This window comes from Ciceribacter ferrooxidans (assembly GCF_004137355.1).
GTDB classification, from domain to species: Bacteria; Pseudomonadota; Alphaproteobacteria; order Rhizobiales; family Rhizobiaceae; genus Allorhizobium; species Allorhizobium ferrooxidans.
Genome location: NZ_SDVB01000380.1, coordinates 168121 through 225791, shown reverse-complemented (window position 1 = coordinate 225791; position 57671 = coordinate 168121). Strand labels below are relative to the sequence as shown.

51 protein-coding genes (2 of these 51 only partly in view) are annotated in these 57671 nt (G+C 63.3%); 27 read left to right on the top strand and 24 right to left on the bottom strand.

What is annotated here, in order from left to right:
- The 4 genes from EUU22_RS23435 to EUU22_RS23420 form a co-directional block, all read right to left on the bottom strand.
- Positions 1-974, bottom strand: the 5' portion of a protein-coding gene (locus tag EUU22_RS23435) for a site-specific integrase (RefSeq protein WP_245485265.1). It extends 181 nt beyond the left edge of the window; 974 of the gene's 1155 nt are visible here — the first part of the coding sequence; it begins with the start codon at positions 972-974; its stop codon lies beyond the left edge, outside the window.
- Positions 971-1528: a DUF488 domain-containing protein gene (locus EUU22_RS23430; RefSeq protein ID WP_129334372.1), complete on the bottom strand. Its 558-nt coding sequence runs from the start codon at positions 1526-1528 to the stop codon at positions 971-973. The genes EUU22_RS23435 and EUU22_RS23430 overlap by 4 nt, the downstream gene beginning before the upstream one ends.
- 316 nt (positions 1529-1844) lie before the next feature.
- Complete coding sequence (locus tag EUU22_RS23425) at positions 1845-2615, bottom strand: hypothetical protein (protein ID WP_129334371.1); 771 nt, start codon at positions 2613-2615, stop codon at positions 1845-1847.
- Positions 2616-3033: 418 nt separating this feature from the next.
- Entirely contained in the window at positions 3034-3921 is an 888-nt protein-coding gene (locus tag EUU22_RS23420) for a LysR family transcriptional regulator (protein ID WP_129334370.1), read from the bottom strand.
- Positions 3922-4103: 182 nt separating this feature from the next.
- On the opposite strand from EUU22_RS23420, the gene EUU22_RS23415 reads away from it, so the two are divergent.
- Together EUU22_RS23415 and EUU22_RS23410 are read left to right on the top strand one after the other, a co-directional pair.
- Positions 4104-4886, top strand: a complete 783-nt coding sequence (locus EUU22_RS23415) for an SDR family NAD(P)-dependent oxidoreductase (RefSeq protein ID WP_129334369.1) — start codon at positions 4104-4106, stop codon at positions 4884-4886.
- A gap of 41 nt (positions 4887-4927) precedes the next feature.
- Complete coding sequence (locus EUU22_RS23410; protein WP_129334368.1) at positions 4928-5821, top strand: NAD-dependent epimerase/dehydratase family protein; 894 nt, start codon at positions 4928-4930, stop codon at positions 5819-5821.
- A gap of 48 nt (positions 5822-5869) precedes the next feature.
- Here the strand turns inward: EUU22_RS23410 and EUU22_RS23405 are convergent, their stop codons facing one another.
- Entirely contained in the window at positions 5870-6565 is a 696-nt protein-coding gene (locus EUU22_RS23405) for a fumarylacetoacetate hydrolase family protein (RefSeq protein WP_129334367.1), read from the bottom strand.
- Positions 6566-6616: 51 nt separating this feature from the next.
- Positions 6617-6793: a hypothetical protein gene (locus tag EUU22_RS25405; RefSeq protein ID WP_165351278.1), complete on the bottom strand. Its 177-nt coding sequence runs from the start codon at positions 6791-6793 to the stop codon at positions 6617-6619.
- Positions 6794-6885: 92 nt separating this feature from the next.
- Here EUU22_RS25405 and EUU22_RS23400 point away from each other — a divergent pair, with 92 nt between their 5' ends.
- On the top strand, positions 6886-7353 hold the full coding sequence (locus EUU22_RS23400) for a MarR family winged helix-turn-helix transcriptional regulator (RefSeq protein ID WP_129334366.1): 468 nt from the start codon (positions 6886-6888) through the stop codon (positions 7351-7353).
- A gap of 16 nt (positions 7354-7369) precedes the next feature.
- On the opposite strand, the gene EUU22_RS23395 is transcribed toward EUU22_RS23400, so the two are convergent.
- A complete protein-coding gene (locus EUU22_RS23395) occupies positions 7370-8353 on the bottom strand; it encodes a zinc-dependent alcohol dehydrogenase family protein (RefSeq protein WP_129334365.1) in 984 nt (327 codons plus the stop codon).
- Positions 8354-8670: 317 nt separating this feature from the next.
- Here EUU22_RS23395 and EUU22_RS23390 point away from each other — a divergent pair, with 317 nt between their 5' ends.
- From EUU22_RS23390 to EUU22_RS23335, 12 genes are all read left to right on the top strand, one after another.
- A complete protein-coding gene (locus EUU22_RS23390; protein WP_129334364.1) occupies positions 8671-10098 on the top strand; it encodes a mannose-1-phosphate guanylyltransferase/mannose-6-phosphate isomerase in 1428 nt (475 codons plus the stop codon).
- 195 nt (positions 10099-10293) lie between these two features.
- Positions 10294-12705, top strand: a complete 2412-nt coding sequence (locus EUU22_RS23385; RefSeq protein WP_129334363.1) for a circularly permuted type 2 ATP-grasp protein — start codon at positions 10294-10296, stop codon at positions 12703-12705.
- Between the two features lie 3 nt (positions 12706-12708).
- The gene (locus EUU22_RS23380; protein ID WP_129334362.1) at positions 12709-13587 is read left to right on the top strand and encodes a transglutaminase family protein; all 879 of its coding nucleotides are present in this window, start codon (positions 12709-12711) and stop codon (positions 13585-13587) included.
- A 111-nt stretch (positions 13588-13698) separates the two neighbouring features.
- Positions 13699-14892: a vWA domain-containing protein gene (locus EUU22_RS23375; RefSeq protein WP_342635437.1), complete on the top strand. Its 1194-nt coding sequence runs from the start codon at positions 13699-13701 to the stop codon at positions 14890-14892.
- Positions 14893-15128: 236 nt separating this feature from the next.
- Positions 15129-17591 (top strand): glycogen/starch/alpha-glucan phosphorylase, encoded by a 2463-nt coding sequence (locus EUU22_RS23370; RefSeq protein WP_129334360.1) that lies wholly within the window; start codon positions 15129-15131, stop codon positions 17589-17591.
- Entirely contained in the window at positions 17591-19804 is a 2214-nt protein-coding gene (glgB, locus tag EUU22_RS23365; protein WP_129334359.1) for a 1,4-alpha-glucan branching protein GlgB, read from the top strand. Before EUU22_RS23370 ends, glgB begins: the two co-directional genes overlap by 1 nt.
- Positions 19805-19819: 15 nt before the next feature.
- On the top strand, positions 19820-21088 hold the full coding sequence (gene glgC / locus EUU22_RS23360; RefSeq protein ID WP_129334358.1) for a glucose-1-phosphate adenylyltransferase: 1269 nt from the start codon (positions 19820-19822) through the stop codon (positions 21086-21088).
- A complete protein-coding gene (gene glgA / locus EUU22_RS23355; protein ID WP_129334357.1) occupies positions 21088-22527 on the top strand; it encodes a glycogen synthase GlgA in 1440 nt (479 codons plus the stop codon). Before glgC ends, glgA begins: the two co-directional genes overlap by 1 nt.
- 4 nt (positions 22528-22531) lie before the next feature.
- Positions 22532-24163 carry an alpha-D-glucose phosphate-specific phosphoglucomutase gene (locus EUU22_RS23350; protein WP_129334356.1) on the top strand — a complete coding sequence of 544 codons (1632 nt, stop codon included), beginning with the start codon at positions 22532-22534 and terminating at the stop codon, positions 24161-24163.
- Between the two features lie 11 nt (positions 24164-24174).
- Positions 24175-26139, top strand: coding sequence for a glycogen debranching protein GlgX (gene glgX, locus EUU22_RS23345; RefSeq protein ID WP_129334355.1), 1965 nt, complete (start codon positions 24175-24177; stop codon positions 26137-26139).
- Between the two features lie 139 nt (positions 26140-26278).
- Entirely contained in the window at positions 26279-26767 is a 489-nt protein-coding gene (locus EUU22_RS23340; protein ID WP_129334354.1) for a MaoC family dehydratase, read from the top strand.
- A gap of 2 nt (positions 26768-26769) precedes the next feature.
- Positions 26770-27825 carry a DUF2332 domain-containing protein gene (locus tag EUU22_RS23335; RefSeq protein WP_129334353.1) on the top strand — a complete coding sequence of 352 codons (1056 nt, stop codon included), beginning with the start codon at positions 26770-26772 and terminating at the stop codon, positions 27823-27825.
- An 18-nt stretch (positions 27826-27843) separates the two neighbouring features.
- Here the strand turns inward: EUU22_RS23335 and EUU22_RS23330 are convergent, their stop codons facing one another.
- The 4 genes from EUU22_RS23330 to EUU22_RS23315 are packed head-to-tail and all read right to left on the bottom strand — an operon-like array spanning position 27844 to position 32970.
- On the bottom strand, positions 27844-28398 hold the full coding sequence (locus tag EUU22_RS23330) for a sarcosine oxidase subunit gamma (RefSeq protein WP_129334352.1): 555 nt from the start codon (positions 28396-28398) through the stop codon (positions 27844-27846).
- On the bottom strand, positions 28391-31384 hold the full coding sequence (locus EUU22_RS23325; RefSeq protein ID WP_129334351.1) for a sarcosine oxidase subunit alpha: 2994 nt from the start codon (positions 31382-31384) through the stop codon (positions 28391-28393). Before EUU22_RS23325 ends, EUU22_RS23330 begins: the two co-directional genes overlap by 8 nt.
- Positions 31381-31698, bottom strand: a complete 318-nt coding sequence (locus EUU22_RS23320; protein WP_112689915.1) for a sarcosine oxidase subunit delta — start codon at positions 31696-31698, stop codon at positions 31381-31383. Before EUU22_RS23320 ends, EUU22_RS23325 begins: the two co-directional genes overlap by 4 nt.
- An 18-nt stretch (positions 31699-31716) precedes the next feature.
- A complete protein-coding gene (locus tag EUU22_RS23315) occupies positions 31717-32970 on the bottom strand; it encodes a sarcosine oxidase subunit beta family protein (RefSeq protein ID WP_112689916.1) in 1254 nt (417 codons plus the stop codon).
- 295 nt (positions 32971-33265) lie between these two features.
- On the opposite strand from EUU22_RS23315, the gene rpsU reads away from it, so the two are divergent.
- Both rpsU and EUU22_RS23305 read left to right on the top strand, forming a co-directional pair.
- The gene (gene rpsU / locus EUU22_RS23310) at positions 33266-33493 is read left to right on the top strand and encodes a 30S ribosomal protein S21 (protein ID WP_114364274.1); all 228 of its coding nucleotides are present in this window, start codon (positions 33266-33268) and stop codon (positions 33491-33493) included.
- Positions 33494-33683: 190 nt separating this feature from the next.
- Positions 33684-34496 carry a tetratricopeptide repeat protein gene (locus EUU22_RS23305; protein ID WP_129334408.1) on the top strand — a complete coding sequence of 271 codons (813 nt, stop codon included), beginning with the start codon at positions 33684-33686 and terminating at the stop codon, positions 34494-34496.
- A gap of 162 nt (positions 34497-34658) precedes the next feature.
- Here the strand turns inward: EUU22_RS23305 and EUU22_RS23300 are convergent, their stop codons facing one another.
- From EUU22_RS23300 to EUU22_RS23290, 3 genes are all read right to left on the bottom strand, one after another.
- On the bottom strand, positions 34659-34883 hold the full coding sequence (locus EUU22_RS23300) for an aa3-type cytochrome c oxidase subunit IV (protein WP_129334350.1): 225 nt from the start codon (positions 34881-34883) through the stop codon (positions 34659-34661).
- A gap of 153 nt (positions 34884-35036) precedes the next feature.
- Entirely contained in the window at positions 35037-35798 is a 762-nt protein-coding gene (locus EUU22_RS23295) for an N-acyl amino acid synthase FeeM domain-containing protein (protein ID WP_129334349.1), read from the bottom strand.
- 199 nt (positions 35799-35997) lie between these two features.
- Positions 35998-38298 (bottom strand): putative bifunctional diguanylate cyclase/phosphodiesterase, encoded by a 2301-nt coding sequence (locus EUU22_RS23290; protein WP_129334348.1) that lies wholly within the window; start codon positions 38296-38298, stop codon positions 35998-36000.
- A 532-nt stretch (positions 38299-38830) separates the two neighbouring features.
- Here EUU22_RS23290 and EUU22_RS23285 point away from each other — a divergent pair.
- Both EUU22_RS23285 and EUU22_RS23280 read left to right on the top strand, forming a co-directional pair.
- Positions 38831-39376 carry a TRAP transporter small permease subunit gene (locus EUU22_RS23285; protein ID WP_129334347.1) on the top strand — a complete coding sequence of 182 codons (546 nt, stop codon included), beginning with the start codon at positions 38831-38833 and terminating at the stop codon, positions 39374-39376.
- A 1-nt stretch (position 39377) separates the two neighbouring features.
- The gene (locus EUU22_RS23280; protein WP_129334346.1) at positions 39378-41225 is read left to right on the top strand and encodes a TRAP transporter large permease; all 1848 of its coding nucleotides are present in this window, start codon (positions 39378-39380) and stop codon (positions 41223-41225) included.
- Between the two features lie 126 nt (positions 41226-41351).
- Here EUU22_RS23280 and EUU22_RS23275 read toward each other — a convergent pair whose 3' ends face one another.
- Complete coding sequence (locus EUU22_RS23275) at positions 41352-42455, bottom strand: TRAP transporter substrate-binding protein (RefSeq protein ID WP_129334345.1); 1104 nt, start codon at positions 42453-42455, stop codon at positions 41352-41354.
- Positions 42456-42757: 302 nt separating this feature from the next.
- On the opposite strand from EUU22_RS23275, the gene EUU22_RS23270 reads away from it, so the two are divergent.
- Complete coding sequence (locus EUU22_RS23270) at positions 42758-43519, top strand: gamma-glutamyl-gamma-aminobutyrate hydrolase family protein (RefSeq protein WP_129334344.1); 762 nt, start codon at positions 42758-42760, stop codon at positions 43517-43519.
- 15 nt (positions 43520-43534) lie between these two features.
- Here the strand turns inward: EUU22_RS23270 and EUU22_RS23265 are convergent, their stop codons facing one another.
- From EUU22_RS23265 to EUU22_RS23255, 3 genes are all read right to left on the bottom strand, one after another.
- Positions 43535-44506, bottom strand: coding sequence for a 2-hydroxyacid dehydrogenase (locus tag EUU22_RS23265; RefSeq protein WP_129334343.1), 972 nt, complete (start codon positions 44504-44506; stop codon positions 43535-43537).
- A gap of 10 nt (positions 44507-44516) precedes the next feature.
- Positions 44517-45533: a LacI family DNA-binding transcriptional regulator gene (locus EUU22_RS23260; protein WP_129334342.1), complete on the bottom strand. Its 1017-nt coding sequence runs from the start codon at positions 45531-45533 to the stop codon at positions 44517-44519.
- 139 nt (positions 45534-45672) lie between these two features.
- Positions 45673-46185: a MarR family winged helix-turn-helix transcriptional regulator gene (locus EUU22_RS23255; RefSeq protein ID WP_129334341.1), complete on the bottom strand. Its 513-nt coding sequence runs from the start codon at positions 46183-46185 to the stop codon at positions 45673-45675.
- Between the two features lie 99 nt (positions 46186-46284).
- On the opposite strand from EUU22_RS23255, the gene EUU22_RS23250 reads away from it, so the two are divergent.
- From EUU22_RS23250 to EUU22_RS23235, 4 genes are all read left to right on the top strand, one after another.
- Positions 46285-47076: a creatininase family protein gene (locus EUU22_RS23250; protein ID WP_129334340.1), complete on the top strand. Its 792-nt coding sequence runs from the start codon at positions 46285-46287 to the stop codon at positions 47074-47076.
- A gap of 114 nt (positions 47077-47190) precedes the next feature.
- Complete coding sequence (locus EUU22_RS23245) at positions 47191-48285, top strand: CobW family GTP-binding protein (RefSeq protein WP_129334339.1); 1095 nt, start codon at positions 47191-47193, stop codon at positions 48283-48285.
- On the top strand, positions 48285-49271 hold the full coding sequence (locus tag EUU22_RS23240) for a WD40 repeat domain-containing protein (protein WP_129334338.1): 987 nt from the start codon (positions 48285-48287) through the stop codon (positions 49269-49271). The genes EUU22_RS23245 and EUU22_RS23240 overlap by 1 nt, the downstream gene beginning before the upstream one ends.
- A 44-nt stretch (positions 49272-49315) precedes the next feature.
- Positions 49316-50323: a GSCFA domain-containing protein gene (locus EUU22_RS23235; protein WP_129334337.1), complete on the top strand. Its 1008-nt coding sequence runs from the start codon at positions 49316-49318 to the stop codon at positions 50321-50323.
- Here the strand turns inward: EUU22_RS23235 and EUU22_RS23230 are convergent.
- The 4 genes from EUU22_RS23230 to odc2 all read right to left on the bottom strand — a co-directional run bounded on the left by EUU22_RS23230 (position 50316) and on the right by odc2 (position 54157).
- The gene (locus EUU22_RS23230; RefSeq protein ID WP_129334336.1) at positions 50316-51140 is read right to left on the bottom strand and encodes a polysaccharide pyruvyl transferase family protein; all 825 of its coding nucleotides are present in this window, start codon (positions 51138-51140) and stop codon (positions 50316-50318) included. The two genes, EUU22_RS23235 and EUU22_RS23230, sit on opposite strands and share 8 nt — an antisense overlap.
- Before the next feature lie 192 nt (positions 51141-51332).
- Positions 51333-52025, bottom strand: coding sequence for an OmpW/AlkL family protein (locus EUU22_RS23225; RefSeq protein WP_129334335.1), 693 nt, complete (start codon positions 52023-52025; stop codon positions 51333-51335).
- Positions 52026-52353: 328 nt separating this feature from the next.
- On the bottom strand, positions 52354-52947 hold the full coding sequence (locus EUU22_RS23220; protein ID WP_129334334.1) for a GNAT family N-acetyltransferase: 594 nt from the start codon (positions 52945-52947) through the stop codon (positions 52354-52356).
- 76 nt (positions 52948-53023) lie between these two features.
- Complete coding sequence (gene odc2, locus EUU22_RS23215) at positions 53024-54157, bottom strand: ornithine/lysine decarboxylase (protein WP_129334333.1); 1134 nt, start codon at positions 54155-54157, stop codon at positions 53024-53026.
- A gap of 558 nt (positions 54158-54715) precedes the next feature.
- On the opposite strand from odc2, the gene EUU22_RS23210 reads away from it, so the two are divergent.
- The 3 genes from EUU22_RS23210 to EUU22_RS23200 all read left to right on the top strand — a co-directional run bounded on the left by EUU22_RS23210 (position 54716) and on the right by EUU22_RS23200 (position 57406).
- Complete coding sequence (locus EUU22_RS23210; protein WP_129334332.1) at positions 54716-55609, top strand: LysR family transcriptional regulator; 894 nt, start codon at positions 54716-54718, stop codon at positions 55607-55609.
- A gap of 109 nt (positions 55610-55718) precedes the next feature.
- Positions 55719-56363, top strand: coding sequence for a DUF1007 family protein (locus EUU22_RS23205; protein WP_129334331.1), 645 nt, complete (start codon positions 55719-55721; stop codon positions 56361-56363).
- A complete protein-coding gene (locus EUU22_RS23200; protein WP_129334330.1) occupies positions 56357-57406 on the top strand; it encodes a nickel/cobalt transporter in 1050 nt (349 codons plus the stop codon). The genes EUU22_RS23205 and EUU22_RS23200 overlap by 7 nt, the downstream gene beginning before the upstream one ends.
- Here the strand turns inward: EUU22_RS23200 and EUU22_RS23195 are convergent.
- Together EUU22_RS23195 and EUU22_RS23190 are read right to left on the bottom strand one after the other, a co-directional pair.
- Positions 57397-57618 (bottom strand): hypothetical protein, encoded by a 222-nt coding sequence (locus EUU22_RS23195; protein WP_129334329.1) that lies wholly within the window; start codon positions 57616-57618, stop codon positions 57397-57399. The genes EUU22_RS23200 and EUU22_RS23195 overlap by 10 nt on opposite strands.
- Positions 57618-57671, bottom strand: partial view of a GNAT family N-acetyltransferase gene (locus EUU22_RS23190; RefSeq protein WP_129334328.1) — the final stretch only. 639 nt of this gene lie beyond the right edge of the window; 54 of the gene's 693 nt are visible here — the last part of the coding sequence; its start codon lies off the right edge, out of view; the stop codon is at positions 57618-57620. Before EUU22_RS23190 ends, EUU22_RS23195 begins: the two co-directional genes overlap by 1 nt.

The following is a 57671-nucleotide window of genomic DNA, read 5'->3' as shown; positions in this document are numbered from 1 at the left end:
TATCCTGCTGCCGCTATACGGGCCTTGACGACATGGCCCACACCCCCGCCAGAAATTCGCCAACTACTGAGATTTCCGTGTTTGTCGATGTAGACGAAGATCGGCCCCTCCCGACGCTCGGCCAGCTCCAACCAGTCCTTCAGAGCAGTCACGGGGCAATGGCGGGTTCGTCCGAACGGAACCGCAATGGTGCGTCCTTGCGCCTCCTGATCGGTTTTCGAGCGGCGGATGGTGACGAACATCCCCTTGGCGATGAATTCCACGTCGGCCACATCGAGTGCGGCAAGCTCTGATCGACGCATGGCGGTGGCGAAGCCGAGAAGAAGCAGTGCCCGATCCCGGACATCCTTCGGTCGCTCGCCGAGCTTGTCGAGTGTCGCGAACAGATCGTCGCGCAGCAGCGCCTTCGCTTGCCGCTGGGCAACACCGAATGTCCGGCGGATGCCGCGCATCGTGGATGCGACCAGCTCGGACTTTACCGGATCACGAGCGCCGATTGCACGATGCACTTTTGCGAGCGCAGCAAGGTGCCGCTGGAGTGTGGCTACGGCGTAGACATCGGCTTTCTCGGCAAGGAATTCGGCAATGTCCTGTGGGGAGGAAGGGATTTTCCTCCCGGATGCCGCATAGGTTGCCAGATCGGCGGCATAGGCGCGTTTTGTGGCCGGGGCGATAGATGAGGATACGAAATCGCGAACGGGCGTGGAAAGCCCTTGGAGCGGCTGATCCGCGAAATTGCAATTAATTGCACAAGGTTCATCCAAAGGCCGGGCTGTGCAATTAATTGCAATTTTATCGCCGCCCGTTTTTCCACCTGATGAAGCCATCATGTCGGATTTTACAGAATGGTCGATTTCGCTGTGTCGGCTGGCTTCACCGTCATGACATGCTACGCGGCTGCCGTCGTCGTAAGTGTCTGCCGGAGCTGCGACATCATCTTTTGAGAAGACTGGCGTGAAACGGTCGAATTTCATTTACCCACCCCCATCTTGCGTGCCTGCAACCGATACGCCACAGCGAGACGTTCGGCGCGGCTACGGAAGAGATCGCCACCGCCGCCCCACTTCGCTAACAATCGATCTTCCGTGTCCTCGTGGGGCTCGATCTTGCCATCTCGTTGGATGTGGACGACGTGCACACCATGACGCTCGACCAGATGCCGGGCAACAAGCAAGCAGCGGTGGCATTCGAGAGCCTCGTGCTCGGCGCACATGAGCGCCGGGCGGCACCTGCCAGCGATCTCCAGCACCTGGGCAATTCCGTCGAGGAAAGGAGCTGTAGCTGCCATCGTCTCGTAGTCGGCGGCACCACTGGCTGGACGGCCCCCGAGTTGGTCGCCCAGATGCAGGTAGGAAACGCCGATGGAATTCAGTCGATAGCGCAGCTCCGGCTTGTTGAAGTGATGCAGGCGAGATCGAGGAGTGGATCGGACATCCAGCACGACGCCGACGTCGGGAGCCTCGATTAACGACCGGAAATGTTCCCAGGCAAGATTGGAATGCCCGACGCTGAAAATAGTGTTCTTCAAGCAGTTACCTCCTTATGTGAGGTATCCTTGCATGCAGATTTCAGAAATAACACAATTAAAACAATTAGATAAATAGATTTCCATCAGATCATGGGATGGTTTTCTGCCAAATGAGGCGTCCGGGTCGCGTGCGCCCGCGTTCATGTCCTACGATCTCTCTTTTGAGAACAATTCTATCTCTCCCGAAATGGAAGGGCGTGGAGCGCAAGCGACACGATCCTTCCTATATGTCCTTTTCTCTGTCCCCCTGGTATTAATAGGAAGGATATGAATTCTTAATTTCTATACAGGGGACAAGACAAAAGGACATTTTCGGTCAATCGGCTGATTTGGGTTTTAGAAGCTCGATCTTGGCAAGCAGCTGAGCACTTTCTTCCGGGTCGATCTGGCCTGCCTCCTGAAGCATGTCGAGATAAGTTTGCAGGGCAATGTCGGGATTGTCCTTGATCGCGCCGGGGAATGGAAAATGGTAGTGACGCTCGTTCCGCCCGGCTGTCTTCAAGTAGCTTGCGAACCGGGTCCAGCCATCGAACGTGACAAGGTGCGCGGCGACGTTGAAGGCATCATCGCCTAGCTTCTGATAGACGCCACGCAACTGTCCCATGTGTGACCGGGGGACCCATAAAGAGACTTTCTCCCCGGCCTTCAACTTTGCCAAGTCCTTCCCACCTTCCTCGGCGGCAGCAATGCGGGCCATGAGCCGTTCATAGAATTTCTTGTCCATGCCAGCTTGCTTGAAAAACATGACCTTCATGGTCAGGTCAGTGGCCAGCATGTTGTTGAAAGCGATCAAGCCCTTTGCCCAGATGGCGCGGAGCTTGAACACATGGTCCGTCTCGCAAAGCTCGGCACCCAGCTTCAAGAGAATGGCCTTCTTAGGCTTACCGTCGATTTCAATGTTGCGGGTGATGTGGTGGAACACTGGATTTTTGATCACCCTCCCGATTGTTTTCTCTGTGACGCCAAGGGCTTTTGCGACAACCTCGCGGTTGAACACCAGCCACTTGAAGCCTTCAAGCTCATGGTCGGCGTGTTCCTCCACCAGCTTAGCTAGCTTTGCTGCCGCACCTTTCAGGTTGTTGGGCATCTACGATACGCTCCTGAAGGTATTGATAGCACGGCACGAGAACAATAACGCTGGGCTGGTGTGGACGTATTGTAAGAGCTTATTGGATGCTGGCCCGTCAGATTGAACGACGGCAATCTTCCAAGATGTGACGATGGGCGATCCTCCAGGAAACACGACACTGACACGCTACCGACACGTAGCGGGTAATTTTTGCTTGAAAATACAACATCAAGCGTAGCAAGGACTGGTAACATGTGCTAACCCCCGGCCATAGATTTCTTTAGGTTCTGGGGCCTTGACATCGTAGGGGTCACAAGTTCGATCCTTGTCACGCCCACCATCCCTATTCAGATCAAGGGCTTGCCGAAATATCGGCGAGCCCTTTTTCGTTTCGCCGGACGCCTCGAACGAGCTGCGAATCAGTCCCGTCCCGGCCTCACTCCACCTCCGGAAGCAGCTCCAGAAACCTGCCGGGGGCGCCGCCGCCCGCACCGTCGGCGGACTTCGCAGGCGAGGCGACGACCAGCTCCCAGCAGATTTCCGCGTCCGCGATCTCCGCGACATGGATCTCCCCTTGCCACGCAGCGGCGACGGTTTCCGGCACCAGGGCGATACCGAGCCCGTGGCCGACGAGTTCCATGAGGCTGTCGAGGTCGCTGACCTCGAAGGCAGTCCGCCGTTCGAGACGGCGGGCGGAGAAGGCGTCGTCGATCAGGCGTCGCGTGCCGCGGTCGGGTTCGAAGTCGACGAAGGCATGGCCGGCAATTTCAGCAAGATCGATCGACGTCCGACCAGCAAGCGGATGGCCAAGCGCACAGACGGTGACGAGGTCCTCGCAGGCGATCATGCGGGTGACGATGTCGGGCGGGGTATCGACGACCGGCAGGAAGGCGAGATCGATGAGGCCGTTCCTCAGCTTGTCGATCAGGTGCGCCAGCCCACCCTGGCAGAGCCGGACCTCGACCTCGGGATAGCGCCGGTGGAAATCGGCGAGCAACGCGGGGAGGTCGAGGAAAGGCGGCAGCCCCTGCACGGTGCCTATGCCGATCTTGCCGTAGCGGGCGTCCTGCACCGCCTTGACGCTGTCGCGTGCTTCCTGCGCCGCATCGAGAACGATCTGCGCCTTTTCCAGCAGCGTGCGACCCGCCGGCGTCAACCGGACCTGGCGGGTGCTGCGGACGAAGAGCTTGGCGTCGAGTTCCTCTTCGAGCGCCTTGATTGCGCTCGACAGCGCCGACTGCACGATATTGAGCTGGCGGGCCGCTACCGTGAAATGCTCGACCTTTGCCGCCGTGACGAAATAGTGCAGCTGCCGAAGTTCCATGGCGACGCCCCCGATTATGCGATTTCAGAGAATAATTGTATCTATATCTTCTATTGGACGGATCAAACAGGAATCTGCATGGTCGCGCTGATCCGTTCGTCGAGCCCCCCTCTGCGAGCGGCATCGACATTTGCGCGCGGGGCGGAGGTTCTCCGTCCCGCCTGGCAACGGAGACAAGCATCATGACCGCGCCAGCCCTCGTCATTCCCGATCTCGCCGGCAGGGCCGTCCTCATCACCGGAGCCTCGACCGGCATCGGCGCGGCACTCGCCCGGGCCTTCGCGGCGCAGGGAGCGATGGTCGGGCTTCACTACCACGCGAGCGTCGACGCGGCCGAAAAACTCGCCGGGGAGATCGCCGCGGCCGGCGGAAAGGCGAAGCTGCTGCAGGCCGACGCCACCCGTTCCGGCGAGATCGCACGCATCGTCGATGAGGCCGCCAACGCCTTCGGGCGGCTGGACGGTCTCGTCAACAATGCCGGCGGCATGGTCGCGCGCCTGAGCTACGAGGAGATGACCGACGCGCATTACGACGCGGTGATGGACCTCAATGCCCGCTCCGTGCTCGCCGCCTCTACGGCCGCCATTCCGCACCTGAAGAAGCAGGGCGGCGGCTTCATCATCAACACGACGTCGATTGCCGCCCGCAACGGTGCGAGCGGCGGCGCCGGCATCTACGGCTCGGCCAAGGCCTTCGTCGCCAATGTCACCCGCGGCATGGCAAAGGAACTGATCGCCTACGACATCCGTGTGAACGCAGTGGCGCCGGGCGTCATCCTGACACCCTTCCACGAGCGGTATTCGACCGCCCAGCAGCTGGAAGCCCAGCTCGCCACCGTACCGCAAAAGCGTTTCGGCACGCCCGAAGACTGCGTCGGCGCCTATCTGTTCCTCGCCTCGAAGACCCTGTCCGGTTACATCATCGGCCAGACGCTCGAGGTGAACGGCGGCCAGCTGATGCCCTGACCGACCCTAGACACGCAAGACACATATCCGGAGGAAATCCAATGACGAAACGCATCGTCTTCACCGGCGGCAGCGGCAAGGCCGGCCGCCACGTCGTTCCCTATCTCGTCGACAAGGGCCATCAGGTGCTGAACCTTGATCTGGTGCCACTCGACCATCCTCGCGTCAATACGCTGCTGACCGACGTCAGCGACGGCAGCCAGGTGTTCAACGCGCTTTCCATGCATTTCGGCTTCGATGGCCTCGAGACTGGCAAGGGACCGGCGCCGGTCGATGCGGTGGTGCACTTCGCGGCGGTGCCGCGCCTGATGATGCGGCCCGACAACACGACTTTCCTGGTCAACGTCGCCTCCACCTACAACGTCATCGAGGCGGCGGTGAAGCTCGGCATCCGCAAGATCATCATCGCCTCCAGCGAGACCACCTACGGGGTCTGCTTCGCGGAAGGCGACAAGGACTTCCATCAGTTCCCGCTGGAGGAGGACTACGACATCGATCCGATGGACAGCTACGGCCTCTCCAAGGTGGTCAACGAGAAGACCGCCCGCGCGTTTGCGATGCGCTCCGGCGCAGACATCTACGCGCTGCGGATCGGCAACGTCATCGAGCCGCACGAATACGACCGCTTCCCGGCCTTCATCGCCGATCCGCCGTCGCGCAAGCGCAATGCCTGGAGCTACATCGACGCCCGCGACCTCGGCCAGATCGTGCATCTGTGCGTGGAAAAGGACGGGCTCGGCCATCAGGTCTTCAACGCCGTCAACGACACGATCACGGCGAACGAGCCGACTGCCGAGTTCCTGAAGCGCTGGGCGCCCGGCACGCCCCACACCCGCACGATCGAGGGCTTCGAAGCACCGATCTCCAATCGCAAGATCCGCGAGGTGCTCGGCTTCAGGGAAGAGCACGATTGGCGGAAATACGTCTCCGCCTGACGGGATGGCCGGCCGGTCCCTCCACCGTGAGCGGAACCGGCCGTTGCCTCACTCGGCCGGTCCGATCGACAGTTCGACCGGTTCGAGCCCGTCGATGCCGCCGGTGATCCTGTCGCCGGCGACGACCGGGCCGACGCCCGCGGGCGTGCCCGTATAGAGAAGGTCGCCCTGTCTCAGGTGGTAGTACCGCGACAGGTGGCTGATCAGTTCCGGGACGGACCAGACCAGTTCGGAAAGCCGCGCGTCCTGCCGCATCTCCTCCCCGACCTTCAGCCATATCCGCTGGTCCCCGACGCCAGGGAAGGTCACGGCCTTGGTGATGCGGCCGATCACCGCCGAATTTTCGAAGGCCTTGCCGAGATCCCACGGCCGCTGCTTGACGCGGGCCGCCTGCTGCAGGTCGCGCCGTGTCATGTCGAGGCCGCAGGCATAGCCGTAGACGGCCTTCGTCGCCTCGTCGGTGCTCGCCTTGAACAGCGGTGCGCCGATCGCGACCACCAGCTCCATCTCATGATGCAGGTTGCTCGTTCCCGGCGGATAGGGAATTTCCGCCCCGGAAAGCACGATCGCGCTCGCCGGCTTGGTGAAGTAGAACGGCTCTTCCCGGTCGACCTCCGCGCCCATCTCAGCCGCGTGCGCCGCATAATTGCGGCCGACACAGAAAATACGGTGGACGGGGTAACCGGCCTCTTCCCCCTCAACCGGCACCAGCGGCGGCGCCGAAATCTCGAACAATGCCTTCATCTGTCTTCGCTCGCTCCTCGAACATGGATCTGCAAACCGGTGGATGCGCGTTCAGGTATGCACCAGCGGCGCCTCCGGCGCAAAAGCAAACTCGAGATGGACCATTGGAGAGAGCGGCAGGTCGTCTTCCGGCGAACAAAAGCAATCTTTGGATGCATTGACGCGCATTTCATTACCGATGCGTGCGTTATACTTGCCAAAAATCAAATCGCTGACAACGTTGTGCACGAGCTACCGTCAACTCTCACGGGTAGGTCTTTTTTGTTCGCCCAAATGACGCTAGACGAAAGGAATCGAACTGTGGGGGGCACATTTTCGAGATGCTGGAAATCTATGAAATGCCGGGGCACCTGATTCGCCGTCTGAATCAGGTTACTGTATCGTTGTTTGTCGAAGAAACATCCAAAGAAGGCTTTGATCTGACGCCGGTGCAGTATGCCGCGCTGATCGCCATCAACTCCACGCCGGGCCTCGACCAGGCGTCGGTCGCAAGCCACATCGCCTATGATCGGGTGACGATCGGCGGCGTGATCGACCGTCTGGTGCAGAAAGAGCTTGTTCGTCGCGAGACGAATCCGAACGACCGGCGTGCGCGCAGACTCTACCTGACCGAAGGTGGCACGGAAACGTTGCAGAAGATCCGGCCAATCGTCTGGCGCCTCCAGGAGGAACTGCTGGGGGCTCTCGAACATGCCGAACGCGAGCAGTTCGTCTCCCTGTTGCGCAAGGTGGCCGATCATACCAACGAAAAAAGCCGGGCGCCGCTGCGGGTCGACTGGCAGCAATAGGCCCGCTGCCTAGCATCTACGGCACGAGCACGGCCGCACCCTGGAACCGACCCGCGCGCAGATCGTCGAGCGCCTCGTTGGCGCGCTCGAGAGGATAGACCGTGGTCGTGGTCCTGACGCCCGCCCGAGGCGCGAGTTCCAGGAACTCGACGGCGTCGCTGCGCGTGAGATTGGCAACCGAGAGGATCTGGCGCTCGCCCCAGAGGATCTCGTAGGGAAATTGCGGGATGTCGCTCATGTGGATGCCGCCGCAGACGACTCGGCCGCCCTTTGCCACCACCCGCAGCGCCGCCGGCACGAGATCGCCGACCGGGGCGAAGATGATCGCGGCGTCGAGGAGACTGGGCGGAGCCTCGTCGGACCCGCCGGCCCAGACGGCTCCGAGCGAAAGCGCCATCTGCTGTGCGGCCGTGTCACCCTTGCGCGTGAACGCGTAGACTTGACGGCCCTGATAGCGGCAGACCTGCGCGATGATGTGTGCGGCAGCGCCGAAGCCGTAGATCCCGATGCGCTTCCCCTCGCCCGCCATCTTCAGTGAACGCCAGCCGATGAGCCCGGCGCACATCAGTGGCGCGGCAGCGACCGGATCGTCGAACCCGGCAAGCGGGAAGCAGTAGGCCGCGTCCGCTCTGATCTCGGTCGCGAAGCCGCCGTCGCGCGTATAACCGGTGAAGCCGGGGTCGTCGCAGAGGTTCTCGCGCCCGTCCCGGCAATAGGAACAAGAGCCGCAGGTGTGCCCGAGCCAGGGGATGCCGATCCGCATCCCGACCTCGAGGTTCCGGACGCCACGACCGACCTTCGAGACGATACCGACCACCTCGTGCCCCGGCACCAGGGGAAGCTTCGGCTGTTTCAGATCGCCGTCGACCACGTGCAGGTCCGTCCGGCAGACGGCACAGGCCTCGACACGTGCGACGATCTCGCCCTCGCCAGGTTCGAGATCCGGCCGCTCTTCGAGCCGGAGCCGCTCACCCGGCGCATGAAGCACCATCGCTCTCATCCTGCCTACTCCCTTGCCTCGAAGGCGCGCGGCCGGTCATCGCCGAACGGAACAAACTCGATCCCGAAGACCTTTCCCCACCCGTCGGCGAGGATCAAGTCGGCTTCGAAGGAAAGTGCAAAAGAACCGTTCACCTTTTGGATGTATAGCTCTCCCGCCTCCCCCGGACTTGGACAGGCCGGGAAAAAATGCAACAAACCGGAGGTAGCCGGATCAGCAAGGTTCCGCAGCGGCAGCGAGCTTTGGCCGACGCCCCGTGGTGAAGAGCCTGTCCGGCAGGAACGTTCGACGTCCGCCCAACGAAAGGCAATGCAGCAATGACCTACAAGATCGTTCCCGTCGTGATGGCCGGTGGCAAGGGAACCCGCCTCTGGCCGTTGTCCCGGGCGACCGCCGCAAAGCAGTTCATACGGCTGATCGGCGACAAGACCTTGTTCCAGGGAACTCTGGACCGTGTCGCCGACACGCAGACCTATGAGCCGCCCTTGGTCATCACCAACGACGAATTCCGTTTCCTCGTCGCCGAACAGGCCCGCGAATTGGGCGTGCCTCTCTCCGGCATCATCCTCGAACCGGAGGCGCGCAACACGGCGGCGGCCATCGCCGTCGCGGCCGTCATCGTCGCTCGCGACTTCGGCAATCACGTGGTGATGCAGATCCTGCCGTCCGACCATGAAATCATCGCAGACGAAACCTATACGCGCTGCGTCGAGACCGCGACGGAAGCGGCGCGCCAGGGCAAGATCGTCACCTTCGGCATCACGCCCACCGAACCCGCGACCGGCTACGGCTATATCGAGATGGGGAAGGCCTTGCCGGGCGGCGCCCATACGGTGAAGCGCTTTGTCGAAAAGCCGCAGGCCGAAAACGCGCAGAAGATGCTCGAGGCCGGCGGCCATTTCTGGAACTCCGGCATGTTCATGTGCACGGCGGGCCAGATGCTCGCCGAACTGCGCCAGCACGCACCGGAGGTTCTGGCCGCAGCCGAGGAGGCGGTTGCCGAGGCGGCCACCGACCTCGACTTCGTCCGCCTCGGAACGGCAGGCTTCGCCAAGAGCCCCAGCATATCGATCGACTACGCGGTGATGGAAAAAACCCCGAACGTCGCGCTCGTGCCGGCACCGATCACCTGGTCGGACCTCGGCAGCTGGGATGCGATCTGGAAACTCGGCAATCCCGATGCAGACGGCAACGTCGTCGCCGGCAACGCCACCCTCGTCAACACCCGCAACTCGTTGGTGATGTCGCGCCATGCCCATCTGGCGGTCCAGGGCATGGACGGCGTCGCCGTGATCGCCAGCGAAGATGCCGTCTATGTCGGCCGCCTCGACGAAAGCCAGGAGGTCGGCAATCTGGTCAAGACGCTCGCCGCGAAGAAGCAGACGGCGCACCTGACGGAAAACCATCCGACCTCGCTGCGTCCCTGGGGCGGCTACACCTCCGTCCTCAACGGCGAGCGCTTCCAGGTCAAACGGCTCTTCGTGCACCCCGGCAAGAAGCTCTCGCTGCAGAAGCATTATCACCGCTCCGAGCACTGGATCTGCGTCAAGGGCACGGCCGAGGTGACGATCGACGACAAGGTGACGATCCTGCACGAGAACGAGTCGATCTACATTCCGCAGGGCGCCGTCCACCGGCTCGGCAATCCGGGCAAGATCCTCCTCGAGATGATCGAAATCCAGACCGGCTCCTATCTCGGCGAAGACGACATCATCCGCATCGTCGACGAATTCGGCCGCAGCTGAGACCGCACACCCGAGACCGCCGCCGTCCACCTTTCCGGCGGCGACGGTCACCCGCTACGAGTTCCCGTCTCGCGAAGACTTGCATCGGGCTTTTCCGGCAGGCACTCTCTCCCGGATTGTCGGCGATGACCGTCTCGGCTATAGCCGGGCCACGGACAAGGAGCGTCTGAGCGCCTGGGGACCTTGGAAAGAAAGATGACGAGCCTTCCGGCCGCGGCCGATGCCACGGCAGACGAGATCGGAGCGGGACGAACGGCAGGATACCACCCGCTGCCGGGAGTGGCCGACGAAATGGTCGATCCCTCGGGCAATATCCGTCCGGTCTGGCGTTCCTTCGTTTCGGCGATCGATGCGATGCCGGATCACGAACTGCACGAACGCTTCGCCCGCGCCGACCGTTATCTCCGCGATGCCGGCGTCTTCTATCGCGCCTACGGGGCGACCGGCGGCAGCGATCGCGCCTGGCCCTTCTCGCACATCCCGGTCCTGATCGACGAGAAGGAATGGCAATCGATCGCCGAGGGGCTCGTCCAGCGCGCCGACCTGCTCGAGGCAATCGCCGCGGACATCTACGGCGAGAACAGGCTCGTGCAGGAAGGCTTCCTGCCGCCGGCGCTGATCGCCGGCAATGCGGAATTCCTGCGCCCGCTCGTCGGTGTGCGGCCTGCCAGCGGCCATTTCCTGCACTTCTGCTCCTTCGAAATCGGCCGCGGGCCCGACGGCAACTGGTGGGTGCTCGCCGATCGCACGCAGGCGCCGTCCGGGGCGGGCTTTGCGCTGGAAAACCGCGTCGCGGCGAGCCGCGCTTTCGCGGAACTCTACGGCGAAACCCGCGTGCATCGCCTCGCGTCCTTCTTCGGCGCCTTCCGCGAGACGCTGATGGAGCAGCGGCAGGGTTCCGAGGATCGCGTCGCGGTGCTTACCCCGGGTCCTGCCAACGAAACCTATTTCGAACATGCCTTCATCGCCCGCTATCTCGGCATCATGCTCCTCGAAGGCGAGGACCTCGCCATCGTCGACGGACGCGTGATGGTACGGACCGTCGCGGGGCTGAAGCCGGTCAGCGTGCTCTGGCGGCGGCTCGATGCGGCCTATGCCGACCCGCTGGAACTCGACCAGGATTCGCGCATCGGCACGCCCGGCATGGTGCAGGCCGTGCGCAACGGCGCGGTCTCCTTCGTCAACGCGCTCGGCTCCGGCATCCTCGAAACCCGCGCCCTGCTCGCCTTCATTCCCGGCATCTGCCGCCGGCTTCTCGGCGAGGACCTTGCCCTACCCTCGATCGCGACGTGGTGGTGCGGCCAGACGACGGAGCGCGCCCATGTCGCCGCCAACATCGACCGCATGGTGATCGGCCCGGCCTACTCGCGGCTGCCGTTCTTCGACGACAATGGCCAGTCGGTGCTCGGCTCGACGCTGCGCAACAGCGCGCGCCACTCGATCACGGAATGGCTCTCCTCCGACGGGGCCCGGCTTGTCGGTCAGGAAGCCGTCACGCTCTCGACCACGCCGGCGATGGTGGAGGGCAAGCTCACGCCGCGGCCGATGAGCCTGCGGGTCTACGCCGCCCGGACACGGGACGGCTGGCAGATCATGCCGGGGGGATTCGCCCGCATCGGCAACGGCAGCGATGCGGCGGCGATCGCCATGCAGTCGGGCGGCGGCGCCGCCGACGTCTGGATCGTCAGCGCCAATCCGGTCGCGCCCACGACGCTGCTTCCGACCGACGCCGAAGTGCCCCGCAACATGCCGGGCAGCCTGCCGAGCCGTGCCGCGGATAATCTCTACTGGCTCGGCCGCTACATCGAGCGGGCCGAAGGCGCCTTGCGCATTCTCCGCGCCTGGCATGCCCGCTTCGCCGAGTCCGCCGACCCCGACCAGCCGTTGCTCGCCTATGTCACGCGCTATCTCGCCACGCTCGACATAGCCATGGACCGTGGCGTTCCGGAGAGCCTCGTCGCCAATGTCGACAGCGCCGTCTATTCCGCAAGCAACATCCGCGACCGCTTTTCTCCGGACGGCTGGCTCGCACTCAACGATCTCGCGAAGACCGCCCGACGCTTCCGCGAGACGGTGAGACCGGGCGACGACGCCACGCACGCGATGACCATCCTGCTGCGCAAGCTCGCAGGCTTCGCCGGCCTGGTGCACGAGAACATGTACCGTTTCACCGGCTGGCGCTTCCTCGCGATCGGACGCTATCTGGAGCGCGGCCTTCACATGACGCGCCTGCTCGGACACATGACCGGCGACGGCGCTCCGGACGGTGCCTTCGACATGGCGCTCGAAATCGGCGACAACGTCATGACCCACCGCCGCCGTTACAATGTCAGCACCACGCGCCTGACCGTGACCGATCTCCTGGCGCTCGATCCCTTGAACCCGCGCTCGATCCTTTTCCAGCTGAACGAAATCCGCACAGAGGTGGAACAGCTCCCCGGTGCCCGGGTGAACGGCCAGATGTCGCCACTGCTTCGCGAAGCGACGCGGCTGCAGTCGAGCCTCTCCGTCATGACGGCGGACATGATGGACAGCAGCGTCTATCGCGACTTCGAGCGCGATCTGGAGCGGCTGTCGGACATGCTCGCCCGAACCTATCTCGGATAGCCGATGCAGTACGATCTCTCGCTTCACATGGGCTATCGCTACGACGTTCCCGCCTCCGGATCGCACCACATCCTGCGGGTGCTGCCACTCTCCCTGCCCGGCAGGCAGCGGCTGGTTGCCGGCGCGGTGACGATCGAGCCGAAACCTGACGAGACCACGCGCTTCACCGATTTCTTCGGCCATCCGGCCACGACAATCGCTCTGCGCTCCCCACACCAGCGGCTCGACATCCGCATGCAGGCGCGGGTGATCATCGATGCCCAGCCGATCCAGGTGGACTTTTCCCCGACGCTCGAAGGCCTTGCGGAAGAGCTCGTGGCCCTGTGGTCCCTCGACGCAGGCTCTCCGCATCATTTCCTGGGACCGAGCCCTCGCCTCGGCGACGTGGCGGCGATTGCGGGCTATGCCCGCGCGGGCCTCGATGCGGACCGGACGGTGCGGCAGATCGCAGAAGGCCTCTGCGCAAGGATCCATGCCGACTTCCGCTATGACCCGGACGCTACTACGGTCGATACATCGCCGAAGGATGCCTTTGCTCTGAAGAGAGGCGTCTGCCAGGATTTCGCCCATGTGATGATCGTTGCGCTGAGGAGCCTCGGCATTCCCGCCGGCTATGTCAGCGGCTTCCTGCGCACGATCCCGCCGCCCGGCCAGCAACGGCTCGAGGGCGCAGATGCGATGCACGCCTGGGTCCGCGTCTGGTGCGGCAAGTCGACCGGATGGATCGAACTCGATCCGACCAATGACATCGCCGCCGGGAGCGACCACATCGTCGTCGCCTTCGGTCGTGACTACAGCGACGTTGCACCCGTCATCGGCGTTCTCAAGAGCTACGGCGGGCAACAGACGATCCAGGCGGTCGACGTCATTCCGACGGTGTAGCGAAAGCGAAGGCCTAAAGGAGCTTTCGCTAAAATTTTACTATTTCGTTTAAGTCTAAACGAAGTTCTCCCGCCTATTAGATTTCCATCACCTTTTCTACGATGGAAGAACATGATGATCGGCCTCGGTGAGAATGCGCGTACCTCTTTGCGTTTCCTGAAGGATCGCAGTGGCAATTTCGGCGTGATGACCGCGCTGCTTCTGCCGGTTTCCCTTGCCGCGGCCGGTGTGGCGATGGACCTGACCAAGCTCGTCCAGGTCAAGGGCGCCCTGCAGGATGCGGCGGATTCCGCCGCTCTCGCGGCGGCGACAGGGATGTCCGGCAGGGGTCTCACGGACGCCGAGGCGATCGCACTCGCCAAGCAGTTCATGGCGGCGCAGACGGCGAACAGCATCGCACCGAGTGCGGACGAACTCGGCCTGACGGAAGAAGAGATGCAGGCCAAGCTCGAGGAAGCTGCCGTCGGCATGGTCGAGCGCACACCGAACGGCTCCGGCGAGATCTACGACGTGACGGTGAACGGCTATTACGACGTGCCGATGACGCCGCTCACCCGTCTCCTCGGCTACGAAACCGTCAGGGTGAACGTGTCCAGTTCGGCGCAGAGCGCCACGGCCGAGACGAAGAACCCGCTTTCGATGTACATGGTCCTCGACCGCTCGGGCTCGATGGGCGAGAACACGAACGAGACCTACACCGGGACGTGCTACTCGCGAAAAGGCAAAGCCTATTCGTGCACGAAGTATTACACCAAGATCGAAGCGCTGAAGCTGGCGGTCAACGACCTGGCGACCCAGCTCGACACCGCCGATCCGGACGCCAAATACGTCCGCACGGCCGCCGTCTCCTACAACAGTTATATGCAGACGCCGACCTCGTTCGCTTGGGGCACCACAGGCGTCGTCAGCTACGTCAACGCCCTGACCGCCACGGGCGGCACTGATTCGTCGTCCGCCATGGCGACGGCCTACAATGCGCTTGCCGGCAGCGGCGAGAACACTGCCCATCAGAAGATGAACGGCGAGACGAATCCGAGTAAGTTCATCGTCTTCATGACCGACGGTGACAACAACTATACGAGCGCAGACACCGCGACGAAGAAGACCTGCGACTCAGCGAAGACGGCAGGCATCGAGATCTACACCATCGCGTTCATGGCGCCGGACCGGGGACAGGCTCTCCTGCAGTACTGCGCAACCGACACGTCGCACTATTTCGACGCCCAGAACGCCGCCGACCTCGTCGCCGCCTTCAAGGAGATCGGCGAAAAGGCGACGGAGACCATGACCCGGCTCACCAACTAAGGCCGCGAACCAACGGCAACTTCGGGAAACCGCGTCGGAAACGACGCGGTTTTTCTTCTTTTCATGCATCGCGAAAATGCTCCCGCGAGGCCCCACGAGCAGGACGGTCTTTTACGCGCCTGCGAAATTCGTCTGTTGCACGTGCTTGAGAACAATGCGTAAACTGGCCTCGGTAACCTCATTGGTTGCCGACCCGTGCAACGTTCCAATGCAACGAGAGAAGTGCTGGCGAAGACATGACGAAGCCCAACGGCAATGCCGATCTGCTGCAACCGAAGCCCCGCATATCCAGCCCCGACGTTCTTGCCGCGGAAATCATCGAGCACCTGACCTACGGGATCGGCAAGGACGCCAAGGTCGCCACGCCGCATGACTGGCTCACTGCAACGATTCTGGCGATCCGCGGACGCATCATCGACAAGTGGATGGAATCGACGCGAGAGGCCTACAGGACCAACGGCAAGCGGGTCTATTATCTCTCGCTGGAGTTCCTGATCGGCCGCCTGATGCGCGATGCGGTCTCGAATCTCGGACTGATGGACGAAGTCCGCCAGGCACTCGTCTCGCTCGGCGTCGATCTCGACGTCATCGCCGAACTGGAACCGGATGCGGCACTCGGCAATGGCGGCCTCGGGCGGCTTGCCGCCTGCTTCATGGAATCGATGGCGACCGTCGGCATTCCGGCCTACGGCTACGGCATCCGCTACGTTCACGGGCTCTTCCGCCAGCAGATGGCGGACGGCTGGCAGGTGGAGCTTCCCGAGACCTGGCTCGCGCACGGCAACCCGTGGGAATTCGAGCGCCGCGAGAGCTCCTACGAAATCGGCTTTGGCGGCGCCGTCGAAACCAACGGCGGCCTCGATGAGCCGCGCCGTTATATCTGGAAACCGGCCGAACGCGTCATCGCGACCGGCTACGACACGCCGGTCGTCGGCTGGCGCGGCGCCCGCGTCAACACGCTGCGGCTCTGGTCCGCGCAGCCGATCGACCCGATCCTTCTCGCCGCCTTCAATGCCGGCGACCACATCGGCGCGCTGCGCGAGAGCAACAAGGCCGAGACGCTGACCCGCGTGCTCTATCCCGCCGACGCCACGCCGGCCGGGCAGGAATTGCGTCTGCGCCAGGAGTATTTCTTCTGCTCCGCGTCGCTGCAGGACATCCTGCGACGCCACCTGCAGCAGGGTAATTCCCTCGCCTCGCTGCCGGACAAGGTGGCGATCCAGCTGAACGACACCCACCCGGCGGTTTCGGTCGTCGAACTGATGCGCCTTCTCTGTGACATGCACGGACTGGACTTCGACCAGGCCTGGGACATCACCTGGCGGACCTTCTCCTATACCAACCACACGCTGCTGCCCGAAGCGCTGGAAAGCTGGCCTGTGCCGCTCTTCGAGCGCCTTTTGCCGCGCCACATGCAGCTCGTCTACGAGATCAACGCCAAGGTACTGCTGGACGCCCGCCGCAGCCGCCATTTCGGCGACCAGGAGATCGCCCACATCTCGCTGATCGAAGAGAGCGGCAGCCGCCGCGTGCGCATGGGCAATCTCGCCTTCATGGGTTCGCACAGCGTCAACGGCGTCTCCGCCCTCCATACCGAGCTGATGAAGCAGACGGTATTCGCCGACCTCCACAAGCTCTATCCCGATCGCATCAACAACAAGACGAACGGCATCACGCCGCGCCGCTGGCTGATGCAGTGCAATCCAGGCCTGACCGGCCTGGTCACCGAGGCGATCGGTCCCGATTTCAAGGACGACGTCGAGAAGCTCCGCCCGCTCGACGCCTTCGCCGACGATCCCGCCTTCCGGGAAAAGTTCGCGGCGATCAAGCGCGCCAACAAGGAGCGGCTTTCCAATCTGGTGCTGAGCCGCATGGGCGTGCGCATCGATCCCTCGGCGCTCTTCGACATCCAGATCAAGCGCATCCACGAATACAAGCGGCAACTCCTCAACATCATCGAGGCGATCTCGCTCTACGACCAGATCCGCTCGCATCCCGAACGGGACTGGGTGCCACGGGTGAAGCTGCTCGCCGGCAAGGCGGCGCCGAGCTACCACAACGCCAAGCTCATCATCAAACTCGCAAACGACGTCGCACGCGTGATCAACAACGACCCGTCGGTGCGCGGCCTCCTGAAGGTGGTCTTCATCCCCAACTACAACGTCTCGCTGGCGGAAATCATGGTGCCGGCGGCAGACCTCTCCGAGCAGATCTCGACCGCCGGCATGGAAGCCTCGGGAACCGGAAACATGAAGTTCGCGTTGAACGGCGCGCTCACCATCGGCACGCTCGACGGAGCGAACGTCGAGATGCTCGAACATGTCGGAGAGGAGAACATCGTGATCTTCGGAATGACCGCCGACGAGGTCGCGGCCGCCCGCTCCGACGGACACAATCCGCGGGCGATCATCGAGTCGTCGCCGGAGCTCGCCCAGGCCCTTTCGGCAATCTCGGCCGGGGTCTTTTCCCCCGACGACCGCGACCGTTTCTCCGGCCTCGTGGACGGCCTCTATCAGCATGACTGGTTCATGGTGGCGGCCGACTTCGACGCCTATGCGAGGGCGCAGCGCCAGGTCGACGCGATCTGGACCGATCCTTCCGCCTGGTACGCCAAGACGATCCGCAACACCGCCCGCATGGGCTGGTTCTCCTCAGACCGCACGATCAGACAATACGCCGCGGACATCTGGAGAGCCTGATGACGAAAGCGCCGAAGAAGGTCAGCGAGCCCGACAAGGCGGATCAGGTCTCCGCCTCCGACATCGAGGCAATCGTCAAGGGTCAGCACAGAGACCCCTTCGCCTTCCTCGGCGTCCATGAAACCAAATCCGGCTTCCGGGCGCGCTGCTTCGTTCCGGGGGCGGAGACGATCGAGACTTTCGCGCTCGACGGTACGCCGATCGGAACCCTGGCCTGCCTGCATCCGGCGGGCTTTTTTGACGGTCCCGTTTCGATCAACACGTTCCAGCCCATTCGCCATCGCGCCACGCGCGGCGACGCCGAATGGATGGTCACCGATCCCTACAGCTTCTGGCCGGTACTCGGCCCCATGGACGACTACCTGCTGAAGGAAGGCTCGCATCTGCGGCTGTTCGACAAGATGGGTGCCCATCCGATGCGCCACCAGGGCGTCGACGGCTTTCATTTCGCCGTCTGGGCGCCGAATGCGCAACGCGTTTCGGTGGTGGGGGATTTCAACGACTGGGACGGACGCCGGCACGTGATGCGGCTGCGCCGTGACACCGGCATCTGGGAGATCTTCGCGCCCGACGTCCGGCCGGGATCGGCCTACAAGTTCGAGATCATCGGAAAGAAGGGCGAGCTTCTGCCGCTGAAGGCCGACCCTTACGCACGAAAGGCCGAGTTGCGCCCGAAGAACGCTTCGATCACGGCCGCCGAACTCGACCAGACCTGGGAAGACGAACCGCACCGCAAGCACTGGAGCTCGGTCGACAAGCGGCGCCAGCCGATGAGCGTCTATGAGGTGCATCCGGGATCGTGGCAGCGCCGCGACGACGGCAGCATGCTGAGCTGGGACGAACTCGCCGGGCGACTGATCCCCTATTGCGTCGATATGGGCTTCACCCACATCGAGTTCCTGCCGGTCTCCGAACATCCCTACGATCCCTCCTGGGGATACCAGACGACAGGACTCTATGCGCCAACGGCCCGCTTCGGGGAACCGGAAGGCTTCGCCCGCTTCGTCAACGGCTGCCACAAGGTGGGGCTCGGCGTCATCCTCGACTGGGTGCCCGCCCATTTTCCGACCGACGCCCACGGGCTTCGCTGGTTCGACGGCACCGCCCTCTACGAACACGAGGATCCGCGGCAGGGTTTTCACCCGGACTGGAACACGGCCATCTACAATTTCGGCCGCATCGAGGTTCTTTCCTATCTGGTCAACAACGCCCTCTACTGGGCGGAGAAGTTCCACGTCGACGGGCTACGCGTCGATGCGGTCGCCTCGATGCTCTACCTCGACTATTCCCGCAAGGAAGGCGAGTGGATCCCGAACGAATACGGCGGCCGTGAAAACCTCGAGGCGGTGCGCTTCCTGCAGAAGATGAACACCCATCTCTATGGCAGCCATCCCGAAGTCATGACCATCGCGGAAGAATCCACGTCCTGGCCGAAGGTCTCACAGCCGGTGCATGAAGGTGGCCTCGGCTTCGGCTTCAAGTGGAACATGGGCTTCATGCACGACACGCTGAGCTATTTCGCGCGCGAGCCCGTGCATCGCAAGTTCCACCATCAGGAGATCACCTTCGGGCTGCTCTACGCCTTCTCGGAAAACTTCGTCCTGCCCATCTCCCATGACGAGGTGGTGCACGGCAAAGGCTCGATGATCGCCAAGATGCCGGGCGACGACTGGCAGAAATTCGCCAACCTGCGCGCCTACTACGCCTTCATGTGGGGTTATCCCGGCAAGAAGCTCCTCTTCATGGGCCAGGAATTCGCCCAGTGGAGCGAATGGAGCGAGGCGCGCGCCCTCGACTGGAACCTGCTGCAATATGCCCTCCACGAGGGGATGCGGCGGCTGGTCCGCGACCTCAACCTCACCTACCGTGCCAAGCCCGCGCTTCATGCGCGCGACTGCGAGGGCGACGGCTTCGAATGGCTGATCGCCGACGATCAGGATCGCTCCGTCTTTGCCTGGCTGCGCAAGGCGCCCGGCGAAAAGCCGGTCGCCGTCATCTCGAACCTGACGCCGGTCTATCATGAACGCTTTTCCGTGCCGCTGCCGGTCGCCGGGCGGTGGCGCGAAATCCTGAATACAGACGCCGAGATCTATGGCGGCAGCGGCAAGGGGAACGGCGGCAGGGTGACCGCCGAGCGCACCCCGGACGGACACATAACCGCGACCCTGTCCCTGCCACCGCTCGCCGTCATCATGCTCGAACCAGAAAACTGACGCGGGAGGGGAACCATGCAGGAAAGAAGAACACAGCCTCTGGCACGCGACGCCATGGCCTATGTCCTTGCGGGCGGACGGGGGAGCCGCCTCAAGGAACTGACCGACCGGCGCGCCAAGCCAGCCGTCTATTTCGGGGGAAAGACCCGCATCATCGACTTCGCGCTCTCCAATGCGCTGAATTCCGGTATCCGTCGCATCGGGGTCGCCACCCAGTACAAGGCGCATTCGCTGATCCGGCATCTGCAACGGGGCTGGAACTTCTTTCGCCCGGAACGAAACGAGAGCTTCGACATCCTGCCGGCGAGCCAGCGCGTCTCCGAGACGCAGTGGTATGAGGGAACGGCCGATGCGGTCTACCAGAACATCGACATCATTGAGCCCTACGGCCCGGAATACATGGTGATCCTTGCCGGCGACCACATCTACAAGATGGACTACGAGCTGATGCTGCAGCAGCACGTCGATTCCGGCGCCGACGTCACCATCGGCTGCCTCGAAGTGCCGCGCTCGGAGGCAAGCGCCTTCGGCGTCATGCACGTCAACGAGAAGGACGAGATCATCGCCTTCATCGAGAAGCCGGCCGACCCGCCCGGTATTCCCGGCAAGGAGGATTTCTCGCTCGCCTCGATGGGGATTTACGTCTTCCACACCCGCTTCCTGATGGAATGCCTGCGGCGCGACGCCGAAGACCCGAAATCGAGCCGCGACTTCGGCAAGGACATCATCCCCTACATCGTCGAGAACGGTAAGGCGGTCGCCCACCGCTTTGCGCGTTCCTGCGTGCGTTCGGAAGGTGAGCATACGCCGTATTGGCGCGACGTCGGGACGATCGACGCCTACTGGCAGGCGAATATCGACCTGACCGACGTAGTCCCGGAACTCGACATCTACGACAAGTCCTGGCCGATCTGGAGTTACGCCGAGGTGACGCCGCCGGCCAAGTTCGTGCACGACGACGAAGGCCGACGCGGCTCGGCCATCTCGTCGCTGGTGTCGGGCGACTGCATCATCTCCGGCTCCTCGCTCCACAAGAGCCTTCTCTTCACCGGCGTGCGCGCCAATTCCTATTCGCGCCTCGAAGGAGCGATCGTGCTGCCGCGGGTGGTGATCGGCCGCCACGCGCGGCTGACCAACGTCATCATCGACCACGGTGTCGTGATCCCCGAGGGTCTCGTGGTCGGTGAGGACCCGGAGCTTGACGCACGGCGCTTCCGTCGGTCGGAAAACGGCGTTTGCCTGATCACCCAGACCATGCTGGACAAACTCGAAGCGGGAGCCTGATGAAAGTTCTTTCGGTTACCTCCGAGCTCTATCCCCTGGTCAAGACCGGGGGGCTTGCCGACGTCGCGGGCGCCCTGCCGCTGGCGCTGAAGGCGCACGAAATCGAGGTGAAGACGCTGGTGCCCGGATATCCGGCGGTCATGCGGGTCATCGGCAAGGCCGAGGAACGCCTGCATCTGCCGGACGTCTTCGGCGCCGAGGTGCGTGTTCTGGAGGTCGAGCATGAAGGCCTCGATCTCCTCGTGCTCGACGCCCCTGCCCTGTTCGACCGCACGGGTGGGCCATACCTCGACCAGAACGGCGCGGACTACGGCGACAACTGGAAGCGCTTCGCCCTCCTCTCGAAGATCGGCGCCGAAATCGCCGCCGGCGCGATCGAAGGCTGGCAACCCGATCTGGTGCACGCCCACGACTGGCAGGCGGCGCTGACGCCGCTCTACATGCGTCACTCGGCAGCGGCAGGGATGCCGTCGGTGATCACCATCCACAACATGGCGTTCCAGGGCCAGTTCTCCTCCGAACTTTTCGCCCAACTCAGTCTTCCCGGCCCCGCCTACATGGAATCGCTCGAATATTACGGGCGCGTGAGCTACCTGAAGGGCGGCCTGACTTCCGCCTCGGCAATCACGACGGTCAGCCCTTCCTATGCCGAGGAAATCCTCACGCCGGAGTTCGGCATGGGGCTCGAGGGCGTGATCGCGAGCCGCGTCGGGGATCTGTACGGCATCGTCAACGGGATCGACGCGAGCGTCTGGAACCCGGCGAGCGACCCACTGCTCGTCGAGAACTACACGGCGGCGTCCTTGCGCAAGCGGGCGGCGAACCGCACTGCGGTGGCAAACCATTTCGGCCTCGATGACGACGACGGCCCGATCTTCTGCGTTGTCTCCCGCCTCACTTGGCAGAAGGGCATGGACCTTCTCGCCGAAGCGATCGACGATATCGTCGCCGCCGGCGGAAAGCTCGCCGTGCTCGGCACCGGCGACGCCGCGCTCGAAGCAGCCATGCGCGCCGCAGCCGGCCGCCACAACCGCCGCGTCGGCGTCATCATCGGCTACGACGAACAGCTTTCCCACCTCATGCAGGGCGGCGCAGACGCGATCCTCGTCCCTTCCCGTTTCGAGCCCTGCGGGCTGACCCAGCTCTATGCGCTCCGTTACGGCTGCGTACCAGTCGTCGCGCGGACCGGCGGTCTCGCCGACACGGTCATCGATGCCAACGAGGCCGCACTCGGTGCGCGGGCCGCCACCGGCGTGCAGTTTTCTCCGATCACCGCCGACGGGCTGCGCCAGGGCCTGCGGCGCGCGATCCGCCTTTACGGCGACGCCAAACTTTGGACCCAGATTCAGAAGCAGGGTATGAAGTCCGACGTATCCTGGGGCAAGAGCGCCGAGCGATATGCGGAGCTCTACCAACGCCTCGTTCAGAAAGGCCATTGATTACATGATCAAAACCATTGCGACAAAACCTTACGGCGACCAGAAGCCCGGCACCTCCGGCCTGCGCAAGAAGGTCCCTGTTTTCCAGCAGGAGAATTACGCGCAGAACTTCATCCAGTCGATCTTCGACTCGCTCGAGGATTTCGCGGGCAAGACGCTGGTGATCGGCGGCGACGGGCGCTACTTCAACCGTGAGGTCATCCAGATCGCAATCAAGATGGCGGCCGCCAACGGTTTCGGCAAGGTGATGGTCGGCAAGGGCGGGATCCTTTCGACGCCGGCGGCCTCGAACCTCATCCGCAAGTACAAGGCCTTCGGCGGCATCATCCTTTCGGCCAGCCACAATCCCGGCGGACCGACGGAAGACTTCGGCATCAAGTACAACATCGGTAACGGCGGACCGGCGCCGGAGAAGATCACCGACGCGATCTATGCGCGTTCCAGGGTCATCGACAGCTACAAGATCGTCGACGCCCCGGAAATCGATCTCGACCGTGTCACCACCCTCACGCTCGACGGCATGACGGTCGAGATCATCGACCCGGTCGCCGACTATGCCGAACTCATGGAAGAACTTTTCGACTTCCCGGCGATCCGCAACCTCTTCAGCCTCGGCTTCCACATGGTCTTCGACGCGATGAGCGCCGTGACCGGCCCCTATGCCAAGGAGATCATCGAGCGGCGGCTCGGCGCGTCCGAGGGCACGGTGCGCAACTTCACGCCGCTGCCGGATTTCGGCGGCCACCATCCCGACCCGAATCTCGTCCACGCCAAGGAACTCTACGACGAGATGATGAGCGGCGGCGACGCCCCCGACTTCGGTGCCGCCTCCGACGGCGACGGCGACCGCAACCTGATCATCGGCCGCGGCATCTTCGTCACGCCTTCCGACAGCCTCGCGGTGCTCGCCGCCAACGCCCAGCTCGCCCCTGGCTATTCCAAGGGTATCGCCGGTATCGCCCGCTCAATGCCGACCAGCATGGCCGCCGACAAGGTCGCCGAAAAGCGCGGCATCGGCATCTACGAGACGCCGACCGGCTGGAAGTTCTTCGGCAACCTGCTCGACGCCGGCAAGGTGACGATCTGCGGCGAGGAGAGCGCCGGGACCGGCTCCGATCACGTGCGGGAAAAGGATGGCCTGTGGGCCGTGCTGCTGTGGCTCAACATCCTCGCGGTGCGCGGCGAGAGCGTCGAGGACATCGTCACCCAGCACTGGGCGACCTACGGCCGCAACTACTATTCCCGCCATGACTATGAAGGCGTCGATTCCGATGCCGCCAACGGCCTGATGGCGACGTTGCGCGACAAACTGCCCTCGCTTTCCGGAACGAAGATCGGCGATCTCACCGTCGAGACGGCCGACGACTTCGCCTATCACGATCCGGTCGATCAGTCGGTTTCCAAGAACCAGGGCATCCGCGTGCTGTTCGAGGGCGGCTCGCGCGTCGTCTTCCGTCTCTCAGGAACCGGCACCTCGGGCGCCACGCTGCGCGTCTATATCGAACGCTACGAGCCGGACGCCAATCGGCATAATCTCGAAACCCAGGCGGCGCTGGCCGACCTCATCGCTGCCGCCGAGACGCTTGCCGACATCCGGGCACGCACCGGACGCGACGCTCCGACCGTCATCACCTGAGGCGAATACCGATGACCAGTTTTCCGTCCGGTGGCGTCGCCCTGACGGCGAAGGGATGCGATTTCGCCGTGTGGTCGCACCATGCGGACCTCATAGAACTCTGCCTCTTCGACTCGGCGGGAGACGTGGAGATTTGCCGCCTGCCGATGACACGCGATCCGAACGGACATCATCGCCTGCATGTCGAGGGTGTCCGGCCGGGCGCCCGCTACGGCTATCGTGCCCATGGGCGCTATGTTCCCGATCAGGGCGACTGGTTCGACCCGTCGAAGCTCCTCGTCGATCCCTACGCCAAGGAGATCGACCGGCCGTTCAGACAGGATCGCCGCCTCGGCGTCTTCGGCGAGAACACCGATTCGCTCATGCCGAAGGCGATCGTGACGGAGGACGTGGCCGTTACGCGCAAGCCGCCGCTCTTCGCGCCCGGTGGCCTGATCTACGAGGTTCCGGTCAGGGCCTTCACGATGCTTCACCCGGACGTGCCGGAGCACCAACGCGGCACGATCGCCGCACTTGCCCATCCAGCCGTCCTCTCGCACCTGAAGAGGCTGAAGGTCGATGCGGTCGAGCTGATGCCCATCGTCGCCTGGCTCGACGAGCGTCATCTCAGGCCGCTCGGGCTCGTCAACGGCTGGGGCTACAATCCCATTGCCCTTATGGCGATCGATCCCCGGCTCGCGCCGGGCGGCGTCGCGGAGCTCCGAGATACCGTCGCGGCGCTCCATGCCGAAGGGATCGGCGTGATCCTCGACGTCGTCTTCAACCACACGGGAGAAGGCGACCGCAACGGCGGCACGCTCTCGCTGCGCGGCCTCGACAATCTCTCCTGTTACCGTCACCTGCCGGACAATCCGGGCGTCCTCGTCAACGACACCGGCTGCGGCAATACGCTTGCCTGCGACCACGTCTACGTTCGGCGGCTGATCCTCGACAGCCTGCGCCACTTCGTGCTGCATGCCGGCGTCGACGGCTTCCGCTTCGACCTCGCCCCCGTCCTCGGCCGCACCGCGCGCGGCTTCCACGCGACGGCTCGTACGCTGCACGCCATCGCCTGCGACGACGTGCTGGCCGACCGGGTTCTGATCGCCGAGCCCTGGGATGTCGGTCCCGGCGGCTACCAGCTCGGCAATTTTCCGCCGGCCTTTCTCGAATGGAACGACCGTGCGCGCGACACCGTCCGACGATTCTGGCGGGGAGACGGCCACATGCGCGGCGCCTTTGCGACCGCCCTCGCCGGCTCGCAGGACGTGCTTGCCCGTCACGGGGAGACCTCGTCGCGCACCGTAAACTTCATCGCCGCCCACGACGGTTTCACGCTTCTCGATCTCGTCTCCCACACCCACAAGCGCAACGGCCGCAACGGCGAGAACAACCACGACGGCCACGACGAGAACTTCTCCTGGAACAATGGTGTCGAAGGCGCGACCGACGATCCGGAGACCGTCCAGCGCCGCCGCCATGACGTCGCCGCGCTGATCTCGACGCTGTTCTCCATGCGCGGAACGATCATGCTGACGGCCGGCGACGAAGGTGGACGAACCCAGCACGGCAACAACAACGCCTATTGCCAGGACAACGAAATCACCTGGATCGACTGGCAGACGATGGACCGCGGGCTCGTCAACCACACGGCCGTCGCGTCCGCACTGCGCAAGCGCTTCGACGTGTTCTCCAGCACCGGCTTCTTCACCGGCGAGAACGGCGACGTCGAGTGGATGAACGCCGCCGGCGAGCCGAACACCATCCCCGACTGGGAAGAGGCGGAAGGTGCGACGCTCACCATGATCCTGAAGACCCTCGACCGGGAAACCGGGCGCGACGTCCGCATCACCATCCTCTTCAACCGGGCGCAGCGGCCGCGCCATTTCGTGCTGCCGCAGACGTCCGGCCTCGCCTGGCACAACCCCTTCTCGGGCGAGAAACTCGCCTCTATCATACTGCAACCACGAACGGTGGCCTTGTTCATAGAGTACTAGATCAAATTGCCCGGCATTGGTCCGGTGCCCGCTACAAGCTATGAAAGAAGAAATACTGCGGCTCGCGGTATCGCTCTGCGAAACGCCGGCATCCAAACAACAAAGGCATTTCAGACAATGAAAAATTCAGCGAGGACCCATGCCGCGTGAGATTTCACTTTCGGATGTCGCGGGGCTCGTCGGGCAGGAGATCGGCCTGTCGGACTGGATCACCGTCGACCAGTCGATGATCGACGCCTTTGCCGGTGCGACGAACGACCACCAGTTCATCCACGTCGACCCGGTGCGTGCCGCGGCCGAGTCGCCCTTCGGCGGGACGATCGCCCATGGCTTCCTGACACTCTCCCTGCTGTCGGCCATGAACTACAACTGCCTGCCGATCATCCGCGAGCAGACCATGGGCATCAACTACGGTTTCGATCGCATCCGCTTCATGTCGCCGGTGAAATGCGGCAAGCGGATCCGCGGCCATTTCGTCCTGACCGACGCGCGCTTCCGCGGCGCCGGCATGATGATGACGACCTACGACATCGGCATCGAGATCGAAGACGAGCGCAAGCCGGCACTGACCGCCACGTGGATCACCATCGTGCAGTTCGATCCGAAGGACCGCCCCGAAGGAGTCTGACGATGGAGAAGCCGGAGGTCGTCAGGCAATCCTTCCTGCGGCAGGCGCAATCCTGCGACGACCTCGGCTCTCCCTTTACGGCGCGGCTCTGCCGGCTGGCGGCGGCGCGGCTCGACATGCAGACAGCGCTCGGCAGTCACATCCTCAACTGGGCAGGGGACCCGTCTTCGTCGCGCGACGCGCTCGCACTGCGTCTTGCCGGCTCCTTGCACGCGCTGGTACTCACCGGCAGCGACCCCAGCCTCGCCACAGCTTACCCACCGCATCAGGCCGATGACGATACGCTGTGGACCGCCTGCGAGGAGGCGTTCCGAAAGCACGAGGCATTCATACTGGAGCGGCTGAAATCCGCGCCGCAGACGAACGAAGTTCGCCGCTCCGCCGCGCTGCTGCCGGGCTTCCTGACCATCGCTGCCCTGACCGGCAAGCCGCTTGTGCTCTCGGAAATCGGGGCGAGCGCCGGGTTGAACCTGCAGTGGGACCGTTACCACTACCGTCTCGGCAATTCCCTCTGGGGGCCGGACTCGACGGTCGTGCTCGAACCGGACTGGCAGGGTGACGCGCCGCCGTCGGCCGATCTTTCCGTCCTCGACCGCGCGGGCTGCGATCTCAATCCGCTCGACCCCTCCTCCGCCGAGGACCGCCTGCGGCTATCCTCCTACATCTGGGCAGACCAGACGGACCGGCTGGAACGCACGCGCAATGCGCTCGAAATCGCTCGCATGAATGGCCTGACGGTCGAAAGGGCCGACGCCATAGACTGGTTGCGACGGCGGCTCACCATCCCTCGGCGGGCGGCTGCACACGTGATCTATCACACCATCGCCTGGCAGTACCTGCCGGATGCTCTGAAGGAAGAAGGCGAAGCGCTGATCCGCCGGGCCGGACGGGACGCCTCGGACGAGGCGCCACTCGCCCGCCTGCAACTCGAAGCCGACAGCAAGCCCGACGGGGCGGCATTGACGCTTGAGATCTGGCCGTCAGGCGAGCGCCGGGAGATTGGCCGTGCCGATTTCCACGGCCGCTGGATCAAATGGAAGGGCTGGACAGGCCTCTGAGGGCCTGCCCGGTTTTCGTCAGGCGGCAGCGTCTTCCGCTGCTTCGGCGAGAAGCCCGAAGGCATACTCAGCGAAAGACCGCCAGCATTCGACGCGGAAGGTCTCCTCGTCGACGCGATGGAGCACGATCTCGATCTTGCCGAGCACCGTGCGCGCGGCAGCGCCGACCGGGAAGATCGAGATCGACAGATCGAGCGGGCAGCCGGCATTCAGCGTATTTTCCGCGCCCGGCCCCGAAACGATGATCGCCGTGTTGCGGTGGGAGACGTCTGTCGCGGCATGCACCACGCCCGCCTCGGCACAGGCGGCCATCAGGTCGCCGCCCTGCTCGTCGAGCACCAGCCATTCGTCCGGCCCGAGCCAGAGCGCGGTGCGGCCCTTGGCCGAGGCCGAGGTCTTCGGCTTGACCGGGAGCTTGACGCCGAGTGCCTTCGACAGGCCGGCCACGGCATCCGCTCCCGCCCGCAGCGAGATGCGGTCCGCCGGAGCCGCCGGCGTCAGCCGGACCACCGTCGATCCGCCATGGGCGCCTTCCAGCACCGATTTCCGAGAAGCCGCCATGAGATCAGCCATGGATGCGTACCCCTTCCTTGTCAAAGAACACCATGTCCGTCACCTCGACGGCGATGGTCTTGTCGGCCATCGGGACATAGAGCGTTTCACCCATGCGGCTGCGCCCGCCCGCCACCATCGCGATCGCGATCGACCGGCCGGCATTCGGCGACCAGTAGGAGGAGGTGACATGGCCGAGCATGGTCATCGGCTTCGGCTGGTTCGGATCGGCGACGATCTGGGCGCCTTCCTCCAGCACCGTGTTCGGGTCTTTCGTCAGAAGGCCGACCAGTTGCTTGCGGCCTTCCTTGACAAGGTCAGGACGCTTCAGGCCACGGATGCCGACGAAGTCCGTCTTCTTCTTCGACACAGCCCAGGCAAGGCCGGCGTCATCCGGGGTGAGCGTCCCGTCGGTGTCCTGACCGACGATGATATAGCCCTTCTCGGCACGCAGGACGTGCATGGTCTCGGTACCGTAGAGGCAGGCGCCCATGCTTTCCGCCCGGTTCCAGACGGCTTCCAGGACCGAAGCGCCGTAATCCGCCGGCACGTTGATTTCGAAGCCGAGTTCGCCCGTGAAGGAGACGCGGAAGAGACGGGTCGGCACGCCGCAGAACTTGCCTTCGGCGACGCTCATGTGCGGGAAGGCTTCGTTCGAGATGTCGATGCCTTCGACGAAGGGTGCGATGATATCGCGCGCCTTCGGCCCCTGCACCGCAATCACCGCCCACTGTTCGGTGGTCGAGGTGAGCCAGACCTTGAGGTGCGGGAACTCCGTCTGAAGGTAGTCTTCCATGTGCTGGAGGACGCGCGGCGCGCCGCCGGTCGTTGTCGTGACGTGGAAGCGATCCTCGGCGATGCGGCCGACGACGCCGTCGTCATAAACGAAACCGTCCTCGCGGGTCATGATGCCGTAGCGGGCCTTGCCCGGCTTCAGCGTGTCCCAGGCATTCGTGTAGAGAAGGTTGAGGAAGGTCGCGGCATCCGGACCGACCACCTCGATCTTGCCGAGGGTGGACGCATCGAAGACGCCCGCGACATCGCGAACCGTCTTGCACTCGCGATTGACGGCCTGATGCATGTCCTCGCCCGCCCGCGGATAGTACCAGGCGCGCTTCCAGTTACCGACATCCTCGAATTCGGCGCCCTGCGCCGCCTCGAAGAAATGCATCGGCGTCTTGCGGGTCGGATCGAAGAGATCGCCTCGGGAGTGGTTGATCAGCGTGCCGAAGGTCACAGGCGTATAAGGCGCACGGAAGGTGGTGAGGCCCACCTGCGGGATCGGCCGGCCGAGCATTTCGGCCGCGATCGCGAGACCGTGCATGTTGGAAAGCTTGCCCTGGTCGGAGGCCATGCCGTTGGTGGTGAAGCGCTTGATGTGCTCGATCGAATGCATGCCCTCGCGGACCGCAAGGCGGATGTCCTTGGCGCAGACGTCGTGCTGGAAGTCGATGAAGGCCTTGACGGTTGTGTCAGGCCCGGCCCCTTCCGCAGCGCCGATCATGCCGCCGGTCCAGTCGAAGACGTTGCTGCCTGAGAACTGCACCGCGGTTGCACCGGCAGCACCTGCCGCGGCGGCCATCGCCGCACCGGCCGAGGACGCCTCATCGAGGATTGCCTGCAGGTCGTCGGTGCCGTTGCAGGCGCCGACCGAGACGCATTCCTGCGCGTAGACGTCCGGCAGGAAGCGGTCGTTCACGGCGTCGAACTTCAGCTTGCCGCGCGACTGCGAGAACAGATGCACCGACGGCGTCCAGCCGGCAGAAACGAGAAGCGCATCGACCTCGATCTTGCGCGACGCGCCGCCACCATTGCGACGGACGGTCATCGACTTGATCCGCAGGCGGCCGGCGGTATCCACGACACCGTGGCCGACCAGCACGTCGATCCCGAGCGAACGGGCTTCCGACAGTACCTTCTCGCCGGGCTTCTCGCGGCTGTCGACGATCGCGACGACGGCAACGCCGGCGCGCTTCAGGTCGAAGGCGGCTTCGTAAGCGGAATCATGGGCGGTGTAGACGCCGACCTTGGCACCGACGGCGACACCGAAGTGGTTCAAATAGGTGCGCCCCGCGGCCGCCAGCATGATGCCCGGACGGTCGTTGTTGGCGAACACCATGTGCCGCTCGATCGAGCCGGTGGCGAGCACGACGCGCTTGGCGCGGACCTGCCACAGACGCTCGCGCGGCAGCCCCTTGGCGGGCTTTGCCAGGTGATCGGTTACGCGCTCGGCGAGCGCCACGAAATTGTGGTTGTAGTAGCCGAAGGCGGTGGTGCGGGTGAGAAGGCGCACGTTCGGCATCGAGGCGAGCTTCGCCGCGACGGACTGTGCCCAGTCGTAGCCGTTCTGGCCGTCGACGGTTGCCGCGGTATCGTAGTGGAAAGCACCGCCGACTTCCGCCTGCTCGTCGCAGACGATCACCTTGGCACCGGCTTCCGCAGCCGAGAGGGCGGCAGCAAGGCCCGCCGCCCCGCCGCCGACCACGAGGACGTCGCAATGGGCGTAACGGCTGGAATAGTGATCCGGATCGGCCTCCTTCGGCGCGACGCCGAGACCGGCGGCGCGGCGGATGAAGGGTTCGTAGACCGAATGCCAGAAGCTCTTCGGCCACATGAACGTCTTGTAGTAGAAGCCCGCGGCGAAGAACGGCGAGGCAAAATCGTTGAGCTCGCCGATATCGAAGGCAAGGCTCGGCCAGCGGTTCTGGGTGCCGATCTTCATGCCGTCGAAGACTTCCTGCACCGTCGCACGCACGTTCGGCTGGCGGCGCGCCGTGTCACGGCTGACATCGAGCAGCGCGTTCGGCTCTTCCGGGCCGGCGGTCAGGATGCCACGCGGACGGTGATACTTGAACGACCGGCCGGCGAGATGCATGCCGTTGGCGAGCATCGCCGAGGCGACGGTATCGCCCTCGATTGCCGTCAGGCTTCGGCCGTCTATGGTGAAGCGCGCGGTTCTGGCCGGCGTGAGACGGCCCTTGCCGGGAATACGGTTGGCGCCGCTCATTTGGCAGCTCCCTTGTCTTGGCTGTTGAGAACGGCGGCGACGTCGGGTTTCGGTTCGCCGGCCTTGTAGGTCATCAGGAACTTGTCGCTCACGGTATCGCGCACCGCGTTGAAGAAGCGGCCGCAGCCGTGGATGTGGCGCCAGCGTTCGAAGATGAGGCCCTTCGGGTTGTCACGCAGGAAGAAGTAGTCCGCGAATTCCTCGTCGGAAATCTCGGCGATGTTGGCGGGGCGTACGATATGGGCCTCGCCGGCGCCGCGGAACTCGAGCTCGGAGCGCTCTTCTTCACAATAGGGGCATTTGATCAGCAGCATGATGAGCGGTCCTCGGTATCAGTGCGCCACGGCAGCGGCGGCCGCCTCGTCGATCAGACGGCCGGTGCGGAACCGGTCGAGCGTCAGGCCGGCGGCGAGACGGTGCGGTTCGCCCCGCGCGATCAGATGCGCGAAGAGATTGGCCGAACCCGGCGTCGCCTTGAAGCCGCCCGTTCCCCAGCCGGCGTTGACGAAGAGGTTCGGAACCGGCGTCACGCTCTGGATCGGCGAACGGTCGGCGGTGTTGTCGGTGATGCCGCCCCACTGGCGCATCATCTTGACCCGGCGGAACATCGGGAAAAGTTCGCAGATGGCGTCGAGCGTATGGGTGATGATCTGCAGGCCGCCAGTCTGGGAGTAGGAGTTGTACTGGTCGGTGCCGGCACCGATCACGAACTCGCCCTTGTCCGACTGCGAGATGTAGGCATGCACCGAATTCGACATGACGACGCAGGGGAAGATCGGCTTCATCGGTTCGGAAACGAGCGCCTGCAGCGGCGTCGAGTGGACCGGAAGCTTGATGCCGGCCATCGCCATGACGACCGAGGAATGGCCGGCCGCGGAAACGCCGATCTTCTTGGCGCCGATGAAGCCGCGGCTCGTATCGACCCCCGTCACCTCGCCGTTCGGGCCGCGCCGGATGCCGGTCACTTCGCAGTTCTGGATGATGTGAACGCCGCGGTCGGATGCCGCACGTGCAAAGCCCCAGGCGACGGCGTCGTGACGGGCCGTGCCGCCGCGGCGCTGCAAGGCGGCGCCATTGATCGGGTAGCGCGCCGTCTTCGAGATGTCGAGCGGCGGGCAATAGGCCTTCGCCTGCTCCGGCGTCAGCCACTCGTTGTCGATGCCGTAGAGAGTGTTGGCATGCACATGGCGCTTGAAGGACTGCATGTCGTGGATGTTGTGCGACAGCATCATCACGCCACGCGGCGAGTACATGACGTTGTAGTTGAGATCCTGGCTCAGCCCTTCCCAGAGCTTCAGCGAATGCTCGTAGATGTCCATGCTCTCTTCATAGAGATAGTTGGACCGGATGATCGTGGTGTTGCGCCCGGTATTGCCGCCACCGATCCAGCCGCGCTCGAGCACGGCGACGTTGGTGATTCCATGTTCCTTGGCGAGATAGTAGGCCGCGCCCAGGCCATGGCCGCCGCCGCCGATGATGATCACATCATAGGACGACCGGGGCTCCGGAGAGGTCCACTGGGCGTCCCAGCCCTTGTGACCGCGCAGCGCCTCGCGTGCCACGGCAAAAACCGAATACTTGCGCATTTCGCCTCAAACTCCTGTGGTTCAGGCAATTGGGTAGGACCTTACAAGTCGCAAATCAATATGCCTTGCGAGCGCCCTTTTGCGACGCATTGCCGTCCGGCTTTTGACATGGGCCGACAAGACGGCGTTTCTCGGGATTTTTCTGCCCACCGCATCTTCCCAGTCTGGACTTTCCAAGCCCGATCTGCTATTCGACCGCCAAATCGTCAGGCCTCCGCCTCACGAAGCGATAGATTTTTCGCCGGCGATCTGCTCCGGCGAGACCACAACTCTAAACCAAAGGAACGGGATAAACGTGCAGGTACTAGTCCGCGACAACAATGTTGACCAAGCGCTTCGCGCTCTGAAGAAGAAGATGCAGCGCGAGGGTATCTTCCGTGAAATGAAGATGCGCGACTATTATGAAAAGCCGTCGCAGAAGCGCGCTCGCGAGAAGGCCGAAGCCGTTCGCCGCGTCCGCAAGCTGGCCCGCAAGCGTATGCAGCGCGAAGGCCTGATCTCCGCCGGCCGTTCGGGCCGCTGATCCGTCGTTTTTTCGACGTTTTCCGATGTTCTAAGGGCGGGGGCGACGGGTCGCCACCGCTCTTTACATTTGTGAAGTCAAACACCTGCCCTCGTTACGGAAAGCATACCGGAAAATGGTCGTCACTTCTGTTTCCCCTCATGCCCTGGCACACAAGGTCGAGGAGCATCGCCGTGCGCGCATCGGTTTCATGCTCGGAACAGCGGCGGTGATTGCAGCCCTCGGGCTTTCTGGCTGCCAGTCGACTTCGACGACGAGCGACATGATCCGAATCGACCGGGCACAGGGGTCGGAAGAGAACATCGCTTCGCTCTCCGCCGTGATCGCGGCCAATCCGCAGGATCCGGAAGGCTATAACGTCCGCGGCTCCGCCTATGGCCGCGCCGGTGAATTCCGCAGGGCGGTCGACGACTTCAACACCGCGCTGAAGCTCAACCCGAACTTCTACCAGGCCTATGCCAACCGTGCGCTCGTTCTGCGCAACATGGGCAAGCCGGTGGAAGCGGCGAACGACTATAGTGCGGCGCTGCGCATCAACCCGAGCTACGACGTCGCCTATATCGGCCGCGGCAACATCTACCGCCAGGCGGGCCGGATCGACGAGGCCTTCAGCGATTTCAACCGCGCAATCGAGCTCGATACCACCGACGGACGCGCCTATCACAATCGCGGACTGATCTACCAGCTTCGCGGCCAGCACGACAAGGCGATCGACGACTTCTCGAAGGCCATCTCGCTGTCGCCGAGTTCACCCGAGCCGCACAACGGCCGAGGCATCTCCTATCTGGCGCTGAACAACGACGACAACGCGTTCGCCGACTTCAACCACGCCATCGAGCTCAATCCGAAGGTTGCCGAATCCTGGGCCAACCAGGCGCTGGTCTACGAGCGGCGGGGCGACAAGGCCCGCGCGGCGAAGTCCTTCGCGCACGCACTGTCCCTCGACACGAAGTACAAGCCGGCTGCCGACGGCCTCGCCCGCACGCGCGGCGCGTCGAGCTGACCTGCAGGGGCCTTGAGCCCCTCCCCCGTTCTCGATCACAGAATGAGCCATGCGCCGGCGGGTTCGATACCGTCGCCTTGCAGGTAGGTACGACCGTGCTCTCAAAAAAGAAAAGGCCCCGCAGAGCGGGGCCTCGAAACCTGTGGCTGCAGCCGGGTGATATCAGCGCAGGAGAAAGATGCCGGCGACCGTGAGCACCACGAAAAGGACCAGCCCGCCGAAGAAGCCGCCGGCAGTGAAGAAGCCGGCCGCCATCGCGATCATCAGGGCGGCGAGAACGACCGTGCCGTATTTCGCGCCGGCGATGAAGAGACCATAGGTCTTTTCGTGTTCGGCATAGTTCATCGATGCGCCGGTTTCGACGGGTCCGGTGTGGTGTTCGCTCATGATCTGTCTCCCCTTGAGGCGGCCGCGATTTGTTGGTTGATGGAACCGTCCGGCGGCATTGCCGTTGCCGAGGCGCGATCCATCACTCTTCCCTTTCGTCCGACTTATACCAAGCCCGCAGGAAGTGCAATCGGCTCGCAACTGGCGTTCGGGTCAAAAGTGGACGCCGCTGACCGCTCCCTGGATATAGCCCTCCGCCACCAGCCGCGCCGACGGACGGATGGTGAGCGGCGGCAGCCGGGCTTCGCCGTCTCGGCCGAACATCAGGCGACGCTCGTGCTCCCCGGAATCGAAGAACGGGTAGCGCTGGAGCAGCTTCGCACCCGTCTTGTGGGTGTCGGTTGCGAGCAGGTTCAGCTCGAGGCCGTAGATCTCGGTCATGCGACGTTCGATGATGGTATCCGCATAGAACACCCGCCGGTAGAACGCCGCGTGAGCGGGACGCACGTGCTGCAGCACCCGATCGGCCCTGAAATAGGCGGCGGCGACGATGCTCGGACGCAGCGTGATGTAGGGAATGACCGGGAGTTCCGCGGCCACCTGCGGATCGGCGGCGAACCGCGCGGGGTCGATGAGCGTCAGCCCCGCATCGAGAAAGTCGTCGATCGCATCCGGGAACACGCCCGAGGACTGGGAGACCGGATGGTCGGGCGTGACGTAGTGTAGCCGGATCGTGCTCACCAATTCCTCGAAGTAGTACACGCCGAAGACATAGGCGTGGTCGTCGAAGTCGATGTCGTCCAGCAGCCTTGCTCCTCCGACGGGCAGGACATCGGCCGCCTTGTAGGCGCGGTAGCGCAGCCGTTCGATGTCCCTGAAATCCTCCGCGCATTCGATCCGCCGGTATTCGACGTGGTCGAGAAGCTGCATAAGTCGTCCGGAAAAACTGTCCTCGACGGAAACATGTACATTCATCTGAAAGACTCTCAATTAACGTTTCGTTAACCAAAGAATAGCAGTCGCCGGCAACTTTCACAGTCTCTCCGGTCGAATGGCGTGCATTTTAACGAGATTTATGGTTAACGTAGGGCGAAAAAGCGTCGCACACGACGCTATCTGAATCAAAAACCCCTAAATTTATACTGGATTGTACTTAAGTACTTACTTGTCGACGTCAGGCGGCGCCGGCGTTCCGTGCCATCTTGGCACTCGTTTCCGCTCTCTCCGCCAGCAGGCCGATGGTCTCGGAGGCGACGGGCACCGAATAGACATAGCCCTGGATCAGGTCCGCACATTCGTACTTCCGCAGCAGCGCGAGCTGATCCTCCGTCTCGACCCCTTCGATGACGATTTCGAGGTCGAGCTGGCGCGACATCGTCACAATGCCGCGAAGCAACCGGAAGCGGCGGGCGTCCTCCGAGATGTCACGAACGAAGGAGCGGTCGATCTTCACGATGTCGACGGGCAGCGTATCGAGGTAGCTGAGGCTCGAGAAGCCTGTACCGAAGTCGTCGATTGCGATGGTGATTCCCTGCGCGCGCAACTGCTCCAGAATGAGCCGTACATTGGCGACTTCCTCGACGAGACTTCCCTCGGTGACCTCAAGATGAAGCCTCGCGGGCGCAAGACCGGCCTCCTTCACCGCATCCATCACCACCTGGATGATCGCGTCGTTGCGCAGGTCGTGCTCGGAGAGATTGACCGAGACGCTGATGTGCTCCGGCCATGTCGTGCAATCGCGACACGCCCGCACGATCATGAAGCGGGTGATCTCGGAGACGATGCCCATCTCTTCGGCGATATGGATGAAGACGTCGGGCGGGATCGCTCCGCGTTCCGGATGGGTCCAGCGTGACAGCGCCTCGCAACAGTCGATGCTCGAACCGTCGAGCCTGAACATGGGCTGGTAGACGACATCGAGCGAGCCGGCAGCCACCGCCGCGGCGAGGTCTGTCTTCAGCTGCTGCCTCTCGACATAGCGGGCGTCCATCTCCTGCGCGAAGACGGTGAACACGCCCCTGCCACGGGATTTCGATTCGTAGAGCGCCAGATCGGCCTTGATCTGCCACTCCTCCATACGAAGGTCGGCGCTGTCCAGGATCACCGCACCGGCGCTGAATGAAACCGGCGTCATCGTTCCCTCGACCTCATAATCGGCGCTTGCCGCTGAATGGAGGTCCCGCATCCTCGATTCCAGGTCGGTGTCTCGCGCCACATTCGGGAAGAAGAGCGCAAAATGATCCCCGACGAGATGGCCGACCAGCGCCTCCCGACCGGCGAGCGCCTGAAGCCGGCCTGCGATCGCCACCAGCAGCCGATCTCCGGCAAGGTGCCCGCGCATGTCGTTGACGTGCTTGAGGTCCGCGACATCGAGAACCAGGAAGCCCACCTCGCCCGGCTCCCGGCGTCTGGCGAGTTCGTCCTTCACCAGTTCGGAAAAGTAGTTGCGATGCGGAAGTCCCGTCAGGGTGTCGAAACGGACCATATGCAGGATCTTCCGGTCGGCACGCACCCTTGCGGTGACGTCCTCGAAGATCAGCACCACGCCGCCTTCCGGCCGGCGGGTCGCGGAAAATTCGAGGATCATGTCCTCGGAAAACTGCATGACGGCGCGGGAGATCGTCCCGTCCGTCAACTGGGAGAGCTGCTTCTGGATCAGCCCCGGCATCGAGCCGTCGATGAAGGCGTGGCGCGTGCCGTAGCGCAGGACGACATCGAGATCGCAGTTCTTGAGCTGGCTGCGGTCTCCGAGGTGAAGGAGTTCACAAGCCCTGCGGTTGATGACCTCGATCCGGTTGTCGGGATCGAGCATCAGGAGCCCGTGCGTCATGTTGTTCAGCGCCGTGTCGAAACTACCGGCGATCTTCTTCATTTCCTGGGATGCGACCACGTTCTCGTAGAGGAATTCCCGCACACCGGTCGCCATGGACTGGGTCGTGAGCATGAACGGGATCAGCATGATCGACAGCAGCAGCTTGTAGGGGTCGCCGGAAAACATCGCGCCGACGATGATCGGCAGGCAGGCGGCCATGGTCTGCAGGCTGACGGCCATCCGCGACCCGTAATTGCGTCCGACCACCGAGACCATGGAAGCCAGGGTGACCGCCACGCAGGCCAGTTCCACGAAGGTGTCCTCGAAGAAGAGTATGGCGTAGCCGCAACCGATACCGAGGATCGCCGCGGTCGACGCCGCTCCGATGACATACCGAAGCTCCCAGCGGGCGATCTCCTGCCGGCTCCACAACGCCTTGTTGGCCTTGCTGAAGCGGGCGAAGAGCCGGATCCGATGCGCGAAAACGACGAGGAAGGCGATCGACAGGCCGATATAGAAGAAGTCCCGCGTCTTATGGTAGACGGCCAGATAGGTGAGGATGTGGGCCGCCATCCCGACGAAGAGCGTCTGGCGGTTGCCGAACAGGGACTCGACGAAGGACAGGTAGACGTCCGTCGGCACAGCTGCACTTCGAGCCTTCATCCAGGGAGCCTCCTCCGCGACGGGCACGGTATAAAGAAGAAATTAAGATTTGATTGCGCAAGTATGAACGAATCTCCGCAGTCCTGTGCCCGCAGGCCCTCGTCTCCGGTAACGCTTCAACCGGACGCGATGTCCGGCAAACCCGGCAAAAGGTCGCCAATCCGTGGCTCCCCCTCAAATTCCACCGGAATCACTTTAGCCTTTAGTCTAACTTCTGGGCGCGACCCGAACCGCCGCGACAATACATTATCTATCTCTAATTAATTACCGGATTTCCTGATCCACACGGCCGACTGTGCCACATCGGCCCAAAACTGTATAGATCGCCAGCTTTCCCAACCGTTTGACGCGGATCAATGCCGGGATAGGTCGGAAAACCGGCCGCGGGTGCGGCTGTGGACAATTGACCGGCCGAACGGTCGAGCAGCCGCCGAGCATCAACACTCTCGCGCCAGCGCCCGATGCTGGTGCGGTTGCGCCGTCCCCACCCTTGTTCTATGGGAAATGACAGGTTTCAGGGAGAAAAACCGACATGTCATTACTATTGGCGATCAGCCGCTTGATCGATGCGATCAACGGCGCAATCGGACGCTGGGTGTCGTGGCTGCTGCTTGCCGCCGTCCTCATCAGCGCAGGCAACGCCGTCGTCCGCAAGATGTTCGACATCTCATCGAATGCCTGGCTGGAGTTGCAGTGGTATCTCTACGGAACGGTGTTCATGCTCGCGGCGGCTTACGCGCTGCTCAAGAACGAGCATATCCGCATCGACATCGTCTCCAGCGGCTGGAGCCGGCGGACGCGCAACTGGATCGACCTGATCCTGCACATCATCTTTCTCGTCCCCTTCTCCTTCCTGATGACATGGCTCGCCTGGCCGTGGTTCTGGAATTCCTATCGGATCGGTGAAATTTCCTCGAGCGCAGGAGGCCTGATCGTCTGGCCGGCGAAAGCCGCCATCCTCGTCGGCTTCCTCCTTCTGAGCGCTCAGGCGGTGTCGGAGATCATCAAGCGTGCGGCGATCGTGTTCGGCTACCTCAAGGATCAGTCCGAAGACAGCCACGAAGTGACGGGACACTGACATGATCGATTTCATCGCCCACAATCTCGCCCCGATCATGTTCACCTCGGTGATGCTGATGCTGCTGCTCGGCTATCCCGTGGCCTTCACCCTTGCCGCCGGCGGACTGATCTATTTTGCCCTCGGCGTCGAACTTTCGGCGATCTCGCCCGAGATCAGGCTGTTCTGGCCGCTGCTGCAGTCTCACCCGGACCGCATATACGGCGTGATGTACAACGACACACTGTTGGCCATCCCGTTCTTCACCTTCATGGGCCTGATCCTCGAGCGATCGAGAATGGCCGAGGACCTGCTCGACACCATCGGGCAGCTGTTCGGTCCGATCCGCGGCGGTCTCGCCTACGCGGTCATCCTCGTCGGTGCCCTGCTCGGAGCCACGACCGGCGTCGTTGCTGCCTCTGTCATGGCGATGGGGCTGATCTCCCTGCCGATCATGCTGCGTTACAATTACAATCGCCCGCTGGTCGCCGGCACGATCGCCGCTTCGGGAACCCTGGCGCAGATCGTCCCTCCCTCGCTCGTGCTCATCGTCATGGCCGACCAGCTCGGCCGGTCGGTGGGGGACATGTACGTCGGCGCCCTCTACCCGGCGATCCTGATCGTTGCCTCCTACTGCGCCTACATCTTCGTGGTCTCGCTCGTTCGACCGCAATGGGCCCCGGCCCTGCCGCTCGAAGCGCGCACCCTCGGCGGCGGTGTCACCTCGCTCGCAGTGATGATGGCGGTGGCGGCAGCCCTTTATTTTGTCGGGCACGAGTATCTATTCACCGGCATCGCGAGCCCTGAATGGCGGCTCGTCGCAGCCCTCGCCTTCGGCGTGGTTGCGGTCTATCTCGTCGCCCTCGCCAACCGGCAGTTCAGTCTCAACCTGATCTCCCGGCTCGCGCAGCAGGTCATCATCGTCCTGATCCCGCCGCTGGCGCTGATCTTCCTGGTGCTCGGCACGATCTTCCTCGGCATCGCGACGCCGACGGAAGGCGGAGCCATGGGCGCCACCGGTGCGCTGATCATGGCCGCCCTCAAGGGACGTCTCTCGCTTGCGACGCTCAAGCACTCGCTCGACGCGACGACGAAGCTCTCCGCCTTCGTGATGATGATCCTCATCGGCGCCCGCGTCTTCGGCCTTACCTTCTACGGCATCAACGGCAATGTCTGGATCGAGGAATTGCTGACGGCGCTTCCGGGCGGCGAATACGGCTTCCTGATCGTCGTCACGATCATCGTCTTCATTCTCGGCTGTTTCATCGATTTCTTCGAGATCGCCTTCATCATGGTGCCGCTCTTGGCGCCGGTTGCCGACAAGCTCGGCATCGACCTCGTCTGGTTCGGCGTGATCCTCGGCATCAACCTGCAGACGTCGTTCCTCACGCCACCCTTCGGCTTCTCTCTCTTCTACCTGCGCTCCATCGCTCCCGCCGGACGCTGGAAGGACGAGGCGACCGGCAAGACTATGGACGGCATGAAGACGCTGGACATCTACAAGGGTGTGCTGCCGTATATCGTGATCCAGTTCGTGATGATCATGGTGGTCATCGCCTTCCCGAGCCTCGTCATGCGCTACAAGGCGGGTGTGGAGGCGATCAACCCGGACGACGTCAAGATCGAGATTCCGGGCTTCGGCCAGGGCGGGGGCATGTCCCTGCCGCCCCTCGGCCAGGACGGCGGAACCGGCGCTCCGAACCTGGGCCTGCCGCCCATCGGCGGCACCGGTTCACAGGCGCCATCGATGCCGTCGCTGGGTCTGCCGCCTCTCAACCTCGGCGGCGAGCAGCCGGCACCTGCGCCGGCTCCCGCACCCGGTGCCGGAAGTCCCAACATGGACCTGAGCCAGCCTCCGGTCATCAAATGAGAGAACGAAAACGGCGCCCAAGCGGCGCCGTTTTCTTTGCTGCATCTTTTCCCGTGCACATTTCGCCCAAAAGAAGAGCCCCGGGATCGCTCCCGGGGCTCGGCATGTCAGCTTGCGGACCTGAGCTTAGAGCTTGCCGGCGCGCTGCTGGATCATCATGAAGGTATCGAAGGTGTAATCCGGCAGTTGCATCCACAGATAGGCGTCCTTCTTGAACGCCAGCTGGCTGTCGTAGATCTTCTTGAACGCCGCATTCGACGCCGTAATTTCGGCATAGGTTCCCATTGCAGCATCATAGCAGGCCGAGAGAATCTCCTGACTGAAGGGACGCAGCAACGTTCCTTCGGCAACGAGCTGCTTCAGCGCCGGCGGGTTCTTGACGTCGTACTTCGCCAGCATGTTCGCGTTTGCGAATGCGCAGGCGTCCTGCAGGATCGCCTGATAGTGAGCCGGAAGGCTGTTCCACTTTTCCAGGTTCACCATGGCATGCAACGCCGCGCCACCTTCCCACCAGCCCGGATAGTAGTAATATTTGGCGACCTTGTGGAAACCGAGCTTCTGGTCGTCATACGGACCAACCCATTCGGATGCATCGATGGTTCCTTTTTCGAGGGCCGGGTAGATGTCGCCACCGGCAATCTGCTGCGGAACGACGCCGAGCTTTTCGACAACCTTTCCGGCAAACCCGCCGATGCGCATCTTCAGGCCTTTAAGGTCATCCAACGTGTTGATTTCCTTACGGAACCATCCACCCATCTGGGCTCCCGTATTGCCGGCCGGCAAACCGTACAGGCCCTGGGTCGCAAAGAACTCGTTCATCAAGTCGTTGCCACCCTGGTAGAACCAGGCGTTCTGCAAACGTGCATTGAGGCCGAACGGTACCGCTGTTGCCAGAGCGTAGGTCGGATCCTTACCCCAGAAATAGTAGCTGGCGGTGTGGGACATCTCGACGGTACCCGCGGCGACCGCGTCGTTCGCCTGGAGGCCCGGGACAATCTCGCCTGCAGCGAAGACCTGGATTTCGAAATTGCCGCCGGTGGCAGCCTTGACGCGGTCGGCGACATCGTTGGCAGCGCCGAAGATGGTGTCCAGCGCCTTAGGAAACGAAGACGTCAGACGCCAGGTGATCTTCGGATTTTCCTGGGCGATGGCCGGTGCGGCCAGAACGGTGGAAGCAGCAACGCCTGCGCCCGTTACTCCGGCCTTTTTGATGAATGAACGACGATCCATAAAAGTAAAACCTCCCTTTAGACCTGCCGCGACAGGAAAGCTCCTGTACCTGCCCAGCAGCAGTCCCCGCGAGATAACCATTTTGGATGAACCCTTTCAAGCGCTTAAGAAATATTCTTTCGACCTATAACCATTGCCCGTTCCGACAATTTCTCGCGACCTCGGAAATGCTGGGCATTTCCTGCGTCCACCCACCCTTTTTGGCGGCTTCCCGTGTCGCACCGACGGCGGAAAGACTATTGACTTCCCTCGCCGGAGCACGGCAGAAATCGCACATCCCGCCACATCTTCCGGAGCCCATGATGCCGAAGCCGATCATCGCCATTCCCGCCGACATCCGGGAGTTCGACGGCACCGTCTGGCATGCGGCGCAGAATCAATATGTCCGCGCGGCGCTGAAGGTCGCCGACGTGATGTCGTTCATCATTCCAGCCTTCGAGGAGGGCAACGACACTGACGCATTGCTCGACCGCGTCGACGGCCTGCTCGTCTCCGGCTCGGCGACGAATGTGCATCCCTCGCTCTATGGCGCCGAGGCGAAGGAGAGCGACGGGCCTTTCGACCCGGCACGCGATGCGACGACACTGCCGCTCATCCGCCGGGCACTTGAACGGGGCATTCCGCTTCTGGCGATCTGCCGCGGCATCCAGGAGCTCAACGTCGCGCTCGGCGGCACGCTCGCGACCGAGATCCACGAGCAGCCCGGCATCTGGGACCATCGCAAGCCGGCGGACGTGGAACGGGATGTCGCCTTCTCGATCCGCCAGGACGTGATCATCGCCGAGGGATCCTGCATCGCCCGCTATCTCGGCGCCGGCAAGATCAAGGTCAACTCGCTGCATCGTCAGGCGATCTCGAAAACTGCGCCGGGTCTGCAGGTGGAAGCCGTGGCCGAAGACGGCACGATCGAGGCCGTCTCCGTGATCGGCGCCCGCGGCTTCGCCGTCGGCGTGCAATGGCATCCGGAATACTGGGCCGAAACCGACAAGCCCTCCCGCACCCTCTTCGAAGCCTTCGGCGAGGCCGTGCGCACCTATGCGAGCGCGCGGGCGCTCACCGCGTAAGAGACGGTAGGGCCGCTACTTCACGGGCTTCTGCGGCGTCTCCGGCACCGGTGTCAGCACCCGGCCGGTCTCGAACCAGGCAATCAGATTGTCGACCACCAGATCGGCCATGGCGTTGCGCGTCGGGACCGAGGCCGAGGCGACGTGCGGCAACAGCGAGACATTCGGGAAGGTGAGCAGTTCCTCAGGGACATGCGGCTCGTCCTGAAACACGTCGAGGCCGGCGGCGGCGATGGTGCCGTCGCGAAGGGCATCAATCAGCGCCTCCTCATCGACCGTCCAGCCACGGCCGATATTGATCAGGACGCCGTTCGGCCCGAGAGCCGAAAGCACTTCCGCATTTATCGCCTTGAACGTCTCCGGCGTCTTCGGAACGATCGAGATCAGCGTGTCGACCGCCTCGGCAAGCGCCGTCAGCGACGGGAAATAGCCGTAGCCGAGATCGGTTCGCGGGCGACGCGTGTGATAGCTGATCCTGACCTTGAAGGGTTCGAGCCTGCGCGCGATCTCAAGCCCGATGCGGCCGAGCCCGTGAATGCCGACATGCCGTCCCTTGAGGGAAAGCGGCGAAAGCGGAAACGGCCCTTCGCGTTCCCATCGGCCCTCGCGCAGCCAGATCTCCGCCTGCGGCAACTGGCGGACGGTGTTGATGAGCAGGGCGACGGCAGTGTCGGCAACCTCGTCGTTCAGCACGTCCGGCGTGTTGGTGACGACGATCCCGCGCCCCGCCGCTGTCGTGACGTCGACGGCGTCATAGCCAACGCCGAAGCTCGAAATCACCTGGAGATTGGGAAGCTGCGCAATCCAGCGCCCCGGCAGGGCGCCGGAAACGGCGACGCCGCGGACACACGCCGCTTCGGTCTCGCCGAGTTCCAAGTCCGGCCCGTGCGGCACACGCAGGACGTCGAAACGCTCTGCGAGCCTGTCGGTGACCCTCGGATTGATACGGCCGGGCACGAGGATGGTCGGGCGCGGCTGTATCGCCATGGTCTGCTCCTTATCGCTTGATGGGGCCGGTCGACTGGCGGATACGCATTTCCGGCTTGATGAGATGGATGCCGTCCGGCTCGTGGCTGCCCGCCAGTTTATCGAGAAGCGCGCGGGCTGCAAGCCTTCCGACCTCCGCCTGACCGTTCCACACCGTCGTCAGCGCGGGTGTCGCGATCGACGCCTCCTCGAGGTCGTCGTAGCCGGTGACGGAAATATCCTTGCCGGGGATGAGGCCGGCACGCGCAATGCCGTTCATCAGGCCGATCGCCACGAGGTCGTTCCAGCAGACGGCGGCCGTCGGCTTCTGCGGCAGCGAAAGGAAGTGCACCGCCGCCTCGAAGCCACCCTGCTTGGTACGGGGACCGGGAATACGCAGCGCCGGATCGACCTCGATGCCGGCCTTGCGAAGCGCGTTCACATAGCCCTGGTAGCGGTCGCGCCCGGTCGAGGTCTGGTCGGTGCCGCCGATCATCGCGATGGTCCGGTGTCCGAGGCCGATCAGGTGGTTGGTGGCAAGCGAGATGCCGTAGCTGTCGTCGCCGCGATAGGTCGGCAGGTCCAGGCCCTCCATCGAGCGGGCGATCAGGATCGCCGGCATGCCGTTTTCCTCCGCCAGCATGACGTCCTCCTCCGGCGTGCCGATTGCCGGCGACATAATTACGCCGTCGCCGCCGAGCTGCAGCAGCGTCTCGATGAACGTTCGCTGCTTTTCGACGGAATCGTAGTGATTGGAGAGGATGAAGGTATGGCGGCTTCGGTCGAGCTCACTTTCGATAGCTTTGAGAATTTCGCCATAGAACGGGTTCATGATGTCGTGCACGACGACACCGATGATGCCGGAGCGCGAGGTCCTGAGGCTGGCGGCGCGGCGATTGTAGATATAGCCCAGATGGCGGGCCTGTTCCTTGATCTTCTCGCGCGTATCGACCGCGACCAGCGGACTGTCGCGCAGGGCCAGCGATACGGTAGCGGTCGACAGACCGAGAGACTCGGCTATCGTGGAGAGCTTCACTTTTTGAGCCACGTGTCCTCCCGGGGCAATCGCGTTCGCTCGCGGTGGAAACCTTCTCCCTCTCCCGCGATTAAACGTTTTAATTAAACAATTTAATTGCGGATTTCAATTGCTGTTTTCGCATGCGAAACGGCAGCGCAGCCGGCCGCGTTCAATGCCTGCCGATTGCCGCCTGCAGGTTCTCTTCGACCGCGAGAAGCAACCGCAGCAGTGTCTTCGCCTCCTTGCCGGAGAGCCCTCGCAGCGCCTCCCGTTCGCACGCCTCGGCGGCGGCCGCGATGCGCTCGAGACTGGCACGACCGCCATCGGTGAGGAAGACCTTGGTGAGACGATGGTCGAGCGTGTCCGCCCGCCGTTCGACGAAGCCCTGGGCTTCCATGCGGCCGATCGTGCGGGTCATCGTGGGCGCCTTGACGCCGAGCTTCTGCGCGAGCGCACCCGGCGTCAGGCCGTCCTCCTCCGCGAGCGCCTGGACGACCCCGTCCTGTCCGGCATAGAGGCCGCAATCGGCGAGATTGCGGGAAAGAAGCGTCCGGAGCGACCGCGCCGTCTGCGTGACGATGGGCGCGAAGGCGCCGCTTGCGACCTCGCATGCAGCCTCCTTCTTCCGACCGGCCTTGTCTTTCTTGCCGCCCTTCTTGTCTGCCTTGTCTTTCTTCGCCATCTCTATGCTCCGAGAGTGATCGCCGCCTGCCGGCATGATAAGCCGGCTAACCTTTACAACGCATTGAAACACCGTCCGCAGATCGGATAAGGTCCCGGAATGTTCCGACCCCACCGCAACTTTGCCGATAACGACCCGACGCTATCCCCGGAAGAACGCCGCGACTGGATCGCTGTCCTGCCGCTCGGCGCCCACGAGCAGCACGGTCCACACCTGCCCTTCGAGACGGATCGCCTCATCGTCGAGGGGATCGTCGAAAGGCTAATCGCCGCCCTCCCCGCGGATTTGCCCGTCACCTTCCTGCCGGCGGAGCCGGTCGGCTATTCGATCGAGCACATGGACGTTCCGGGCACACGAAGCCTCGGCTACGGCGAAGCGATCGAGCGCTGGCTTTCGATCGCCGGCGATCTGGCGCGGCAAGGCATCCGCAAGTTCGTGATGCTCAACGCTCACGGCGGCAATTCCCCGCTGATGACGATCGTCGCCACCGAAGCGCGCGTGCGCTTCAATATGCTGGCGGTGGCGACCAGTTGGACCCGCTTCGGCATACCGGATGGCGTCGTGACGCCTGAGGAGAAGGCCTTGGGCATCCATGGCGGCGACATCGAAACATCGGTCATGTTGGCCCTTCATCCCGACAAGGTCGACATGGCACGTGCCGCCGACTTTGCCTCCCGGCAGGCTGACTATGCCCGGCGTTTCACCCATCTGCGCGCCTACGGTCCCCACGCCTTCGGCTGGAAGATGGCGGATCTCAACCCGCAAGGGGTGACCGGCAACGCCGCGGCCGCGACGGCGGAGAAGGGCGAACAACTGATCGCCCACGCCGTCCATGGCCTCGTCGAACTCCTCGAGGATGTCCACGCCTTCGACGTTGACGAACTGCGTTAGAGACGCAAGGGCGGGCTCCACCAACAAAGCCTTTGAACTGTCGCACGCCGCGGCCTATATGAACTCAACCGCACCGGGGGCACCTGTCCGCCCAGTCCACCCATCGAGGTTCCTATGTCCGAAGTTGCAGCGAAACCCATTCCCGTCACCGTGCTCACCGGCTATCTCGGCGCCGGCAAGACGACCTTGCTCAACCGCATCCTCTCGGAAAACCACGGCAAGAAATACGCCGTCATCGTCAACGAGTTCGGCGAGATCGGCATCGACAACGACCTGATCGTCGAGTCCGACGAGGAAATCTACGAGATGAACAACGGCTGCGTCTGCTGCACGGTGCGCGGCGACCTGATCCGCGTCGTCGAGGGCCTGATGCGCCGCCCCGGCCGCTTCGACGGCATCATCGTCGAAACGACCGGCCTTGCCGATCCGGTGCCGGTCGCCCAGACCTTCTTCATGGATGACGATGTTCGTTCGAAGACGGAACTCGACGCCGTCGTGACGCTCGTCGACGCCAAGCACCTGCCGCTCCGGCTCAAGGACAGCCGCGAGGCCGAGGACCAGATCGCCTTTGCCGACGTCGTCGTCGTCAACAAGGCCGATCTCGTGAGCCACGACGAGCTTCATCGCATCGAGGACATCGTCCATGCAATCAACCCGTCGGCCCGCGTCTACACGACCACCCGCTCGGGCGTCGATCTCGCGAAGGTGCTGAACCAGGGCGCCTTCAATCTCGAACGTGCGCTCGAAAACGACCCGAGCTTCCTCGACCATGACGACCCGGACCATGTCTGCGGCCCGGACTGCGATCACGACCATGGCCATCACCACCATCATGACCATGATCACGACCATCACCACCACGGGCACGATCATCACCACCACGACCACGGTCCGTCCGCCATCCACGACGTGACCGTCACCTCGATCTCGCTGCGCGGCGGCGAGATGAATCCCGACCGCTTCTTCCCGTGGATCCAGAAGGTGACCCAGACCGACGGTCCGAACATCCTTCGCCTCAAGGGCATCATCGCCTTCAAGGGCGACGAGGAACGCTATGTCGTGCAGGGCGTACACATGATCATCGAGGGCGATCACCAGCGCCCGTGGAAGGACGGCGAAAAGCGTGAAAGCCGTCTCGTCTTCATCGGCCGCGATCTCGACCGCGAAAAGCTGGAAAAGAGCTTCCACGCCTGCGAGGCCACCTCCTGATGCCGACGGTCGCCCCTCTCGATATCGAAGGCCACGTCGTCGCTGCAGCCTTTCTCGGAGACATCCCCTTCTTCGCCGCCGCTTCCGGCGCCATCCACCGGCTGGACGGCGGCGACAAGGTGACCCAGGCCCACCAGGGGCTTCTCACCTGCGTCAAGGACCATGCCAGCCAGACGCTGGTGACCGGTGGCGAGGACGGCAAGGTTCTGAGGATTGCCCATGACGGCAGCGTCGGCACGCTTGCCGAAGTGCCGCGCAAGTGGATTGCCGTCGTTGCCGCTGGGCCGCAGGGCGCTGTCGCTTATGCACACGGTAAATCCGCCTTCGTGCGGCTTGCCGACGGAACGGTGAAGGAGTTCACCGAACAGCGCACCGTGGAAGGCATCGACTTCGCGCCGAAGGGGCTCCGGATCGCGCTTGCCCGCTACAACGGCGTCTCACTCCACTGGGTCGGCACGGCCGGCACACCGGTCGATCTCGAATGGAAGGGCGCCCATACCGGCGTCACCTTCTCGCCGGACGGCCGCTTCGTCGTCACGACCATGCAGGAGAGCGCGCTCCACGGCTGGAAGCTCGACGGCAAGCCCAACGAGAGCCGCCACATGCGCATGACCGGCTATCCGGCCAAGGTCAAATCGCTCTCCTGGTCGCCAAAGGGCAAATGGCTCGCCTCCTCCGGCGCACCGGCGGCGATCGTCTGGCCCTTCGCCGGCAAGGACGGCCCGATGGGCAAGGCGCCGCTCGAACTCGGCACGCGCGCCAATATCCTGGTGACCAATGTCGCCTTCCACCCCGCAGACGAGGTCCTCGCCATCGGCTTCATCGACGGCATGATCCTCGCGGTCCGCGTCGCCGACGGCAAGGAGGCGTTGCTCCGCCGTCCCGGCAAGGGCGCGATCACCTCGATGGCCTGGAGCGCGAACGGCAAGCTGCTCGCCTTTGCCTCGGAAGCCGGCGACTGCGGCGTGGTGGACATCTCGGGCTAGGGCCGCCGCTTGAATTGAAACCGCCGCTGAGCTATCGCTGGCCCATGGCGACACATTCATCGAAACCCCGGAAGAAAACCCTGCGGTACAAGATCCTCCGCGCCCTGCGTCTCGTCGAAGAGGCGGAGCGCGAGGACCTGATCTACTATCGCACGGGCGGTGAAAAGCGCCGTGCGCATGCCACCTGGTATCGCGGCGAGACGACGAACTTCTTCCCCGACAAGAAGGCGATCGCCAAGGCCGGGGCCGTCGACGAATATGTCGGCAAGGGATGGTTTCCCGACGCGCCGTTCATCTCCAAAGACCACTATATCACCGCCTTCGGCAGCTGCTTTGCGGCGGAAGTGACGCGCTTTCTCTATCGCGAGGGCTACCAGGTCTTCGGCCGAGACATGAAGCTCAATTCCTACGTCGTCAGAAGCGGCGAAGGCATCGTCAACTCTGCAGCGATCCGCCAGCAGTTCGAATGGGCCTTCGAGGGCAAGGCGCCGAAGATCGAGCTGTGGCATGACAAGGATGGCGTGCCGGGCGACTATTCGGACGACGTGCGCAAGGCGACGCAGGAGATTTTCGAGAAGTCGGACATCTTCATCCTGACGCTCGGGCTTTCCGAAGTCTGGTACGACAAGCCGACCGGCGAGATCTTCTGGCGCGCCATTCCCAAGCGTGACTTCGATCCGAACCGCCACGGTTTCCGTGTGCTCGGCGCGACGGAAAATCTCGACAACCTGCGGCGAACCTATGAGCTCATCCGGGCGCACCGGCCGAACGCGACCATCATCATGACGCTTTCCCCGGTGCCGCTCGCCGCGACCTTTCGGCCTGTATCCTGCATTACCGCGAATTCGGTCTCGAAGGCGTCACTGCGCGTCGCGATCGACGAACTCATGCGCGAGGTCGGTCCCTCGTCGCAGAGCGGGCTTTACTACTTCCCGTCCTACGAGATGGTGACGTCTTTCCTGCCCGACCCGATGAAGGACGACTTCAGGCACCCGACCGACGCGACGGTCGAGTTCATCATGCAGACATTCAAGAGACGTTTTCTCAGCTAGCGGCAAGCGCAGCAGCGATCCGCGCCTTGAGATCCGACTTGATGCGGTTCTTGGTGGCCGCGATGTCGATCGGCGCCGGCCATTCGTCCATCTTCGCGACGAACGGGCGCCGGAACCAGTGCTGCCGGCCATTGCGGGTGAGGCCGATCTCCTCGACGATTTCGGTCCGATAGCTCTTCGGCCCGATGAAGACGGTCGGGATTCCCATGGCGACACACGGCATCGCGCAGTGGATGCGCGAGGTGACGACCAGTGCCGCCTTCCTGCCGTAGGTCTGCACGACCTCGCGGGCATATTGCAGGCGCGTTTCCGCCGAGACGTCGATGAAGCGGTGGCTGACATGCTTCACCGTCAGGCCCTTGCGGAACATCTTCGGCGACAGGTAACGATCCTCCACCTCGACCATGTAGATGGAATCGGGAGCGCGGTCGGCGGGCGCGTCGAAGGTCAGCGTCGAACAGAGCGACAGGTAGGCATTGACGCCGAGAGAACGGATGAAATCGACGGTGCCCTGATCGCGGCAGCCGATCGGCTCGTGCTTCTTCAGGTAGTCGACATGGCGCGCGATGGTCGGCTTGGCATGTTTCTGGACGTGAAAGCCGAAGAAGATCGGCTTGATCGACGGGCTCGGCGGCCAATTCTCCATCTTCGACAGAAACCAGCCATTGGTCACCAGCAGCGTCTCGGGGCCATCGTAGTTCTTCAGGTGGTCCCGGTTGAGAAAGACATCGACCGGCGGCAGATGCTGCATCACGGCAACGCTCTGGATATCGTCGCCGATATTGTTTCCTTCCCACTTCAACGCCGCGATTTTCATCTAGACCCGTCCTCTCCCTGAATTCCGGGGCATAGTATGGCCTCGGGTGGATTGCAACCCCGGCGCCGTGTTTGCAGGAGGGGAGACCGGACCGGCGAACGAATTAGGTTGGCCACCGATCGGTTCGGACGCACGACGGGCACAAAAAAGCGGCCGCGGAAGTGATCCCGCGGCCGCCTTCGATGGCATGACTTAGAAGCGGTAAGTCACACCACCACCGATGAGCCACGGATCGAGCTTGGCGTTGCCGGTCAGGTCTGCACCGCCGACCGTCACGTCGAAGTCCGGACGCAGGAAGATCTTCTTGACGTCGAAGTTGACGCCCCAGTGTTCGTTGATCATGTAGTCGAAGCCGGCCTGCAGCGCGAAGCCGAAGCTATCCTTGACATGCAGGTCGGTCGCGCTGTCGGCATCCTGGTTGTAGAAGATCGTGTAGTTCACGCCGGCGCCGACATAGGGCTTGAAGGCGCCGAAATCCGTGAAGTGATACTGCAGGGTGAGCGTCGGAGGCAGAACCCAGGTGCTGCCGATACGGTCGAGGCCAGCGAGCGAGCCTTCGCCGTAGATGCCGGCCCAGGTCGTGCCGAGGATGAGTTCGGCGGCCAGGTTGTCGGTGAAGTAATAGGTGATGTCGAGTTCGGGGATGACCGAGTCGCTATAGGAGAGATCCGAGCCGGCGACGCCGTCGACAGAGCCTTCGTCATTGGTGATGACGCCAAGCCCGCGCACGCGGATCTGCCACGGGCTGACAGCGCCGATTTCCTCGGCAGCCGGGGTGGGCTCGACTGCGGGCATCAGGTCCGCCGCGCCGGCCGCCTGGGCGAACAACAGAATTGCAGTGGTTGCGGCAAGAGCGCTGATCCGCCTTGTGCAAGTGGTGGTCATGGGGTCTCTCCTTGGTCAGTCGTTTGGCCTGAAGCCATGGCGCCGACTATCCCCCACGCTCACCGTCACCGGTTGCGCCAGATCAATATTTCACATGTTAATCAAATGCCGAAAATCGATCGATCGGCACTGTGACATTTTTGCAATAAGAAACTTGACGAAAGGCATATTCCTTAGAAGAATCTGCGACTTAACGACGCGTCGTGCAAGCCCCGAGAGCTATGACCGACGGACCCACTCCGCCGCTCCCCAACGGGGAGCCCGCACGCAGGCCGCGAGTCGGCCCGCACGGAGGTGCGAATGGAAAGCCTGTAGCGGCGGTGTCGGTTCAGGCCTGCTGCCGCCGCCCGGTCCGCGACAGCTTGCGCCCGCTGCCGACGATCATGCCGGCGGCCGCGTCGAGCCAGCCGGATTTCAACTCCAGCGCCAGGAAGCGCTCGCGCGCAAACGGCCCCGGCATGACGAGATGCCGCGTCTTTTCGGCCTGGAAGCCGAAGCGCTGGTAGTAGGGCGCATCGCCGACGAGCAGGATGGCCCCGTGGCCACGGGCCTTCGCTTCCGCGATCGCTGCCCGCATCAGCGCCGAGCCGACGCCCTTGCCCTCGTGCGCACCGTCGACGGCGAGCGGCCCGAGGAGGAGCGCTTCCACCGGTCGGCTATTGCCATCGACGCCGGCCTCGACGTTCCACAGCCGCACGGTGCCGATCACGTGACCGTCCGCATCGCGGGCGACGAGCGCGAGGCCTTCGGCCGGCACGCGGCCGCGACGGATCTTCTCCGACGACTTTTTGCGCCGGTCGACGCCCATCGCCCGGTCGAGCAGCATTTCGCGCGCCACGACGTCAGCGGGCGTTTCGTTATCAATGACGAAGGCCGGTGCAGGCGCGAAGAACGCGCGCACCGTATCAAGAACAGTGGCCATGTCGACCTCCCATCCCGAGAGCGTTTCCGATGATCTTTTGTGATTGCCGCGCCGGAAATGCCGGCGCGGTCGGACGTCAGATGACGTAAGCCTTGAGCGGTTCGAAACCGTTGAAGGCGACCGCGGAATAGGTCGTGGTGTAGGCACCCGTGCCTTCGATCAGAACCTCGTCGCCGATCGTCAGCGAGACCGGCAGCGGATACATGTTCTTCTCGTACAGCACGTCGGCCGAATCGCAGGTCGGGCCAGCGAGCACGCAGGGCTCCATCTCGTCCATGTCGCGTTCCGTGCGGATCGGGTAGCGGATCGCCTCGTCCATGGTTTCGGCGAGGCCGCCGAACTTGCCGATGTCGAGGAAGACCCAGCGATGCGCGTCGTTGTCCGATTTCTTCGAGACGAGCACGACCTCGGCCTTGATCACGCCGGCATTGCCGACCATGCCGCGACCCGGCTCGATGATGGTCTTCGGGATGTGATTGCCGAAGTGCTTCTTCAGCGCACCGGTGATCGCCAGGCCATAGGCCTCCGCCGACGGGATGTCGCGCAGGTACTTGGTCGGGAAACCTCCGCCCATGTTGACCATCTGCAGGTGGATGCCCTGCTTGGCGAGCGAGGCGAACACGCGCTTGGCATCGGCGAGGGCCGAATCCCAGGCATCGACCTTGGTCATCTGCGAACCGACATGGAAGGAAACGCCGTAGGACTCGAGACCGAGCTGGTGCGCGTAGACGAGCACGTCGACGGCCATCTGCGGAACGCAGCCGAACTTGCGGGACAGCGGCCATTCGGCACCTTCGCCGTCCGTCAGGACGCGGCAGAAGACACGGGCGCCGGGTGCGGCACGGGCGATCTTCTCGACTTCCTCGTGGCTGTCGACCGCAAAGAGGCTGATGCCGAGCGCGTGGGCGCGTGCGACGTCACGTTCCTTCTTGATCGTGTTGCCGTAGGAGATGCGGTCCGCGGTCGCGCCGGCGTCGAGCGCCATCTGGATCTCGGCGACGGAGGCGCAGTCGAAACTCGAGCCGAGCGCGGCGAGCAGCGACAGGATTTCCGGAGCCGGATTAGCCTTGACGGCATAGTAGATCGCGCTGTCCGGCAGGGCATGACGGAAGGCAGAATAGTTGTCGCGCACGACGTCGAGGTCGACCACGAGGCACGGACCTTCCGGTCGTCGGGACTTGATGAAGTCGAGGATGCGGGCAGTGGTCATCGGTCTATCCCTTCCATATTCCAAAGAGCCCGGAACCGCGAAAGTTCCGGAAGGACAAAGGGCGACGAGAGATCGCTCGAAACCAGCCGGTGGAGACTCTGGTACCGTACGAGCGCTCGACGCGCGAAACGATGGATGAACGCACTCTTGCCTGAGCGCATAAATCCGCTTTGTCTGCCATGGATTGGTGGGAAAACCCGACCGCACGTCCGGCAATGATGGTGTGCCTCTTCAGTGACCCCGGCTGATGGAAAGCCGGCAGAGAACCAGAAAGGCCCGCACCGTCGTTGCTTCAAGATGTCCTCGCATTTCCCGGTTGGCCGGAATAGCGACTGGAGGGGTTAGTTCCAGGTACCTTACCGAGGACCTCACCTTAGGGATTTCTCCCAGTTCGAGGGTCGGCGGACACCCACAGGCACGTGCGACTTTGGGCAAGCGAGGAGATAAGAACATTCGCGGTCATAATCAAGCGTTTTTTGACCCGTTTCCCGAAAATGAGATTGAACGATCTTCCGCTTATGTTCACAATTCGGCGCAGTTCGCGAAGGAGCCCGGCCCATGGACACCCTGACCCGCATGCGCGCCTTCATCGACGTCGTCGAGGCCGAAGGTTTTTCTGCGGCCGCCCGCAAGACCGGCCGGTCGAAAGCCCTACTTTCCAAGTACGTCCGCGAACTGGAGGACGAGCTCGGCGCACTGCTTCTCAACCGCACCACGCGCCAGTTTTCCCTGACCGGTGCCGGCCATACCTATTACCGGACGGCCTCCGACATCCTGAAGGAGATCGACAACCTCGCCGACCTTGTGCGCGAGAACAATGCCGATATCCGCGGCAAGCTGAAGGTCTCGCTGCCGCGCACCTTCATCGATGCCGATGTCGGCCAGTCGCTGATCGACTTCGTCAAGGAGCATCCCGACCTGTCGCTGGAGATCGTCGCCGAGGACCGGTTCGTCGATCTCATCGAGGAAGGATTCGATCTTGCGATCCGCATTACCGAACTTGATGATTCGGGCCTGATCGCCCGCAAGCTTTCCGATTTCCGCATCTACGCCTGCGCCACGCCCGCCTTCGTCGAAAAGCACGGGCCGCTCACCCATCCGCAGGACCTGTCGCGGGTGCCCTTCCTGATCGACACGAATTCGCGAACCCACAACACGCTTCGCTTCCACGAGCCGAAGGACGGAAGCTTTTCGGTGAGCGTCAGCGGTCCGATCGAAGTCAACAGCCCGCAGGCGACGCTTCGGGCCGCACGTGCCGGGCTCGGCGTCGCAATGATCCCCGATTTCATCGCGAGGCCCTATCTGCAATCGGGAGAACTCGTTTCGCTCTTCGACGACTACCTGCCGTCCGACCGCGGCATCTATGCCGTCTATCCGCACCGTCGCTACCTGCCGGCGAAGGTTCGCGCCTTCGTCGACTATCTCCACGGCTGGTTCCGCAAGAACGCGTGAGGCGTGCCGGGCAGACACACGGGCGGACAGTCCAACTTCCGTCCCAATTCTGGTAAAGGGAACGGTGAAGGATCGCCGAATCCCGTGACGCGAGCAACGACAGGGCATCATGAAGAAGACTTTCACGCCGGCAGCCGCAGCGATTATCCTCGCCCTGCAGCCGCTACCCGCGCTCGCCCACCCGCATATCTTCGCGGAGGCGCGGCTGGAGGTGGTCGCGGACGCCGGAAAGATCACGGAAGTCCGCAATGTCTGGCGCTTCGACGACGTGTTCTCCTCGAGCGTGCTGCTTGATTTCGACAAGAACACCAATCTGAAGCTCGACCCCGACGAGTTGAAGGAAATCGCCGACACCATCCGCACCTCGACGGGCGACTACGACTACTTCACCTTCATTACCGACAACGGCAATCCGGTGAAGCTCGCCGTGCCGGAGGTGTTCAACGTCGACTTCAAGGACAACCAGCTCCTCGTCTTCTTCGTCGTGAAGCCGCAGACCGCGGTGCCGCTCAAGGGCAAGCTCTCCTTCGGCATCTACGACCCGACCTTCTACACCTCGATCGATTTCGCCAAGGACGGGGATCTCGCGACCGAGGGTGACGGCTTCGGAGCCTGCAAGCGGCAGGTCATCCGCCCCGATCCGGACGCGGTAATGGCGCAGAACCAGAACATGATGACGGAAGCCTTCTTCAACAATCCCGGCGGCTCGGACATGGGCAAGCTGTTCGCGACCCGCCTCGAAGTGTCATGCTGAACGCCCGCCTCGGCAAATATGCCGCACTCGCCACCCTCCTGGTCGCCATTGCGGCACCGGCGGCGTTCGCAGGCTCGCCACTCGGCATCGGCACGGCCGAGCCGTCGTTCCCGACTACCGGCATGTTCGGCGGATTTCTCGCCTGGGTGAACGAGCACCAGCAGACCTTTTATCGTGCGTTGACAGAATCGCTGAAGGCGATGCGGGAAGACCCGAGCCGCCTTGCCACCCTCGTCGGGCTTTCCTTCGCCTACGGCGTCTTCCATGCCGCCGGTCCGGGGCACGGCAAAGCCGTGATCTCCTCCTACATGATCGCCAACGAAACGGAGCTGAAGCGCGGCGTCGGCATTTCCTTCATCTCGTCGGTGTTGCAGGCGCTGGTCGCGATCGCCCTCGTCGGCGTTGCCTATCTCGTCCTCAGGGGTACGGGAATCACGCTGACAGACGCGACGGACGCGATGGAGCTTGCAAGCTACGGGCTCATCATCGCCTTCGGCCTCTGGCTTCTCGTCCGCAAGCTGCGGTCGGTCTTCACCGTCCAGTCGGCGAGCGCGCCCCTGTTCGCCGGCGCGCCTTCGGGTCCGGCATCGCGCACCACGACCGGTCTTCGTTTCGAAGCCGTCGCCACCGAGCACAGCCATACGGGCCTTGCGCCGGGCGCCGTCTGCCCCGATTGCGGGATGAGCCACATCGCCGATCCGCGGCTTCTGTCCGCGAAGGAGTTCCGGCTGCGCGAGGCCTGGTCGGCGATCGTTGCCGTCGGCCTGCGGCCCTGTTCCGGTGCCCTTCTGGTGATGACCTTCGCGATCCTGAACGGGCTCTATCTCGGTGGCGTGCTCTCGGTCTTCGCCATGGCCCTCGGCACAGCCATCACCGTCTCCCTCCTCGCGACGCTTGCCGTCTCGGCCAAGACCGTCGCCGTCCGCCTCTCCGGCCCCGGTTCGCCGGCGGCCAGAAAAGTGGCGAGCGCCATCGAGATCGGCGGCGCTCTTCTCGTCATCGTGATGGGCGTCGTGCTGCTCGCGGCGGCGCTTCAGTCCTGATCGCCGCGGCGGCGCTGATAGCGGGCCCTGAGCCAGAAGATCAGGAAGAAGGCCAGGATCACCAGCGTGCCGAGCGCAGCCGCCAGCACCGGCGAGTAGCCGCCGACCCACAGCACGACCTTCGGCATGACGAGGAGCGCGAGAGCGACCCCGAGCAGGATGACGAAGGCGGCGATCGCCGAAGAGCGGGTTTCCTTGTCGCCCTCGGCCATCACGCCGCCGCCCGTGCGAGTTCGGCGCGGATGTCTTCGAGCTTGCGCTTCTG

Excerpts from the sequence above, each read along its gene's own strand:
- EUU22_RS23280 (WP_129334346.1), top strand. The coding sequence starts at position 39,378 with ATGATCGATTTCATCGCCCACAATCTCGCCCCGATCATGTTCACCTCG.
- EUU22_RS23315 (WP_112689916.1), bottom strand. The coding sequence starts at position 32,970 with ATGCGCAAGTATTCGGTTTTTGCCGTGGCACGCGAGGCGCTGCGCGGT.
- EUU22_RS23235 (WP_129334337.1), top strand. The coding sequence starts at position 49,316 with ATGGCGACACATTCATCGAAACCCCGGAAGAAAACCCTGCGGTACAAG.
- glgB (WP_129334359.1), top strand. The coding sequence starts at position 17,591 with ATGACGAAAGCGCCGAAGAAGGTCAGCGAGCCCGACAAGGCGGATCAG.
- EUU22_RS23335 (WP_129334353.1), top strand. The coding sequence starts at position 26,770 with ATGGAGAAGCCGGAGGTCGTCAGGCAATCCTTCCTGCGGCAGGCGCAA.
- EUU22_RS23195 (WP_129334329.1), bottom strand. The coding sequence starts at position 57,618 with ATGGCCGAGGGCGACAAGGAAACCCGCTCTTCGGCGATCGCCGCCTTC.
- glgX (WP_129334355.1), top strand. The coding sequence starts at position 24,175 with ATGACCAGTTTTCCGTCCGGTGGCGTCGCCCTGACGGCGAAGGGATGC.
- EUU22_RS23410 (WP_129334368.1), top strand. The coding sequence starts at position 4,928 with ATGACGAAACGCATCGTCTTCACCGGCGGCAGCGGCAAGGCCGGCCGC.
- EUU22_RS23230 (WP_129334336.1), bottom strand. The coding sequence starts at position 51,140 with ATGAAAATCGCGGCGTTGAAGTGGGAAGGAAACAATATCGGCGACGAT.
- EUU22_RS23375 (WP_342635437.1), top strand. The coding sequence starts at position 13,699 with ATGATGATCGGCCTCGGTGAGAATGCGCGTACCTCTTTGCGTTTCCTG.
- EUU22_RS23400 (WP_129334366.1), top strand. The coding sequence starts at position 6,886 with ATGCTGGAAATCTATGAAATGCCGGGGCACCTGATTCGCCGTCTGAAT.
- EUU22_RS23395 (WP_129334365.1), bottom strand. The coding sequence starts at position 8,353 with ATGAGAGCGATGGTGCTTCATGCGCCGGGTGAGCGGCTCCGGCTCGAA.
- EUU22_RS23405 (WP_129334367.1), bottom strand. The coding sequence starts at position 6,565 with ATGAAGGCATTGTTCGAGATTTCGGCGCCGCCGCTGGTGCCGGTTGAG.
- EUU22_RS23210 (WP_129334332.1), top strand. The coding sequence starts at position 54,716 with ATGGACACCCTGACCCGCATGCGCGCCTTCATCGACGTCGTCGAGGCC.
- EUU22_RS23415 (WP_129334369.1), top strand. The coding sequence starts at position 4,104 with ATGACCGCGCCAGCCCTCGTCATTCCCGATCTCGCCGGCAGGGCCGTC.
- EUU22_RS23420 (WP_129334370.1), bottom strand. The coding sequence starts at position 3,921 with ATGGAACTTCGGCAGCTGCACTATTTCGTCACGGCGGCAAAGGTCGAG.
- EUU22_RS23265 (WP_129334343.1), bottom strand. The coding sequence starts at position 44,506 with ATGGCGATACAGCCGCGCCCGACCATCCTCGTGCCCGGCCGTATCAAT.
- EUU22_RS23425 (WP_129334371.1), bottom strand. The coding sequence starts at position 2,615 with ATGCCCAACAACCTGAAAGGTGCGGCAGCAAAGCTAGCTAAGCTGGTG.
- glgC (WP_129334358.1), top strand. The coding sequence starts at position 19,820 with ATGCAGGAAAGAAGAACACAGCCTCTGGCACGCGACGCCATGGCCTAT.
- odc2 (WP_129334333.1), bottom strand. The coding sequence starts at position 54,157 with ATGACCACTGCCCGCATCCTCGACTTCATCAAGTCCCGACGACCGGAA.
- EUU22_RS23380 (WP_129334362.1), top strand. The coding sequence starts at position 12,709 with ATGCAGTACGATCTCTCGCTTCACATGGGCTATCGCTACGACGTTCCC.
- EUU22_RS23370 (WP_129334360.1), top strand. The coding sequence starts at position 15,129 with ATGACGAAGCCCAACGGCAATGCCGATCTGCTGCAACCGAAGCCCCGC.
- EUU22_RS23250 (WP_129334340.1), top strand. The coding sequence starts at position 46,285 with ATGTTCCGACCCCACCGCAACTTTGCCGATAACGACCCGACGCTATCC.
- EUU22_RS23275 (WP_129334345.1), bottom strand. The coding sequence starts at position 42,455 with ATGGATCGTCGTTCATTCATCAAAAAGGCCGGAGTAACGGGCGCAGGC.
- EUU22_RS23225 (WP_129334335.1), bottom strand. The coding sequence starts at position 52,025 with ATGACCACCACTTGCACAAGGCGGATCAGCGCTCTTGCCGCAACCACT.
- EUU22_RS23390 (WP_129334364.1), top strand. The coding sequence starts at position 8,671 with ATGACCTACAAGATCGTTCCCGTCGTGATGGCCGGTGGCAAGGGAACC.
- EUU22_RS23300 (WP_129334350.1), bottom strand. The coding sequence starts at position 34,883 with ATGAGCGAACACCACACCGGACCCGTCGAAACCGGCGCATCGATGAAC.
- EUU22_RS23245 (WP_129334339.1), top strand. The coding sequence starts at position 47,191 with ATGTCCGAAGTTGCAGCGAAACCCATTCCCGTCACCGTGCTCACCGGC.
- EUU22_RS23385 (WP_129334363.1), top strand. The coding sequence starts at position 10,294 with ATGACGAGCCTTCCGGCCGCGGCCGATGCCACGGCAGACGAGATCGGA.
- EUU22_RS23255 (WP_129334341.1), bottom strand. The coding sequence starts at position 46,185 with ATGGCGAAGAAAGACAAGGCAGACAAGAAGGGCGGCAAGAAAGACAAG.
- EUU22_RS23270 (WP_129334344.1), top strand. The coding sequence starts at position 42,758 with ATGCCGAAGCCGATCATCGCCATTCCCGCCGACATCCGGGAGTTCGAC.
- EUU22_RS23330 (WP_129334352.1), bottom strand. The coding sequence starts at position 28,398 with ATGGCTGATCTCATGGCGGCTTCTCGGAAATCGGTGCTGGAAGGCGCC.
- EUU22_RS23285 (WP_129334347.1), top strand. The coding sequence starts at position 38,831 with ATGTCATTACTATTGGCGATCAGCCGCTTGATCGATGCGATCAACGGC.
- glgA (WP_129334357.1), top strand. The coding sequence starts at position 21,088 with ATGAAAGTTCTTTCGGTTACCTCCGAGCTCTATCCCCTGGTCAAGACC.
- EUU22_RS23220 (WP_129334334.1), bottom strand. The coding sequence starts at position 52,947 with ATGGCCACTGTTCTTGATACGGTGCGCGCGTTCTTCGCGCCTGCACCG.
- EUU22_RS23200 (WP_129334330.1), top strand. The coding sequence starts at position 56,357 with ATGCTGAACGCCCGCCTCGGCAAATATGCCGCACTCGCCACCCTCCTG.
- EUU22_RS23240 (WP_129334338.1), top strand. The coding sequence starts at position 48,285 with ATGCCGACGGTCGCCCCTCTCGATATCGAAGGCCACGTCGTCGCTGCA.
- EUU22_RS23305 (WP_129334408.1), top strand. The coding sequence starts at position 33,684 with ATGCTCGGAACAGCGGCGGTGATTGCAGCCCTCGGGCTTTCTGGCTGC.
- EUU22_RS23325 (WP_129334351.1), bottom strand. The coding sequence starts at position 31,384 with ATGAGCGGCGCCAACCGTATTCCCGGCAAGGGCCGTCTCACGCCGGCC.
- EUU22_RS23290 (WP_129334348.1), bottom strand. The coding sequence starts at position 38,298 with ATGAAGGCTCGAAGTGCAGCTGTGCCGACGGACGTCTACCTGTCCTTC.
- EUU22_RS23320 (WP_112689915.1), bottom strand. The coding sequence starts at position 31,698 with ATGCTGCTGATCAAATGCCCCTATTGTGAAGAAGAGCGCTCCGAGCTC.
- EUU22_RS23350 (WP_129334356.1), top strand. The coding sequence starts at position 22,532 with ATGATCAAAACCATTGCGACAAAACCTTACGGCGACCAGAAGCCCGGC.
- EUU22_RS23205 (WP_129334331.1), top strand. The coding sequence starts at position 55,719 with ATGAAGAAGACTTTCACGCCGGCAGCCGCAGCGATTATCCTCGCCCTG.
- EUU22_RS23340 (WP_129334354.1), top strand. The coding sequence starts at position 26,279 with ATGCCGCGTGAGATTTCACTTTCGGATGTCGCGGGGCTCGTCGGGCAG.
- EUU22_RS23295 (WP_129334349.1), bottom strand. The coding sequence starts at position 35,798 with ATGAATGTACATGTTTCCGTCGAGGACAGTTTTTCCGGACGACTTATG.